Below are 56,031 nucleotides of genomic sequence, written 5' to 3'. Positions count from 1 at the left end.
GCGCACCCAGTCCAATCCGGTGCCGCCTGGCATCAGGTTGTCAAGGATCACCAGGTCGAAATGGGCTTCGTCCAGGCAGCGCGTTGCCTCTTGCGGCGAAGCAGCCTGTTCCACCTTTTTGACCCGAGGGCCCAGGATCTTGGTCAGAAAGTTCCGCATGCCCGGTTCATCGTCGATCACAAGGATCGACGCCTCGGACAGGGTACTTCCATAGTCTTCCTGAGTTGTCGTCATCGACTTCTTTATAGCCCCAAACGGGCGGGTGGTCAGCCTGTTCATTTCAGCCGGACTGCCGCGCCAGATTGTCGTTCGTCGGTCGCATAGCCAATTTGCTGCAGGCCAAAAGACGCGGCGACGGCGATAAGGACGATGGCGGCGAAGCCGGTATACATAGCTTTCATTCCGGTTTCTCCTTTGTGGTTGCGGTTTTCAGGAAATCGATCAGGTCAGCCCGGTCATCGGTGCCAGCGATCACCTGCATCGGCATTTTTGAGCCGGGAATGTAGTGATCGGGGCCAATATCAAAGAGGGCATCAACAGTCTCGGCCCCCCAGATGATGGCAGAGCCCTCGAGGATCGGCGAATACGGGTATCCGTCGACCGTGCCGGCGCGGCGGCCAAAAAGACCGTGCAAAGTTGGGCCGGCCTTGCGTGAGGGGCCGGCATCAAGGCTGTGACAGATCGAACATTTGCGCATGAACTGCCGTTCGCCATTTGGCATGGTCTCAGCATCGCGTAGGAAAGAACGTTCGCCATCGATGGCCGGGTCGAATTCGTCCAGCAAGGCCACCGGCCAGGCATAGGCGACATCATCCAACCCCCCGGCATAGATCACCGCGCCGTCGGGCGAATAAGCCAGCGCCCAGACCGGCCCGTTGCGTGTGGCGCGAAAATCACGCGCGATGCGCCATGTATCGGTGTCGACAATCATGATGTAGCCCTGCCCGTCACCCACGGCCAGCTGTCCGGTTTCCGCGTGGTGGGCCATGGATAGAATCGGGCGACGGTCCAGCGTAAAATCAGCCAGGGGCGCGCCGGTATCCGCCACCACCACGCGCGTACCACCATCCACGGCGCCGTAGGCCACCCAGCCGGGGCCCGTGACGACCTGGTTCACGCCAAACCCGTGGTTCACCACACGTTGCGGCGTGGTCCCCGGGGCCTCAAAGCGCAACAGCGCACCATCCGAGGTGCCCGCAAAAACAGAACCGTCCGGGGCAATTGCGATGTCATTCACCCCAGAACCGGGATTGGCAAATAGTCGACCCGGGCCATCGTTCACAGGCCATTGCATAATTGTACCGTCCCAACTGCCGCTAAGGACAAAGCTGCCATCGGGCGAAACGGCCAATGTTGTGACTTTGCCTTTGTGACGGCCCAGAACGCGCGGTGCATCGCCCCAAAGGCGCACGGTGAAGTCGTCACCGCCCGTCACGGGCACGCCCGCGGCCAAAGTCACGACGTTCACCGCGGCGTCGTGCCCTTCCAGCCATTTCGGATCGCGTCCGGTCCAAAGGCCCACGGAGTTGTCGAAACTGGCGGTCGCTACCTGTCCAGCGGTCGACACGGCGATGTCCATGATCGGACCTCCGTGCCCCTTGAGCGAGGTAAACTCTTGCGCGTGAACCGGATCAGCCAGCAGCGCGAAGATCGCCAGTGCCATCCGCATTACTCTATTCGGCGGGGTGCTCGGCGGCACCGGTGGGAGCCGCGCTCTCTTTGGCCTTCACCTCGTCCAGCCAGATCGAGTGGTGTTGATGCGCCCAGGCCTCGTCGACTTCGCCGGTGCCCATGGCGTCAAATGCACCCTCCATTCCGACCGAGCCGATATAGATATGTGCAATGATGATCGCCATCAAAACAAAGGCGACGATGGCATGCCAGAGCTGCGCCAATTGCATTTCCTCTTGCGGGGCAAGAACGGTGGGCAAGGCCTCCATTCCGAACCAGCCGGGAATGCCAAGGTCGTTCAGCACAGCAAAAGTCTTGGCAAACAGCGGCATTTCGAACGGGAACAGAAGCGACAGCCCCGAGATCGAGATCGACCCGCCCAACAGGATGACCGACCAGAAGATGATCTTTTGCCCGCCATTGAATTTTTTCGCCGGCGGGTGCTTTTTGCCAATGATCCCCCCGAATTGCGCGAACCAGACCAGATCGGTGCGGTTCGGAATGTTGTGGCGGACCCACATGACGAAGGTCATCAACAGGCCCAACATAAAGGCCCATGCAACGTTGTTGTGGATCACCTTTGACACAACAAGCAGGGTCGCGTTCAGCTCTTTGCCCACCAGGGGCGCGATGAACATCCGTCCGAACAGGACAAGCAGCCCGGTCAGCCCAAGCAGGACGAAACTGCCTGCCATCAGCCAATGGGCAAACCGTTCAATTGCCGCAAAGCGCAGGACAGTACGTCCCGTTGAAGCCTCGTCCATTCGAATACGGCCCCGCAGCAGGTAGAACAGGACAAGCGCGCCAATTGTGCCCAACAGCAGCCAGCCCCCATACGTCGCCAGCGGTCCCTGGCGGAACTGGTACCAGGCCATGCCACCATCCTGTACCAAAACCTTGGCGACATCGTTGCCGCTGCTGACCGAGATATCGGCCTTGTTGTACCGCAAGGCGCGCCACAATTCGGGGTCGGATGCGCCCCCAAGAGGGCCAAGCCCCGGCGCGCTCAGGGCGTTGCCGCCAATGTCTTCGGACCGAAAACGATCATCAATCACCTCGCCGCGCTGACGAGCCATGATATCTTCGAGCGTTTGCGCACCGCCCGTGGCCGAGCGGTCAACCTCTTGCGCGGACGCAAGGGTGGCAAAGCAACACAAAATGAGGGTGAGAATGGTGCGGATCATGGGCCGGTCCTGCCGTTCAGGTTGCGGTTGTTGTTACAAAATCGTCACACGAGACTTGCGCAACAGAAATTATGTATATACACAGTACAGCTAGGTGATGCACTCTAGCTATCACTAACTAAGGAAGGACACGCTATCATGGCTAAGAAATCGAAAATCAAGTCGCTGAAAAAAGACGTCAAGAAACGCTCGACCCAGCTGAAGAAAGCCAAAAAAGCTCTGAAGAAAGCTCTGTAAGGCTTCGGTTTCGACCAAGACATGCCCTGAAGAGACCCCGGCAAAACCGGGGTCTCTTTGTTTTCGGGCGATGGGTCAGCCGTCCTTCTGGTCGTAGGCGGTGCCCCAACCCCACGCGCCCGTGCCAAAGCCGCGGGCCACGACGCGTTCGCGATAGATCGCGGATACAACGTCACCGTCCCCGGCAAGCAACGCCTTTGTCGAACACATCTCGGCGCAGATGGGCAGTTTGCCCTCGGCGATCCGGTTGCGTCCGTATTTGGCGAACTCGGCGGTAGAGTGGTTTTCCTCGGGGCCGCCAGCACAGAAGGTACATTTGTCCATCTTGCCGCGTGAACCGAAGTTGCCCGCCTGCGGATATTGCGGCGCGCCGAAGGGGCACGCGTAAAAGCAATAGCCGCAACCAATGCACAGGTCTTTGGAGTGCAGGACGACGCCTTCTTCGTTCTGATAGAAGCAGTCGACCGGGCACACCGCCATGCAAGGCGCATCCGAGCAATGCATGCACGCCACCGAGATCGAACGCTCACCAGGTTTACCGTCCTGGATCGTGACCACACGTCGGCGGTTGATCCCCCACGGCACCTCGTGCTCGTTCTTACAGGCGGTGACACACGCGTTGCATTCGATGCAGCGTTCGGCGTCACAAAGAAACTTAGCTCTTGCCATTCTTCTCTCTCCTTACGCTGGCATGATCTTGCAGAGAGTACACTTGGTCTCCTGCATCTGGGTCACGCTGTCATAGCCATAGGTCTGGGCGGTGTTAGAGCTTTCGCCCAGCACATACGGGTCTGCCCCGTCGGGGTATTTGCTGCGCAAATCGTCACCCTGGAAATGCCCGCCGAAGTGGAAGGGCATAAAGGCCACGCCTTCACCCACCCGTTCGGTTACCATTGCCATCACCTTGACCTTGGCCCCCTCGGCACCTTCAACCCAGACCTGCGCACCATCGCGCACACCCAGATTGTTGGCGTCCCTCGGGTTGATCTCGACGAACATGTCCTGCTGCAACTCGGCAAGCCACGGGTTTGACCGTGTCTCGTCGCCGCCGCCCTCGTATTCCACCAGACGCCCCGAGGTCAGGATCATCGGATAGTCTTTCGAGAAATCCTGTTTCTGGATCGACGCGTACATCGTTGGTAGGCGATAGAACTTCCTGTCCTCGTATGTCGGGTAATCCGCAACAAGATCGCGACGCGGTGTATACAGCGGCTCGCGGTGCAGTGGGACGGGGTCCGGGAATGTCCACACTACTGCGCGGGCCTTGGCGTTGCCAAAGGGTGCACAGCCATGGGCAATCGCAACCCGCTGGATGCCGCCCGAAAGGTCGGTTTTCCAGTTGGTTTTGGGCCCGGCAACCGCATCGATGGCCGCACGTTCCTCGGCTGTCAGGTCACCATCCCATCCCAGATCCATCAGCATCTGCATCGTGAACTCGGGATAGCCATCCTGAATTTCCGACCCAACGCTATAGACACCATCCGCCAACAGGTTGTCGCCATCCCGTTCCACACCGAAACGGGCGCGGAATGTCAGGCCGCCTTCGGCCACCGGTTTGGACATGTCATAGAGGTTCGGCGTGCCCGGATGCCCCATCTCTGCCGTGCCCCAGCTGGGCCATGGCAGACCATAATAATCACCATCAGCCGGGCCACCAATGGCCTGAAGCGTTGTGCGATCAAAGGTATGCTGGTTCTCCATATGCAGTTTCAGCCGTTCCGGCGACTGGCCGGTATAGCCAATGGTCCACATGCCGCGGTTGATCTCGCGCAGGGTGTCTTCCATGTCTGGCGTTATGCCGTCATCTTCCAACGCGATGTTGCGGAAGATGCGGTCGTGGAAGCCAAATTTCTGCGAGAACAGACCAATGATCTCGTGATCGGTCTTGGATTCGAACAGAGGATCCACAACCTTCTCACGCCACTGGATGGACCGGTTCGATGCCGTGACCGAGCCACGTGTTTCGAACTGCGTAGCCGCGGGCAGCAGATAGACACCATCGGTGCGGTCATGCAGCACGGCCGAGACAGTGGGATACGGGTCGATCACGACCAGCATGTCCAGCATCTCCATCGCGGTCTTCATCTCGGTCATACGCGTCTGTGAGTTCGGCGCATGCCCCCAAAGAACCATGGCCCGCACCTTGTCGGGATTGTCCATGTTGTCGGGGTCTTCCAGCACACCGTCGATCCAGCGGCTGACCGGGATACCGGTGAGGTTCTGCAAAGACTTTTCTTTGCCATCCGCGCCGGTGGTCTTGGCAAAACGACCAGACAGCCATTCCCCATCTTCACCCCAGACACGGCCCCAATGGCCCCAAGCACCGGCCGACAGACCGTAATAGCCCGGCAGCGTATGCGACAGCACGCCCAGATCCGTTGCACCTTGCACGTTGTCATGGCCGCGGAAGATGTTGGTGCCACCACCCGAGGTGCCCATATTGCCAAGGGCAAGCTGCAGAACGCAGTACGCGCGGGTGTTGTTGTTGCCGTTGGTGTGCTGTGTGCCACCCATACACCAAATCACGGTGCCCGGACGGTTGTTTGCCATCGTCCGCGCCACGCGCTTCAGCTGGCTGCCCGGCGTACCGGTCACACGTTCCACCTCTTCGGGGGTCCACTTGGCCACTTCCTCGCGGATTTGGTCCATGCCCCAAACACGGGTGCGAATGAACTCTTTGTCTTCCCAGCCGTTTTCGAAGATGTGCCAAAGAATGCCCCAAACCAGCGCCACGTCGGTGCCGGGACGGAAACGTACATATTCGTCGGCATGCGCGGCCGTGCGTGTAAAGCGCGGGTCGCAGACGATCAGCGGCGCATTGTTCTGCTCTTTCGCGCGCAGAACATGCAGCAGGCTGACCGGATGCGCCTCGGCCGGGTTGCCGCCGATGATGAAGATGGCCTTCGAGTTATGGATGTCGTTGTAGCTGTTGGTCATGGCGCCGTAGCCCCATGTGTTCGCTACACCCGCAACCGTGGTCGAGTGACAAATCCGCGCCTGATGGTCCACGTTATTCGTGCCCCAATAGGCCGCGAATTTGCGGAACAGATAGGCCTGTTCGTTATTGTGCTTGGCCGAGCCCAGCCAATACACCGAATCCGGGCCGCTCTCTTCGCGGATCTTCATCATGCCGTCGCCGATCTCGTCGATCGCCTGTTCCCAGCTGATGCGTTTCCACTCGCCACCCTCTTTCTTCATCGGGTATTTCAGGCGGCGTTCGCCATGTGCGTGTTCGCGTACCGAGGCACCCTTGGCGCAGTGCGCACCCAGGTTGAACGGGCTGTCCCAGCCGGGCTCTTGCCCAACCCAAACACCGTCTGAAACTTCGGCAACGACCGTACAACCCACCGAACAGTGGGTGCAGACCGATTTCTTCAGCTCTACCGCGCCGACGGCTGCGGTGGCCGCATTGGCCTGAGTTACCGTGCCGCCCGTTGCGGCAATCGCTGTCAGGCCACCAATGGCCAAACCTGATCCGCGCAGAAACGCGCGGCGGTCAACCGAGGCGTTTTTCACCTCGGACAGGAGGCCAGTCCGCTGGGGGCGTCGCGCAACCCCGTTGGTCTTTTTCCTCAACATGTTTCTCTCTCCCTTGCGTGCAACGCTTCAACGGCGTCGCTTGCTTGGCATGATCAATGCCGCAGGCGGTCGGGCGTCACGCAACCAGTTGCCCTTGGCGGTTATCAGGGTCCGGATCGGGCCGGGCCTTGCCTTGCGTTCAGAACCGCGCCGAAGCGAGGTAGGCGCGCGTATGCGCGGTGTCCTGCATCTTGTCCGATGTCAGGTCAGGCTCGGCCGCTTCGGCCTGCGTTGAACCTCCTGCTGCCACGGCCACGGCCGCCGCGGGCGCCGAAGCACCTGCCAGTTTCAGGAAGTCTCGGCGCGATGCACCTTTTTCCTCTTTCATGTCTTCACCTCCTTTCTTTGTCTTTGCTTGCATTGGTTGGTTCAGTTCTGACCCAGGCGAAACGCCTCGGCCTCGATCTCCATGAACAGACGGCCAACGGTGCCTACCGGCACGTAAAAGACCGAGTTCTTGGCCCCTTCTAGGTCGCCAAAGAAATGGCTGGCCCAAGGGGCAATGTGGCGGTTGAAAAAGTCGCGCTGGTCGCTCAAAGCTGCGGGCGCTCCAAAACGACCGACAATCATTGCGCCCATCATCTCCATCAGCGAGGCAATGTTGTCTTCGGGCTCAAACACGGTCTCGGCGCGGGCGAGGCCGCGAACGCTCATGTCCTGGCGCAGCAGCGCCAGCGGTTTTTCGTTCAGAAAACCGGTTAGATAGTAGCTGGCATAGGGCAGCAATTCACCGCGCCCCAACCCGATGAACAGCTTGTTGAACTCGCTTTCAATCGTCGCCGGTTTGCTGAGCTTGGCCAATCGCGCAAGGGTGCCGATGGCCTGTCCCAGTTCGCTGTCATCGCCGGAAAGCCCGGCGGTTTGTGACAGGATGGTGGCATCCGGCGGGGCCGACATGAGCAGGCCGAGAAAATTGTAAAGATCTGCGCGCAGGCGATCTTCTTCGGGAATTGTTGTTTGCGCTTCGGCGGTCATGCGGGTCCTTCCGTGGCTTCAAACCGGAACGCCATGCGCCGCGGCGTGGCGAGGGCAACCGGTTCGTCGGGGTCGGCAATCGGGGGATCGGTCTGGGCGATCAGAGGTTCGGGATCAGGCGTTTCAATCGTATCTTGGATTTCGCCATCTTTTTCACCGCTCTCGTCAGAGGGCGCGTCGTTCATATCTTCGACAATCTCTTCCAACCGAGTGACCATGCCTTTACCGACCTGATAGACGGTTTGCAGGTTGTCGATCACGGTTGCGGCGTCGGTGAAATCCTCGCCATAGTCGACCAGCCCGTCGAGGTTGGCCAACACGGGGTTCAGGCCCCAAAGACGTCGCAGAGCCCGGCTTTTCAGCCGTTGAGGCAGCGCGGCTTTCAGGAAGTCGCGCACTTCTTCGGCGTTTTCCAACGTCTCGGGTTCAGGCAGACCGGCCTCGGCCAGAAGTTCCTCGTCTGAACGTTTGGCCAGTGCGTCCTCGGCGGCTTCAACCTCGGCCGCGTCCAACGCGGCCTGTTCGGCGCGGGCTTCTTCAGCAACGGCCTCGCGGCGGCGAGACCAGAAGTCATCGCGGCTCATTGCAAACGCCTCCGCTTGAGGCTGGGCGATGCATAGATATCGCCCGGCTTGCCAATGCGCGGGTCGCCAATGCCATCCTGCACCAGATCAATGCGTTTCTTGTCGCGGCGGCGTTTGACGAACTCTTCGTCCTGGTGGAACTCTTCGACAAAATCGCGCACCCATGCGACCAGCCCGCCGGGCATGGGAACCTTCTCGACAATCTCTTCGCCGCTGTCGGTGTAGTCCTGCGCCTCATACGGTGAGGCCGTAATCAGCAGCACATCCAACGGCTCGTCGCCATGGCCCTCGCGCATGACCACGAAGACGCTGGGCACCCGAGCCGACAGACCGGTCAGGTACGCCTCGGTTTCGGCGCCATGAAGTTCGAGGGTAACGGTGGCCGCGTGGTATTCGACGGCATCCCCATCGCGCCGCAGCTCGCGCCAATCGGCAGGCCCCGCGCCGGGTAACACATCCGTCGCCCGCCAGCTCCACGCAACCCAGCGTGTCGAGCCTGGCGATCTGCGCAGGACGATTCCCACCGGCATGTGGCGATACATGTGCGGATTGCGGATCACGTAGATGGTTCCTCCCTTGGCCCAGAAGCTTGGGACAGGGGGGCAAGCCAACAAAGGCAAAATTGTATACTTTCGCACTCTTTGGCCGCGCGCGGACATTATGGGTAGCTTGCAGTGGGGCGTCGGGGGGTCAGGGTCAAGATGTCTATCTTGAGTATTTCTCTGGGTTAATGGGCCGCAGAAAATCAGGCGAATCACCTGCGCAAATTTCGCGTCAGCTTGCTCACCTGCCCACGGATTCGCCGGCCTGAATCCGGTTGTGAGGTGCCGCGAATCATGTGTAGCCTTTGGAGAAACCAGCCCAAAATAAGGGCGCGAAACACCGGTTTCAACAAGGGGGGAAACTTGGTTAAGACGTTGATAACATGCGATTGTTTGGGGTCTCAGACGATCGACGCAAAGGGCCTTGCCGAAACCACCGGTCTAAAGGTGCCCAAACCCTGTTCCGCGCTGTGCACCACGCAGATTGACCGAGCTGCAGCCGCCATCGAGGCCGGCGAAGCAATTTTTTCCTGTGCCCAGGAAGCACGGGTATTTGAAGAGCTCGCAGGCGAATTGGACCAACCTGCGCCCCCTGTTCTGGACCTGCGCGATCGGGCCGGTTGGACCGCAGATGATGCCCCGACACTACCCAAAATGTCCGCCCTTGTGGCCGAGGCGCTGTTGCCGGCGACGCCCGACAAGTCGGTGGACGTGGTATCCGAGGGAACGTGCCTGATCCTTGGTGCGCCCGAGGTGGCGCTGGCTGCCGCAGAGGCGTTGAAGGATATCCTTGGGGTGACGGTGTTGCTGGACCAGCCTGCCGAGGTGCCTGACACGCGCGGTTTCGACGTGGTGGTCGGTGCTTTGCGTCGTGCCGGTGGCGCGCTGGGTCAGTTTGACGTGGTGCTGGACCGGGTACAGACGCTGATCCCTGGCGGGCGCGGTGGGTTCGCCTTTGATGCGCCGCGTGACGGTGCGCAGTCGCAATGTGACATCATTCTGGATCTGTCCGGGAATACGCCACTTTTCCCCGCACCGGAAAAGCGTGAAGGCTATCTACGTGCAGACCCCGGACATCCGGGTGCCGTGTCTGCGGCGATCCTTGCTGCTTCGCAACTGCACGGGGTTTTTGAAAAGCCGCTTTACATCCGCGCCGAGCCGCTGTTGTGCGCCCACAGCCGCGCCGGGCAGACGGGGTGTACCCGTTGCCTTGATCTGTGCCCAACCGGTGCAATCACGCCCGACGGAGACCATGTCAGTATCGATCCGATGATCTGTGCAGGATGCGGCGCGTGTTCGTCCGCCTGCCCGTCGGGTGCAGTCAGCTATGACGCACCTCCTGTGGACCAGACGATGCGCCGGGTGCAGACACTTGCCCGCGCCTATCGCGAGGCCGGTGGCAGCGCACCGCGGTTGTTGGTGCATGACGCCCACGGCACGGAAATGATTGCCCTGTCCGCACGTTATGGCCGCGGCCTGCCTGCAGACGTTATTCCGATGGAAATGGCCGCAATCGGCGCATTTGGCCATGCCGAGGCACTGGCCGCTTTGGCCGCCGGGTTTGCCACCGTTCAACTTCTGCCCGGCCCGCATGCAGATCTGGACGCGATGGAAGCGCAGGCGGCCTTGGCGCGCGCTTTGACCAGCGACCGGATGGTTGAAGTGCTGAGTATCGTGGATCCAGACGCGTTGTCGGACCACTTGTTCGAAGCGGTCGTGCCCGACGCAATCGCGGCGCCGGTGGCCCCGATGGGCACCCGTCGGCAAATCACGCGTCAGTCTGCGCGCGCGCTGCACCCGGGCGACGACACGCTGCCCCTGCCGGATGGTGCTCCATATGGGGCAGTTCTGGTGAACACCGACGCCTGCACCCTGTGCCTGTCTTGTGTATCGTTGTGCCCGTCCGGCGCGCTGGGCGATAACCCAGACGCGCCGCAGTTGCGATTTCAGGAGGACGCCTGCTTGCAATGCGGTCTTTGCGCCACGGTCTGCCCCGAGGACGCGATCAGCCTGCAGCCGCAGCTGGACCTGAGCGACCGCGCCCTGTCGCAACGCGTGCTGCACGAGGAAGAGCCGTTTGCGTGTATCGAATGCGGCGCGCTTTTCGGTGTGAAATCGACCATCGACAACATCATGGCCAAGCTCGAAGGCCATTCCATGTTCAACGACCCTGACAAGCTGCGCATGATCCAGATGTGCGACAATTGCCGGGTAAATGCGCAGTTCCATTCGGAAGCAAACCCTTTTGCCGGCAAAGAACGCCCCCGCCCCCGCACAACCGAAGACTACCTGTCAAAGCGGCGCGATCACTGATGCACGAGGTCCCCGCCCAGATCGGCCGCCGGCATGCCAGTGACATAGGCCAAAATCGCCTCCAACTCGTCCAGATTCAGCGTGACGGGCACGATTGGCGACGGGCGACTGTCGGGAAATGGCGGCGTGACATCGGGGATAATGGTAAAGGCCGGATGCGGGTTCAGGACATAGAAGCCGGCAAAGCGTCCCTCCCAATCCGGCAGGCTGCGCAGTACGCCAAAGCTGGGGGTCGAACCGATACCAAACCCGCGTTTGCCGTCTTCGACAACGTGGCAGCGGCTGCATTTGTCGCGCGAGACTTGCAGGCCCAGCACCGCATCACCGTCGGCCTCGACCTGAACCGCGACCACTTGCCGGGCCGACGGCAACGAAAACAGCGCCGTTCCATCCGGTGCGAACCCGGTCACCGTGTTCTTGCCCACCTGCGAGGTCAGCCATCCGGAAAATCTGTCGCTGGCAGGGTGATCGGGGTTCAGAACCTGCAAATGCCAGACTTGCCCGACACCTTCAAAAACCGCGCGGCCTTCGGTACCGAGAATCGCGTCGGGGCGGTCACTGACAAGTTCAACCCGCACCTGTGTTTTCAGGGAAAACCGCGGCAGGATGTGTTTCAGAAGGCCGGTTTCTGTCAAAGCTTCGGGGGCCGAAAGGCGCAGCACGCGATCATCCGCCCAGGCCCCTGCAGCAACCCAGATCAGGCACAAACTCACCAGAAAACGACGAATTCCCAGCATTCCCCAAGGGTAGGGGGCAGATGGGTCTGCCGTCAATCACCAGCAAAGGAGACCCCATGAGCGACGCCTACAACATGTCGATGCGCAAGTTTCTGAAACAGGTCGGCGTGACCTCGCAACAAGCCATCGAAAAGGCCCTGCAAAAAGGGAGTGGCGACGCCTATTCGGTGAAGGCCGTGATCACGATCGAAGCGCTGGGCCTGACCCATGAGGTCACCGGCGAAATTGCCCCGCAGACCGGCGAGGAAAGCTGAGACATGACCGCCACGCGAGAGGATGTTCTGGCCGCGCTAAAGACTGTTACCGACCCGGTCGCCGGCGGCGATATCGTGGCCAGTGGCGTGATGCGCGCCCTGAACGTGGATGCCGGCGCCGTGCGCTTTGTGATGGAGATTCCACCTAGCCAAGCCGAGGCTTATGCCGCGGTGAAAGAACAGGCGGAACAGATTCTGGGCGCTTTGGACGGGGTGCGGGACACCTCCATCGTGATGACTGGGCATTCCACGCCAACTCCGCCGCCTGATCTGCGCCCCCAGCGCCCCGCCGAACCGCAAGGTCCGCAAAAAGTGCCTGGTATCGACCGGATCATCGCCGTGGCCAGTGGCAAGGGCGGGGTGGGCAAATCCACCGTCTCGGCGAACCTGGCCTGCGCGTTGGCGCAGCAGGGTGTGCGGGTGGGTTTGCTGGACGCCGATGTCTACGGGCCTTCTCAGCCGCGTATGCTGGGCGTGTCGGGCCGGCCATCGTCGCCCGACGGCAAGACGATCCTGCCGATGCGCAACCATGGTGTCACGATGATGTCGTTGGGCCTGATGACAAATGATGACCAGGCGGTTGTCTGGCGCGGGCCAATGTTGATGGGTGCATTGCAGCAGATGCTGACGCAGGTGCAATGGGGCGCTTTGGATGTGTTGTTGGTTGATCTGCCACCGGGCACAGGTGACGTACAGATGACTCTGGCGCAAAAGGCACAGGTGGATGGCGCGGTGATCGTTTCCACCCCGCAGGACATCGCGTTGTTGGACGCACGCAAAGGGATTGATATGTTTCAACAATTGAATGTGCCAATCCTTGGGATGATCGAGAACATGTCGACCCATATCTGTTCGAACTGTGGGCACGAGGAACACGTGTTCGGCCATGGCGGTGTTGCTGCCGAGGCGGAAAAACTGAACGTGCCCTTGCTGGCCGAGGTGCCGTTGGATCTTCAGATCCGACTGGCCTCGGATGGCGGCGCGCCGATCGTGGTCTCAGCCCCCGATGGCCCACAGGCGCGCGCCTTCCATGACGTGGCAAAGGCCCTGATCGCATGAACCATACGCCCACCTTCCCGCCATTGATGTCGGGCGAGGCCGCCACGGGCCCCGCGCTGGACCATGCGGCGTTGCGGGCTGCGATGGGCTGCGATGCGGGTTTGATCACCTATAACCTTGGTGCGACTGAAATGCAGGCGGCCTTGGTGTTTGCGCCCGAGGTGCCCTTGGCGCGCGCCATGTCCATGCTGCCGCTATGTGGCGTGGGGCTTCAAAATGCCTTGGGTGCGTTGGCCCCGCCCGAGGTTGCGGTGCATCTGGAATGGCAAGGCGGTATACGCGTGAATGGTGCACGATGCGGTGCCTTCAAGGCGCTGGCCGCGGACAATGCACCCGATGCCGTACCGGACTGGCTGGTTATCGGGTTTACGTTGCCATTGGTTCCGCCCAGCGACGAGATGGGCAAAACGCCCGATCAGACGGCCCTGTTCGCCGAGGGTTGCGCCGACGTTTCACCACCGGCGTTGTTGGAGGCATGGGGGCGCCATACCCTGCACTGGATCACGCGTTGGGAGGATGACGGTACCCGGCCACTGCACGCTGAATGGCGTGGTTTGGCCCATGGGATTGGCGAACCGACAGAGATTGCCGGCCAAAGCGGCACCTTTCTTGGCGTCGACGAAGATTTCGGAATGCTGCTACGCAACGACGACGGCACGCATCTTGTCCCGCTGACCACTTTGCTGGAGGACCTGCCATGATGCTGGCACGCGCCATTCATTTCGACGAAAGCGATCAGCGCGTTTATGCCGTGCCAGCGCGAACAGGCGAGTGGTGCATCTCGGGCGGGTTCGAGTTTTCCAATTGGTCCGAGGGTGACCTTGTGGGCAAGGCTCGGCAGGCTTTTGCCAATGGCTGGTTCGGATTGGAAACCGGTGGCCGGGTCACCTTTGTCGCGGTTACGCAGATTGAAGAGGCCGAGTTGGAGACACTGGCCCAGATGCTGGCCACCCATTTCGTCACCTACTATGGCGCACCTTCGGCAGAGGCTGCCCTGCCTGTTGCCCGCGAAGAGCTGCAACAGATGGTGGATTTGTGCGATGATCACAGCGCCAACACCCTGTTGACCGTGGCGCGCGAGCTTTCCCAGGCTGGTGTGCGCGAAGCCTACCGGATGATCGAACCGCAGGATGCAGGACTGGACCAATTCGCGGTTCACGGTGCGCCCGAGGGCTGATGTTCAGCCCCCTGTCGCGTTGAACACGAACAGCGTTTCACCGTCGATCGCATAACCGTCGATCAGGTCCTGCGCGCGTGGCGAGGTCAACCAGGTTTCCAGCTGTGCTGCCAGCTCGGTCTTGACGTGGTCATGGCGCGAAGGGTTAACCGGCAGATAGGCGTATTGGTTGAACAAGACTGGGTCGCCGGAAAAAAGGACCGCCAGATCGCCCTTGTTGCCGAAATTCAGCCAACTGGCCCGATCCGACAGGACATAGGCGCCCATGCCCGACGCTGTGTTCAACGCCGCACCCATCCCCGCCCCGACCGAGGCATACCACGGGCCAAATTCGTCTGGCTGTAAACCGGCATCCTGCCACAGAGATCGCTCTTTCTTGTGGGTGCCACTGTCGTCGCCGCGGCTGACAAATGGCATCTTGGCCCCAGCAATCGATTGCAACGCAGCGCTTGCGGTATCTGCGGTGGCGACGCCAGCCGCGTCGGTGGCAGGGCCGATAACCACGAAATCATTATACATGATCTCGCGCCGATGAGTGCCAAACCCCTCGGCTACGAATGCCTCTTCCGCACTGCGCGAATGCACGAGGATGGCGTCCACATCTCCGGCGCGACCCAGTTTGAGCGCCTGACCGGTGCCAACGACCAGCAATTGAACCTCCAGATTCAAGTCGTCGCGGATCGCGGGCAGCAAAACGTCCGACAGGCCGGAATTGTGGAACGATGTGGTCACCGCCATCCGCATCACTCCGTCTGCCTGCACCGCTGTACCAAGGATCAGGGCCATCAACCCCGCTGCAATCGTCTTGATCATTCCACAATGTCTCCGTTCAGAAATGCCACCGCCTGTGATGTTTGCGGCTGGTCGAAAAAGTTTTTGGCCAGGCCGGTTTCCTGCACCTTGCCGCGCAGAAGGAAGACCACCTGATCGGCAAGCCGTCTGGCCTGCCCCATATCGTGGGTCGAAAGGATCAGGCGGGTGCCACTGGCAGCGGCTTGCACCAGAATCTCTTCAACCTCGCGCATGGCACGTCCGTCTAACGAGGCGCAGGGCTCGTCCAGAAACAGCAATCTCGGTTCGACGATCAGGGCGCGGGCGATAGCCAGCTTTTGCTGCTCGCCACCTGACAAGACCGGGGCGTGACGTTCCAGCATATGGCCCAGTCCGATGCGCGTGGCCCAATCGACGGCGCGCTGCCGTGCGGCGGTGCGGGGCATGCCGCGCACGCGCAACGGGTAGACCAGGTTTTCAATGACCGAACGGCGCAACATAACAGGATGTTGAAAAACAAAGGCCTGATGGTGGCGCGCTGTTTCGGTGTCGCAGGCCCACGTGACCTGCCCACGCGTGATCCGGGCGGTGCCATGCAGCATACGCAACAGGCTGGTCTTGCCGGCACCGTTGGGGCCGATCACCACACAGGTGCCGCCACCGTCCAGCGTCAGATCAATGGGTCCAGCCAGCACTTTGCCTCGTCGCGTTGTCGTGGCACCTTTCACGGTCAGGGGAAATAATGCGCTCACCACCGCCCCTCCCGTTCCGTGCGGCTGAGCCAGTGAATTGCAACATTCACAGCCACCGCCAACGCGACCAATACAATGCCAAGCGCCAAAGCCAGCGCGAAATCGCCCTTGCCGGTTTCCAATGCGATAGCCGTCGTCAGAACCCGCGTTGCATTGTCAATGTTACCGCCGACAATCATGATCGCGCCGACCTCACCAATTGCCCGGCCAAACCCGGCAAGGCCCGCGGTCAGAAGGGCCCGGCGCGCATCCCAAAGCAACGTGGCAATTTTCTGCCTGCGCGTGACGTTGATCGAGATCAGAAGGTCGTGATACTCCTGCCAAAGATCGCGCAGCGACTGATGCGCGATACTGGCGATCAGCGGCACGATGATAATGACTTGCGCGGTAATCATCGCGGTCGGCGTGAACAAAAGCCCCAACACTCCGAACGGCCCGGATCGCGACAGCATCAGGTAGACCACCAAACCCACCACCACCGGTGGCAACCCCATCAGTGCGTTCAGCAGGGCCACCACATGGCGACGAAAACGGAACCGCTGTACCGAAAGGAACGCGGCAAGCGGCATCGCAATGGCCGAGGCCACCACCAACGCTGTCAACGTCACGCGCAGCGATCGCAGCGAAATCTCGGCCAGTTCGGCGTCAAACGTCACCACCAGCCAAAATGCCTGGACCAGCCCCTGCCATAGGTCGGTCAATCCCGATCCTCCCGTCGGTTCATTGTTCAGAAAAAGCAGGTTTGGCGCGGGGTTACCAGCCCTAAGGCAGCTCAGGTGGGCTTCCCGGTCAGACTGACCCGCCGTGGTCATTGTCACAGAAATAACGCGGTCAGTTTGTCCGGCAAAGCGCGGGTTTTCAGTTGGTGCACTTGGGACTAGTCTCCGGCTCATGGCAAAGCGCAAGATTAAAAAACCACAAGAGCGGTTCTTCGCCCGCAATTGGCGGCGGTTCAAAACCGGGCTGCGTTGGGTGCTGCTGTTCTGTTTCGTCGTGCCATTGCTGTCGGTCACGCTTTATGGGTTCGTTAATCCACCGATGACGCACACAATCTTTGTCGAGATTCAGCGTCTTGGCGATGTAGATTGGGAATGGATCGACGTTGACGACGTGGCGCCAGAGGTGCTGCGCGCGGTTGTGGCGGCCGAAGATTCCGGGTTCTGTAATCACTGGGGCTTTGACATGGATGCTATCCGTGCTGCGCTGGACGACGGTGCATCGCGAGGTGCGTCGTCGCTGACCCAGCAGACGGTCAAGAACGTGTTCCTGTGGCAGGGGCGCAGTTGGACACGCAAATCGATCGAAGCGCTACTAACCCCGTTGGTCGAAGCTTTGTGGTCCAAGCGCCGGATCTTGGAAGTGTACCTAAACGTCGCAGAGTTCGGGGAAGGTGTGTTCGGCATCGACGCCGCGGCGCATCGCTATTTTGAGACCGAACCCTCTAACCTTACTGCGGCACAGGCCGCAAGGTTGGCCGTGGTGCTGCCAAACCCGAAAGAGCGTAATCCCGCGCGCCTGCCAACATGGCTTGGAAAACACGCCGCCCGGGTAGCAGATGGCGCTGCGACCATAAAGGCGGATGGCCGCTCAAGCTGTTTCGAAGGTTGAAAATCTTGCCTCGGCGCTGCATGACATTGAAATCCAGATCGTAAGAAGAAGACCATTTTGCCGATGAACCGCCTGTATCACGTTCCCCTTTCCCCCTTTTGCCGCAAGGTTCGGCTGGTGCTGGCCGAGAAGAAGATCGAGGTGGATTTGATCGAGGAACGGTACTGGGAACGCGACCCGGATTTCCTGCGCCGCAACCCCGCTGGCAAAGTGCCGGTGCTGCGGATTGACGGCCTTGCAATGGCCGAAAGTCAGGCGATCTGCGAGTACCTGGAAGAGACTCACCCTACCCCCGCGCTGCTGCCGTCAGACCCCAAGGGGCGCCACGAGGTGCGGCGGCTATGTGCGTGGTTTGATGACAAATTCCACCATGATGTGACATCCAAGCTGCTGTATGAGCGGGTCAATAAAAAGATGATGGGCCAGGGCTATCCCGAAAGCCGCAACGTCAAGGCCGGGGCCACGCAGATCAAACATCATATCGACTATATCGGCTGGCTGCTGGACCAACGCCGCTGGCTGGCTGGCGACGTGATGACGCTGGCCGATTTCGCCGCCGCGGCGCATCTGTCGTGTCTGGATTACATCTCGGACGTTGACTGGAACCGCAACACGGTGGTCAAGGATTGGTACGCCAAGATCAAGTCGCGCCCGGCCTTCCGGTCGCTGCTGGCCGATCAGGTGCCCGGCTTTCCACCGCCCGCGCATTACTCGGACCTTGATTTTTGACGGATCAGCTGCGCGCAGATCTGACCGATTTCGCGCATCAGGCCGGTTTTGCCGCAGTGGGGTTTTGCCGGCCCGACGCGGTGCCGCAACTGCCTGAAAGGCTTAAGTTTTTCCTTGACGAGGGCCGCCATGGCCAAATGGGCTGGATGGCCGAACGCACCCATTGGCGCGCCGATCCCGCCGCCCTTTGGCCCGAGGCGCAGACGGTTATCATGCTGGCCGAGCCCTACACCCCCGACCACAACCCGCTGGACACACTGGCGCGGCGCGACCGGGCCGCGATCTCGGTCTATGCGCAGAACCGCGACTATCATGACATCGTCAAGAAACGGCTGAAACGCGTGGGTCGGTGGCTGTTGGAGCAGGTGCCCGCGGGCGAAGCGATCAAGGTTTTTGTCGACACCGCCCCGGTGATGGAGAAACCCCTGGCGCAGGCCGCCGGGCTGGGCTGGCAGGGCAAGCATACCAACCTGTTGTCGCGCGATCTGGGCAATTGGTTCTTTCTGGGCGCGATTTTCACCACGGTGCGATTTGACGCGGATACGCCCGGCCTGTCGAAATGCGGCAGCTGCACGGCGTGTCTGGACATCTGCCCGACCAAGGCGTTTCCCGCGCCTTATCAATTGGATGCGCGCCGCTGCATCAGCTATCTGACCATCGAACATCACGGCCCCGTGGCGCCCGACCTGCGCGCGGCGATGGGCAACCGGATCTATGGCTGCGACGATTGTCTGGCCATCTGCCCGTGGAACAAGTTCGCCGTAACCGGGGCCGAGGCACGATACGCCGCCCGCGACGATCTGCGCGCGCCGCCGCTGGCCGAGCTGGCCATGCTGGACGATGCCGGGTTTCGTGCGCGGTTTTCGGGCTCGCCCATCAAGCGGATCGGGCGGAACCGGTTTGTGCGCAACGTCCTGTACGCCATCGGCAATTCTGGTGACCCGGCGTTGCTGCCCACCGCGCGCGCCTTACAGGGCGACGCCGATCCGACGGTGGCGGATGCGGCCCAATGGGCTTTTGCCCGCCTCGCAAATCCGTGAGGGGGCGCGTGCGGGGAATCGGGTAAGCTGCGTCCAAACTTGTCGGAGGACCCCATGCGCCACCTGATCCTTGCCACGCTGATGCTGGCCACACCCGCCATTGCCGACCCGGTGAAACAGGGCCGGCCCAACGTGCCCGAGTTCCAACCCGCCTTTGCCGGCCAGACCCGCGCGCCCGAGCAGGTCAGCGGGGTAAAGCCCAAAGTGCAGGATTTCGCCACGGGGTTGGAGCGGCCCTGGGGCATCGTGGCGCTGCCGGATGGCGGCTATCTGGTGACCGAACGGCCCGGCAGGCTGCGGCTGATGGGTGCGGAGGGGGCGGTTTCGGCGCCAATCTCCGGCGTGCCGCAGGTGCTGGCGCGTGGGCAGGGCGGGCTGCTGGATGTGGCGCTCAGCCCCGACTATGGCACTGACAACACGATCTTTTTGACCTATGCCAAGCCTTTGCCCGGCGGCAAGTCGGCCACCGCCGCGGCGCGCGCGGTGTTTGACCGCGACGCCTTGCACCTGACCGATCTGCGCGACATTTTCGTGCAAACCCCGCCCAGTCCGACTGCGGCGCATTACGGCTCGCGCATCGTGTTTGACCGCGCCGGGCGCGTGTACGTCACCACGGGCGAACATTCCAAACGGCGCGAGGCGGTGTTGGCGCAGGATCTGGACACCACCTATGGCAAGGTGGTGCGGCTGAACGCGGACGGCGGCGCGGCGGCGGGTAACCCCTTTGGCACCGAGGTCTGGAGCTATGGCCACCGCAACATTCAGGGCGCCGCGCTGCACCCTGAAACCGGTGAATTATGGACCATCGAACATGGCCCCAAAGGCGGGGATGAGCTGAACCGGCCCGAGGCGGGCAAGAATTACGGCTGGCCGGTGATCACCTATGGCGAGAATTACAATGGCAGCCCCGTGGGCCGTGGCCAGACCCAGGCCGAGGGGATGGAGCAGCCGGTCTATTACTGGGATCCGGTCATCGCGCCGGGCGGTATCGCCTTTTACGACGGCGCGATGTTTCCCGAATGGCAGGGGGATCTGCTGATCGCTTCGCTGAACCCCGGCGGGTTGGTGCGGCTGCGCCTACAAGGCAACAAGGTGGTGGCCGAAGAGCGGTTCCTGCGCGGCAAACGTCTGCGCGACGTGCAGGTGGCGCCCGATGGTGCGGTTCTGGTACTCTTTGACAACTCTGACGGTGCCGTCCTACGGCTCAGCCGCTAGACCGTCCCGGAAAGAGTCCAAACGCCAAAAGCCACCGCGCCCAAAGCTGTAAAACGCATTGCCGTTATAGAGGTGAAGAATCGCAGGCCAAGCCCTGCGCCCAGACCGATCAGAACATACAGCAGTGCGGCCCCGGCATAGCCGACTGAAAAGAGCAATGGGCCAGCATGCAACAGGCCCAGAACGCCGCCGTAAACACCGGCCAGCAGCGCGGCTATCAATACCGGTGGCTGCACCCACAAAACCGCCAACCAAGCAACAGCAATGCCGGCAAGCGCCAGGACAAGGGCTGTTTCGGGCAACGTGATCGGGACAACGGGCAACAAGACCGGTGCCAGCATAGAACCACCCAAAATAGCCAAAGCGGCCACCGGCGGTACAACCCACATTTTGGGCCGGCCCAGCATGGCGGCCCAAAGACCCAGCACCGTCAGCGGCACCATGGCAGCCCAGTTCAAAAGGTCATGGCGCAAACCCCCGGCCAGCCCGGCGTCGGTTGGAACGTCGGCAAGCGCCGGCAAAGAGGAAAGGAGCAAAATGAACAAGGTGCGCATCACGAACCCTCCGCGGGGATGGCCAACGTAAGTGAAGCCCAAAGTGTGTGCCAAACCGGCCCATTGGCCGGATCGTCATTTGGAAGCGCCTCAAGCGCCACAGCATCAAGCAAATAGTGGTGGTCGGGCTGAACAGCGATCGTGGCCTCGCCCACATCGTTTGTACGTTGGGTCGTGACGGTTACGGACCCATCTGGTGCTTTGGCGAACACCTCGACCTGCGCGTTGAAGCGTGGCGCACCGTCCAGCAAAACGCGCACGGGCAGTCCGGCGGACACATCGTCGGTGTAAGGATTGGCCAGCGCAACGATCTCGGTCCGCAAACCCACGGCGCGATCCTGTCCGGCTGCGTTGCCCACGCTGATCAGGCTTTTGGCGTACCGTCGATAGGTCTCGCGAAAGCCCGTTTGCGGGATGCCGCGGGTGACATGATCTTTCAATGCGGTGTCCATCGCCTTGTGGGTGACGAACGTTACAAATTTTTCCCACTCGTTATAACTCAGCGCGCTGTTGGTAGTTTCATGCACAACAATCACCAGCCCAGGATCCGGCGCGACAAAATCCAATGCCGGCCGGTCGCCTGCCCGGCCTTCTATGGCAATCGATGATTTTTGCGTGAGCAATTCGAAACGTTCGACATTGCGGGGAATTAATGAATAGGCTGGGCCGTTAAAGTCTTGACCGACGCGGAGATCGGCCCGAATAGATTGCCCCGGGTCGATTTGATACGCCTCGGGCGAGATCCAGAATTCATGCCCGGATGCCGGTAAAGCAACGAGGGCAAACGACAGGAAAACAGAGGCTTTTTTGAACATGCGCATTGGAATTGCCCACCTAGTTTCCCGCACGAAACTGTCTTGTACCCGGCTGATGTCAAGTCTTTCCTTGATGTGTGCAGTGCTTTCGCTGCCCTTGGCCGCCTCTGCACACGAGGTACGTCCGGCCATTGCGGATGTTCTGGTGACGGACATGGCTGTTGAAATCGAACTGGAGTTCGCAGCGGAGGGGCTCCTTTCCGGTATCGATCTTGGGTCAGTGTCCGATACCAACGAAGCCCCGCAGGCAGACAGGTACGACGCGTTGCGCCAGCAAAAACCTGACGCGTTGGAAGCGGCGTTTCGGGCTGCGTGGCCCGATCTGGCACCTGGGCTGATATTGAAGGTCGGCGACACCAATCTGATCGCTGACATCGTGACGATGAATGTACCTGAAGTTGGCGACGTGGAATTGCCCCGTGACAGCCGAATGGTCGTTCTTGCCGTGTTGCCCGAGGGTGAACAAGGTGTCCAGGTTGGGTGGTTGCCCGAATATGGTCCCTTGATTGTACGCCAATCAGGTGCAGGCGATGATTTGTATGCAGGGTATCTGCCAGCGGGCGAATTGTCTGACACGTTGCCACGGACCGGCATCGCCGAGATCAACAAGCTGACTGCGTTCGTGACCTATACAATCATCGGAATCGAGCACATCATTCCCAAAGGTATGGATCACATCCTGTTTGTGCTGGCACTTTTCATGTTTGCCTTGAAGCTGCGTCCGCTGATTATTCAGATCTCGGCTTTTACACTGGCCCACACCCTGACCCTCGCGTTGGCGACGCTGGACTACGTTTCGGTATCGCCCCAGATCGTCGAACCTTTGATTGCCGCATCCATCGTTTATGCCGCGGTCGAGAACTTGTTTGGCGGTTCGATCGGGGCGCGACGCGTTGTTTTGATTGTTTTGTTTGGCCTGCTGCACGGGCTGGGCTTTGCAAGTGTTCTTGGTGAAATCGGACTGGAGCGCAGCAACCTCGTGATCAGCCTTGTGGCCTTCAACATAGGTGTGGAAATCGGTCAGCTAGCAGTGATCGCGTGTGCATTCGCGACCATCTACGTTGCAAGCGCATTTGCCAATCGTCGCCGTTATGAAAACGAAGAGCTTGCCGTCCAGAACCGCGCGGTTCTGTTCCGCGGCGCTTCGATGGTGGGATCGTTGCTGATTGCGGCGATCGGGATCTTGTGGGTGATCGAGCGTACCTTGTTCTAGGAAACTGTGTTATGGTGAGTGCCCATCGTGAATTAGGGAGGTCTAACGATGAAACGTCATCCGATTGATCAGACCAAGCCACGTCTGAACGGCGCGCGCCTCACAAGGTTTCTGCGTCTAGAGCGTTCGGGAATGCCACGACCGGCCACGGTTTCCTTGCAACGGCGGCCGGCAGACCTGCGCGAAGGCCGCATGCTGAAGGCTTTTGCAATGGTTGAACGGCGCAACGCGATCTAAGCAAAGCGCTTGTGATTGCAGGGGGTTCGTCTAAGCTTGGCGGTATTTTCAGCCAAGCCGGTATTTTTTGATGCAACCCACCCGCGCCATTCTTTTCAAGTTGGCATCGGTCCTGATTTTCGTGGCCATGTCATCCTTTGTCAAAGCCGTTTCGGAAAACGTTCCGCCGGGCGAGGCGGTTTTCTTTCGTTCGGTTTTTGCGCTGCCGGTGATCTTGATTTGGCTGGTTGCAACCGGGCATTTCCCCGACGGCCTGCGCACGCAAAACCCCATGGGTCATGTCTGGCGCGGGGTTTTCGGCGTGGCGGCGATGACCTGCTTTTTTACTGGGCTTGGACTGCTGCCTTTGCCCGAGGTGGCGGCAATCGGCTTTGCCACGCCAATCTTCGTGGTGATCTTTGCCGCAATGTTTCTGGGTGAAACGATACGCGTCGTGCGGATGGCAGCCGTGGCGGTTGGCCTTGTGGGTGTATTGATCATGATGTGGCCGCGGCTGAGCGTTTTCTCCGAGCTTTCGGCCGACCAGACCGCCGCGCTGGGCGCCATTATCGTTCTGGTTGGTTCCGCCGTTGCCGCGCTTGCGCAGGTTTTCGTGCGCTCCATGGTGCATACTGAAAGCACCTCCAGCATCGTTTTCTGGTTTACCATCACCTCGACGGTTCTGTCCTTGTGCACTCTGCCATTTGGATGGGTCGTGCCCACCGCGCGCGAGTCCGCTTTCCTGATTGGCACAGGTATCCTGGGCGGTTTCGGGCAAATTTTCCTGACATCCGCATATCGGTTCGGCCATGCGGGCCTTGTTGCGCCGTTCGACTATTCTTCGATGCTTTGGGCGCTGCTGATTGGTTATATCTTTTTTGCCGAAATCCCGACTTTGCCAATGCTGGCTGGCGCGGCGCTTGTTATCGCGGCGGGGGTTTTCATTATCTGGCGCGAACGTCAATTGGGGCTGCAGCGCGGCAAGGCCAAGCCTACCACAACACCACAGGGGTGATGCCCAGATTTCCTTAGGCAAAACGCACACTGCCTGTCACATTGCAAGCGCATGATTTTTCGAATCTCTGGGGGGAGACAATGACCTTTAAATCCGTTCTCGCGGCCACCGCAATCACGCTCTGTGCCGCGCCGGTTTTTGCACAGCTTGAGTACTGGGACAATGTTGGCGGCTGGGACATCATGATTGACCCGTCGCTGGGCGATGGCTGCCTGATCCAGGCCGAGTTTCAGGACGGCTCGGTCGTGCGCGTCGGCTTTGACCGCAACGAAGGCGCAGGCTACGTGACCGCGTTCAACATGGCCTGGGGTGATATCGAAGAAGGCGCCATCTATCCGATCCAGTTCGACCTGGATGGCGAGGTTTATGATGGCGAGGCTGCGGGGATCTGGCTGAACGATGTGCCGGGTGCCGACATCTATTTCACCAATCCCGACTTCCTGTTCGACATCGCGGCGAAATACACCATGACGCTGTATAACGAAAACGGCGAAGTGATGGCGATTGATCTGGCCGGCACCTACAACGCGCTGGAAGGCGCGCTGGCCTGTCAGGACGAGATGGGCTGAGCCCCAAACGGGTGGAAACCGACCGCGAGAGGTCGGTTTCCATAACCTTTATCGGCGCACCAGCGCCTCATAGCTTTCCGACATATCGCGGGTCAGGGCACCAACCTCGAAATTATAGTCGCCGATCTGGCCCACCGGGGTCACCTCGGCGGCGGTGCCGGTCAGCCAGCATTGTTCGAACCCTTCCAGCTCGTCGGGCATGATATGGCGTTCATGCACCTTGATCTGGCGGTCCTTCAGCATGCCGATCACCGTTTGCCGCGTGATGCCGTTCAGAAAGCAGTCGGGCAGGGGCGTGTGCACCTCGCCATCCTTGACGAAAAAGATGTTTGCGCCCGTCGCCTCGGCCACGTAGCCGCGATAGTCGAACATCATCGCATCCGAGCATCCCTTGGCCTCGGCCTCGTGCTTGGACATCGTGCAGATCATATAAAGACCGGCGGCCTTGGCGTGGCTGGGGATGGTTTCGGGGCTGGGCCGTTTCCATTTGGAAATGTCCAGCTTGGCACCCTTCATCTTGGCATCGCCGTAATAAGCGCCCCATTCCCAGGCGGCCACCGCCATACGCACTGCGTTGCGGTTCGACGCGACACCCATGTCCTCGCCCGACCCGCGCCAGGCAATCACGCGCACATAGGCATCGTCCCAGCCGTTGGCCTTCAGCACGTCATACTTGGCCTTCTCGATTTCTTCGACCGAATAGGGGATCGGCATGTCCATCATCCCGCCCGAGGCATGCAGGCGCTCCGAATGCTTGACCGACTCGAAGATTTTGCCGTTGTATGCACGCTCGCCTTCGAAGACCGAGCTGGCATAGTGCAGCCCATGGGTCAGCAAGTGGACGTTGGCATCGCGCCATTCGATCAACTTGCCGTCCATCCAAATCTTCCCGTCGCGGTCGTCGTAACCGGCCATTTTCTTGTCCTCCTGATTGCGGACTTTTCCAAAAGTTGCGCTGATTAGGTCCGCATCGGTCATAAAGTTGCGCAAAATCCGTCAGTAGCTAACAATTGATTCTTGGAAAGTCAACAAGACTGACATAAAATCACTGAAACTGTGCGAAGACCACGAAGGGGCAGTCATGGGCGATAGGGGCGGATCGAATAGCGGCGAAGCACTGCTGTTCCTAACCGACGAACATCTGCGGCGCGCGATCGAGGCAATGTTCTTTGCATATCGCGGTTTTACGGCGGACCCGGATCGCATCCTCGAAGAGTACGGCTATGGCCGCGCGCATCACCGGGCGCTGCACTTCATTGACCGAACGCCCGGCACAACGGTGAACAACCTTTTGTCGATCCTTGGTGTCACCAAGCAGTCATTGAATCGTGTTCTACGAACCCTGATTGAAAACGGACTGGTCGAAAGCCGCGTGGGTCGTAAGGATCGGCGCGAACGGCATCTGTACTTAACAGACACCGGCAAGGCGTTGGAGCGCGAGCTGTCTGACGCACAACGCGCCCGCATGCGCAGCGCTTTCCGGCAAGCAGGCCCCGAGGCCGTCGCAGGGTTTCGCACGGTACTTGAGGCGATGATGGACCCGAACATGCAACGCCACTTTAACAACAATACGCAGACCGAGGAGCGCTGATGGAGGCCGAAACCGAGATTCACCTGCTGATTGTTGACGATGACGAGCGGATTCGCACGCTGTTGCAGAAATTCCTGATCCGGCAGGGGTTTTTGGTGTCGGCGGCCAAGGATGCCGCCCATGCGCGGCGGCTTCTGGCGGGGTTGGCGTTTGATCTGGTGGTGCTGGATGTGATGATGCCGGGCGAGGATGGGATCACCCTGACCGGCAGCTTGCTGCGCGAGATCGGCACGCCGGTTCTGTTGCTGACGGCACGCGGCGAGACCGAGAACCGGATCGAGGGGCTGGAGGCCGGGGCCGATGACTATCTGGCCAAGCCGTTCGAACCCAAGGAATTGCTGCTGCGCATCAACGCCATCCTGCGCCGGGTGCCGCCCTCCAATACCGATCAGGGCCGGCCCAAGATGCTGTATCTGGGCGAGGTGCGGTACGACCCCAGCCGGGGCGAGATGTGGCGCGGCCGTGACCCGGTGCGCCTGACCGCGACCGAGGGGCAGCTGATGCGCATCTTTTCGGCCACGCCGGGCGAGCCTTTGTCGCGCGCTCATCTGGTCGAAGAACTGGGCCGCGATCGTGGCCAGGCGCAGGAACGCGCCGTGGATGTGCAGATCACCCGCCTGCGCCGCAAAATCGAGGCCGACCCCAAACAACCCCGCTATCTGCAGACCGTGCGGGGCGAGGGGTATCTGCTGTCGCCCGACTAAGGATACGCGATGACAACCCTGCTGATCACCTCGCCGCATGCCACGGCCAGCCCCACGCCGCCCGGCCACCCCGAACGCATCGCGCGGGTCGAGGCGGTGCTGGACCGTCTGTCGACGCCCGAATTCGACGCGTTGAACCGGGTTCAGGCGGTGCCCGCCACGCCGGAACAGATCGCGTTGGCGCATCCGCCGGACTATTTGCCCGGATTGCAGGCCGCCTGCGAGGGCAACGCGTTGGTGGCGCTGGATGCCGACACGTTCATTTCTGACCGCGCCCTGGCGGCGGCGCTGGATGCCGTGGGGGGCAATATCCAGGCGGTGGATGCGGTGATGTCGGGCGCGGCGTCGAACGCCTTTGTCGCCTGCCGCCCACCGGGCCATCATGCTGAGAAAACCCGCGCCATGGGGTTCTGCCTGTTGGGCAACGTGGCCATTGCGGCGCTGCACGCGTTGACCCATCACGGGCTGGACCGCGTGGCGATCATGGATTTCGACGTGCATCACGGCAATGGAACGCAGGATATCCTGTGGGACGAGCGGCGGGTTCTGTTCGCCTCGACCCATCAGATGCCGCTTTATCCGGGCAGCGGCGCACCCGACGAGGCCGGTGCCCATGACAACATCCTGAACGTGCCCCTGCCGCCCGGATCGGATGGCCAAACCTTTCGCACCCGCATGGAAGGCGCCGTGCTGCCGGCGCTGGACAGGTTCGCGCCGCAATTGTTGCTGATCTCGGCCGGGTTTGATGCCCATCGCGACGATCCGCTGGCCGGGCTCAACTGGGTTGCCGATGATTTTGCCTGGGCGACCCGTCACTTGTGCGACATCGCGGACACCCATTGCGGCGGCAAGGTGGTCTCGACTCTGGAAGGCGGGTATGATCTGTCTGCCCTCGCCGACAGCGCGGCGGCGCATATTCAGGTATTGATGGAGCGGGGCACGTGACCGACACGCCGGTAGAAGAGATGAGTTTTGAACAGGCCATGCACGCGTTGGAGCGTGTGGTCAGTCAGCTGGAACGGGGCGACGTGCCGTTGGACGAATCGATAAAGCTCTATGAAACCGGGGCCAAGCTGAAGGCGCGATGCGAGGCCAAGCTGAAAGAGGCCGAGGCCAAGGTGGCCGCGATCACGCTGGACGGCGACGGCACCCCCACGGGCACCACGCCTGTTGACGGGCAATAAATGTTCCCCGAGCTGCTGAACCACCGCGCCGAACAGGTTTCTGCGCGTCTGAACGCGGCCGTTCTGGCCACGCCCCCGCACCGGCTGCGCGATGCGATGCTGCACGCGGTTTCGGGTGGCAAGCGGCTGCGGGCGTTTCTGGTGATCGAGGGGGCCGCGATGTTCGATGTGCCCGCCGCCCAAGCCGTGCAGGCTGCCGCCGCGGTCGAGGCGATCCACGCCTATTCGCTGGTCCATGACGATCTGCCCGCGATGGATGACGACGATCTGCGCCGGGGCCAGCCCACCGTACATGTGAAATGGGACGAGGCGACGGCGGTTCTGGTGGGCGACGGTTTGCAATCGTTGGCGTTTGACCTGCTGGCCGATCCGGCCATGGGCCCGCACCGCGCCGATCTTGTGGCCAGCCTGGCCAAAGCCGCCGGTGCCATGGTTCTGGGCCAGGCGCAGGATATCGCGGCCGAAACCGCCGACACGCCCCTGACGCTGGATCAGATCACCACCTTGCAGGCCAACAAAACCGGGGCGTTGATCGCCTGGTCGGCCGAAGCCGGCGCGCGTCTGGCCGGCGAAGACCCTGCGCCGCTGACAAGCTATGCCACCGCGCTGGGCCTGGCGTTTCAGATTGCTGATGACATCCTGGATGTTGAAGGTAGCGCCGACAAAACCGGCAAGCGCGTGGGCAAGGATGCCGAGGCCGGCAAGGCCACCTTTGTGTCTCTGCTGGGTCTTGACGCGGCAAAAAACCGCGCAGGCGAGCTGGTGCAACAGGCCTGCGATGCATTAGCTAACTACGGTGAGCGTGCCGAAAGCTTGCGCGCCGCGGCGCGCTTCGTTATCTCGCGCGAAAGCTAGTTCCGCCCCCAGGAGGGCCGTTGACATGACCAGCCAACCCGACACGCCGCTGCTTGACACCATTCGCGACCCCAACGACCTGCGCGGCCTGAACGACGCGCAGCTGCAGCAGGTCGCCGACGAGCTGCGGGCCGAGACCATCGCCGCGGTGTCGGAAACCGGCGGACATCTGGGCGCCGGGCTGGGTGTGGTGGAACTGACCGTGGCGCTGCATGCGATGTTTGACACGCCGCGCGACCGGCTGATCTGGGACGTGTCGCATCAATGCTATCCGCACAAGATCCTGACCGGGCGGCGCGACCGCATCCGCACCCTGCGCCAAAAGGACGGGCTGAGCGGGTTCACCAAGCGCACAGAAAGCCCGTACGACCCGTTCGGCGCGGCACACAGCTCCACCTCGATTTCTGCCGCGTTGGGGTTTGCCGTCGCGCGCGATCTGGGCGGTGCGCCCGAACACGGGCTGGGCGACGCCATCGCCGTGATCGGCGACGGCGCGATGAGCGCGGGCATGGCGTTCGAGGCGCTGAACAATGCCGGCCACCTGAAAAAGCGCATGATCGTGGTGCTGAACGACAACGAGATGTCGATCGCCCCGCCGGTGGGTGCGCTGTCGTCCTATCTGTCGCGTCTATACGCCGGCGCCCCGTTCCAAGAGCTGAAGGCGGCTGCAAAAGGTGCGGTCAGCCTGTTGCCTGAACCCTTTCAGGAAGGCGCGCGCCGGGCCAAGGACATGCTGAAACACATGACCGTCGGCGGCACGATGTTTGAAGAGCTTGGCTTTTCCTATCTCGGCCCCATCGACGGGCACGATATGGAGCAACTGACCGGCGTTCTGCGCACCGTGCGCGACCGTGCCACCGGGCCGATGCTGATCCACGTGATCACCAAGAAGGGCAAAGGCTACCACCCCGCTGAAACCGCGCCCGACAAGGGCCATGCGACGGCCAAGTTCGACGTGATCTCGGGCAAGCAGAAAAAGGCGCCGTCCAACGCGCCCAGCTATACCCGCGTCTTTGCTGACGCTCTGCTGCAACACGCGGCCGATGATGACAAGGTGGTGGCCGTGACCGCCGCCATGCCCGATGGCACGGGGTTGAACCTTTTTGCCGAACGCTATCCCAGCAGGTGCTTTGACGTGGGCATCGCCGAGCAGCACGGCGTGACCTTCTGCGCCGGTCTGGCCGCGGGCGGGATGAAGCCGTTCTGCGCGATGTATTCGACCTTCCTGCAACGCGGCTATGACCAGGTGGTGCATGACGTGGCGATTCAGCGCCTGCCGGTGCGCTTTGCCATTGACCGCGCGGGGCTGGTGGGCGCTGACGGGGCCACCCATGCCGGCAGCTTCGACATCGCCTTTCTGGCCAACCTGCCCGGTTTCGTGGTGATGGCCGCAGCGGATGAGGCTGAGCTGAAACACATGGTTGCCACAGCCGTGGCCCATGATGACGGCCCCATCGCGTTTCGCTTTCCGCGTGGCGAGGGCACGGGCGTCGACATGCCCGACCGCGGCGAGGTTCTGCAGATCGGCAAAGGCCGGATCATCGCCGAGGGATCGCGCGTCGCGATCCTGTCCTTCGGCACCCGCCTGTCCGAGGTTCAGACGGCGGCTGAGGGGCTGCAGGCCAAAGGCATCACCCCCACCATCGCCGACGCCCGTTTTGCCAAACCGCTGGACCGCGACCTGATCCTTGATCTGGCCGCCAATCACGAGGCGCTGATCACCATCGAAGAAGGCGCCGTGGGCGGCTTCGGCAGCCACGTGGCGCAATTGCTGGCGGATGCGGGCGTGTTTGATGGCGGCCTGAAATACCGCTCCATGGTGCTGCCCGACACCTTCATCGACCAGGCCAGCCCAACCCAGATGTACGAAACGGCCGCCATGAACGCAGCGGATATCGAGGCGAAGGTGCTGGAGGTTCTGGGCGTCGAAACCTTGGGAAGACGCGCCTGACAAGGGTTCGCTACCCTGAGGGGAATGTCGGGTGAGCCCAATTTGCGCGATGCTGCGTGAACCACGAATGACTGCTTTGCGCATTAACTTCTTTTACAAAGTTTAGGCTTTAGCGACGCTTAGCTGGCTAGCGCGCCATATTAGTTTGCGACTCATTAGGTTGAGACGCGAACCGAAGGATCGCGACAAAGTGCGCCTTTCCAGGACTGTCTGCCCTCGCTTCTGCTATCGCGGTTAATTAACGATGAAACACGCAGGTCGGGGTCGAATAGATTTCGGCCGATCTCATGTGCAGCGTCATCGCTGCATGTTTTACCGGCCACCTTTGGGAGACTATGGTTCTCTACAGATGACCTCGTGTGTAAGCACGCCAGGAACGCATGCCTCAAGTGAAGTACAGAATCACTTCAAATTGAGTTTTTCCACGCTGTGGTTACGCCTTTTGCGTGAGTGCCCAAATTCAAAGCTGACGCGTTACATGTCCAAATCTTACACATGCAAAACCGACATCGTGAAATTAAAGAATATATTTATCAAGTGGTTAAGGCGCATTTTTCCGCTCGCGGTTAGTGATCGACGACGTTGACTTGGTTGGGCACCGTTTTGGTTAGCCGGAATCCCGGCTGACCAAAATGGGAGGAATAGTATGAAACTTGGAGCATTCTTAACGGGTCTGGCCTGTGCAAGCGTTTGCGCGCTGACTCCAGCAACAGCCAAAGAAATCGTTGTTTCAGATGCGAAGCTACATATCGAAGGCGTGGACGTCGCTGCGGACGGTCGGATTTTCGTTGGTAGCCTCGTCGATAGCTCTGTTTGGATGGTGTCGGCTGACGGAACGTCTGTGTCGCAATTCACCGAGCCGGGCAGCCTCGGCATGGACAGTGCCGTTGGTGTAAAAGTTGATGAGCGCGCGAACGAGCTTTTTGTCTGCTCTGGTCCGGTGCTGGGTGTAAGCCATTATGCTGAGTCAGCAAAAGATGCCGGCGTCTTGGTTTATGATCTCACAACAGGCGCGCCGCTTCGCCGCTATGACTTCCCTGGCGGAGGTTTTTGCAACGATATCGCTTTTGGACCAGATGGCGCGCTTTACGCGACCGACAGCTTTAACCCACGTATCTTAACCCTGACGCCGGGTGCTTCCGAGCTGACGACGTTTATCGAGAATGACGAGTTGGGCGGCGAAGGCTGGGTCCTGAATGGTTTGGCGGTGCATTTTGATACGCTTTACACCGTGAAAGAGACCGACGGGCGTATGTTTGCCATCGACATTCAAGACAATGGTAAGGCGGGTGAACTGACCGAGGTGTCCTTGCCGCGCGCGCTAAACAAGCCCGATGGTGTTCTGATGACCGAAGATGGCATGGCCTATGTCGTGGAGTCTGGCACCCAAGATGTTCTGCGTTTTGATCCTAAAGCGGCTGATGCCACTTGGGCGCAGCTTGGTATCGAAGGCCTGAAAGTGCCAGCGACAGCGGCATTTATGCCAGACGGTGCATTGGTGATCGCCAACACCCAAAATGATCATCTGATGGATGAACCGGGTACGACCGATCCCTTCGTGCTGACCATCGCGAAACTGCGCTAAGCCTCAATCAAGGATAGAATTATGAAGACGATTATTGCTGCTGCGGTCTTGGCCGCAAGCGCCACCGTTGCTGGCGCTGAAAACTACCCAACACCTGTGCCCTTGAAAGACGGAAGCCAAGCTCCGATGAGCACAATCAAACCCGTCAATGACACGTACCGCATTGCCTACATGCCACCTGCGACGGAGTTTAACTACTACATCGCCATTGGCGCTGGCATCGAAGCGGTTGCTGAAGAAAAGGGTGTTGAAGTGTTTATGCTGGCCCCACAATCGGGGGCAGACATCAATGGCCAAATGGGCATGATCCAAGACGTTCTGACCCAAGAAGTCGACGCGATCATCTTTGGCACCCACGACGAATTCGCTGCAGCTCCGCTGTTGAAAAAAGCGGTCGACAAAGGTGTCGCGGTTCTGATGATCAACTCTGACATTCCGAACTTTCCAACTCCGATCCACGGCGTTGTTGGCTATTCCCAGCGCAACGGCACGCACGCAATGGCCGATTGGTTGATTGAAGAGCATGGGGGTGAAGCGCTTACCATTGGCGTAATTGAAGGCCAGCCCGGCTATCACTCCACCGAGCGGGTCGGCGGCTTCCTGGATGGCATCAAAGGCCAAGAAAACTTCAACGTGGTCACCTCGGTTGACGGCAAATGGAATGTTGAAGGGGGCAATACGGCCGGGATGGACATCCTGCAGGCGCACCCGGACATAAATGCGATCTTTGCCGCCAATGACTACATGATCATCGGAGCATCATTTGCCGCCAAGGCATTGGGTAAGCGCGAGCTGATCCTGATGGGCAATGATGGCGATACTTCGGGTCTTGAAGAAATCGTTGCTGGCAACGTGACCGCCACAGTCAACACCACGCCCTTCCTAATGGGTAAGGCGGCAATGCATGCCACATTGGACGCCATTGCGGGCACTTATCCGGGCGGTTGGATCGAAACCCCAACCTCGATTGACACAAGCGATGAGGCGTTGAACGCGCTGAAGCAGCCTGAAAAGCTCTTCCCGCAGCCTTCCAAAGAATACTGATCACATCCTCACCCGGTGGCTTCGGTCACCGGGTGTTTTCAAAAGGCGAGTCTCATGAGCCCACATGATTTACCGCTTTGGGAATGCTGTGACATTTCGAAAGCTTACCCCGGCGTTGTGGCAAACGACCGGGTGAATTTACGTTTGATGAAGGGGCGCATCCATGGCCTTCTTGGGGAAAATGGCTGCGGGAAGTCGACCCTGATCAAAACCCTTGCCGGTATTCAACAGCCCGACAGCGGGATGTTGAAATTCGACGGCGAGCCTGTGCATCTGCTCAATCCTGAAGACGCAAGACGCCATGGCACCGCGACAGTATTTCAAGAGTTCTCATTGGTGCCATCTCTCAGCGTAGCAGAAAACATCTTCCTCGCGCGCCTGCCCATGAAACGCGGGCTGGTAGATTGGCCGGCAGCGCTGGCCAACGCCAAGACGGTGCTTGATCGAATGGACATCGATATTGAACCGACAGCGACTTGCGGTGACTTGTCGGTCGGCGAACAGCAACTGGTGGAAATCGCAAAGGCGCTCTCTTTGGAGGCACGGCTGATCATCTTGGACGAACCGACAGCTGCCCTTGGTGAACATGAAATTGAACAGCTTCATGGCTTGTTGCGCAAGCTGCGGGGTCAAGGCTGTGCGATCCTTTACGTGAGCCACCGACTTGATGAAGTGGAACGAATTGTCGACGAGGTGACCGTGCTGCGCGGTGGCAAAGTGGTCAGTGCCAGTGGCGAGACCCGTGTGCAGGTCGACGAGATCGTGCGTGCCATGGTGGGGGAGGTGGTGAGTGAGCATTACCCGAAAGAGCGTAACGCGACAGACATCACGGTATTGGAAGCTCGGGACATCCAAACCCAACATATCCATGGTGCGTCTTTCGACTTGAAAAAAGGCGAAGTTCTGGGGTTTGGCGGGGTCTTGGGCAGCGGCCGCACGGAACTGGCCCGCGCCGTGTTGGGGCTTGATCCTTTGACGGTAGGCGAAATGAGATTGAAGGGGCAGGCGTTCGCGCCGCGTTCTATTCGTAATGCCATAGAGCTGGGTGTCGGGCTTGTGCCCGAAAACCGCAAGAGCGACGGTTTGTTCCCGAATTTCCGCGCCAATGGTAATGTAACCGCCGCCGGGCTGGGGGTGTTGAGCCGGCTGGGTATCATGAATTTGGCCCGAGAAACTCAGACAACGGAGCAATTGGTTGAACAGCTCGAGGTTTCCCCGTCTGCGATCTCAAAAACCATTGGCTTACTGTCCGGCGGCAATCAGCAAAAGCTGATCCTGGCGCGTTGGCTGTTTGCAGAGGTGGATATCCTCATACTAGATGAACCCACTCAAGGCATCGATATCGGGGCGAAGATTGCAGTTTACCGATTGATCAACGAAATGACGCGCCAAGGCAAAAGCGTCATCCTGATTTCGTCAGATCATGATGAGCTGTTGGCCATGAGCGACCGGGTGGCATTGGTGCGTCAGGGGCGGGTGTCTAAGACTGTGGCGGCCTCTGAGTTGAGCCACGACGATCTGGTGCGCGCAGCGGGTCAACCTTCTTCAACATCTAGAAACGACAAGGACGCTTACCATGCAGCGTATTCTTAAATCTCAACTGGGCGGGCCGCTTCTGGCGCTGATATTGGTCACAGTGATTGTTGCCCTAACCACTGATCGTTTTTTGACCGCTGGCAATTTGTCGAACCTCTCGCTGCAGGTGTCCATTGTGGCTTTGGTGGCAATTGGCGCAACCGTCGTGATCTTTGCGGGCGGGATCGACCTGAGCTCGGGCTCTATGATTGCGCTCTTGACCATGATCCTGGCGGAACTGGTAAAGTTTGGGGGCTTGCCAATCTGGGCTGCAATCCCGGGAATTCTGTTGTTTGGTGCTTTGCTTGGAGGTGTCTTGGGATGGCTGACTGCTTACGGACGCATACCATCATTTATTACGACATTGGCTGCATTAATTGCTCTCCGGGGCATCGCGCTGAGCTTTAACAATGGCTCGCCGATTTTCTCCGTCGATCCGGGTCTTGAAGTGGTCTTCTACGGTCGCCTTCTTGGTGTGCCATTGCCGTTTTTCTACCTTCTGCTCTGCTATGGAGCCGCTCATGTGATGATGCACCGGACCAAATTGGGCCGCGAAATCATGGCCGTGGGGGGGAACCCCTCGGCGGCTGTTCTCAGCGGCATCAATATGCGCCGGGTGCAGACCATGACCTTTGTGATCGCAGGGGTGATGACGGCTGTTGGGGCGGTGCTGATGTCGGCACGGTTGAATTCCGGGTCTCCTAATTACGGACAAACCCTAGAGCTTCAGGCGATCGCTGCCGCAGTCGTTGGTGGCGCCAGTCTGATGGGCGGGCGCGGCAATGTGCTTGCGACGCTTTTGGGGGCCATGACAATCGTGGTTGTACAGAACGGGCTAAACCTGAATGCCACGCCGTCATCGATCCAAAACATCATCCTCGGTGCGATCATTTTGCTGGCAGTAGGGATAGACAATTGGCGTGCGGAGATTGCCAGCCTATTTGCGCGCGGCTCCTCAATAGAGCGCAGCTAAAATCAGAAGGCCAGCGCGCAAATGGGCGCGTTGGCCTTGCCTCGAATCGAGTGTAGTTGACGCAATGTCTAAGCCTCTTGCGCTTCTGGACATGTCCAAAAAATGGACATATGCATGCACCGAGGATATCTATAAAAATACTTATAAATCAATACTTTGAGCGGACTAGTGGTTTGCCTGCCTGTTTTTTGACCCCCCAGAATCCGTCAGGCATCGTTGGTTTCAGCCGAACTATTGGCTAATTTCTTGGGAGGAAAATATGTCTTTTAAATCGTTGTGCATAGGCGCGGCTTTCGCGCTGTCCGCCACCGTTTTTCCGCAGGTTTCCGTTGCCGATGAAGCAACGCTTTTGACTGAAATCGACAATAGCGAAGAATACATTTACGTCAGTGCCTTGGGGAACTTGGAATTCTTCAACGCGCAGAAATACGGTTGGAAAGTTGCCGGAGATGCCTTTGGCGTCGAAACCACATATGTTGGCCCGCCAGATGCGGATATTCCAGCGATGGTGGCAGCGCTTGACGGGGCCATTGCGAAACGCCCTGCAGGGATTGCAGTATGGGGCTTTAACGACGCGCTGACCCCGTCGATCAACCGCGCTGCTTCCGCAGGTATTCCGATTGTGACTGTGTTGGGTGATCTGCCGAATTCCAATCGTTTGGGCTACATCGGTTCTTACCAATACGATCTGGGTTTTGTTGGTGGCCAAGGCTTGACCAAAGCGTTGGACAACGAAGGCAAAGTGGCCGTGCTAACCCTCCCTGGGTTGGATATGTTTGATCAGCGTGAGCAAGGCTTCCGTGATGCGTTTGATGGAACGGGCCTAGAGGTTGTGGCCGTCGGCGACACCAAGGCGGATATGGTGACATCCATTAACACCGCCAAAGACATCCTTGTGCGTCAGCCAGACCTGAACGCCTTTGTGGCGACAGACTCCGTTGGTGCTATGGGCGCTGCGACAGCGATCAAAGAGCTTGGCCGGACTGGCGAGGTTCTGGTCATTGGCATGGATCGCAACTCTGATGTACTTGAGCGCATCAAGGACGGCACCGTGACTGCTTCTGTTGCGCAGGGTGACGTGCAAATGGGGTACTGGGCACTTGCGGCATTGATCACCGCAAACCATGCCAACGTGCCACTGACCACCGACAACAAGGCCGCTGGTGCGCAGTTTTTGCCGACCAATATCTTCACCGGCGCAAACTTCATCGACCAGTCCAATGTCGATTTCTACCTGGGCGCAAACGATCAATACTCCAACTTCTGATCGCTCCCACGCGGCTGGCCGTCTCCTCTGGCCAGCCGCCCAATTCATGTTGCGCAGGTTAATCACATGGCATCCACATTGAAGGCGAGCGGGCTGTCAAAGTCTTTTGGCACGTTCAAAGCGGTTCAGGACATTTCCCTCGAAATCAAAGAGGGTGAGGTATTAGCGCTTCTGGGTGAAAATGGCGCGGGCAAGTCGACGCTGACCAATCTCCTTGCAGGGGTGCTCAGCCCAGATGAGGGTGAGATTTGGATCGACGGCAACGAAACACAGTTTCATAGCCCGATGGACGCGCAAGCCGCAGGCGTCTCTGTTGTCTTTCAGGAGCTGACATTGGCAGCGAACCTGACCGTGGCTGAAAATATTTTTATGAACCGCCAGCCCACCCGCTGGGGCAACCTGATTGATTGGCGAAAGCTACGGCGGCAGTCTCGTGAAGCGTTAGAGCGCATGCAGCTCAAGGTGCGCCCGACGGATTTGGTGGCCGATCTTTCTATAGGTCAGCGACAAGAAATCGAAATTCTCAAAGCGATCACCTCGAACCCTAAAATCATGATTTTGGACGAGCCGACAAGCTCGTTGACCGAGGACGAAATCCGCTTGCTCTTTGACAATATCCGACGGCTAAAGGCCGAAGGGATGTCGTTTGTTTACATAACCCACCACCTGCATGAAGTGTTTGAGATTTCCGATCGCGTGATGGTGCTGCGCGACGGACGGCATATCGCGACGCGGCCTACCGTAGAGCTGGATGAAAACGCGATCATTTCACTGATGGTTGGGCGAGAAATCCAAGACCTTTATGGAACACCGTCAGCGAAGAACCTCGCTGCAAAACCTGTGATTTTCCGTGCCGAGAACATTTCTCTCGATGGGCAATTTGAGGATCTCTCATTTGCGGTTCGCGAAACTGAGATCCTCGGTATTTCCGGCCTCGTGGGGGCGGGGCGCTCGGAGATGGCGCTGTCGCTGTTTGGTATGCCTCATCTTACGTCTGGTCGCGTGGAAATCGACGGCAAGCCGGCGACGATCCGGTCTCCGGGTGAGGCGATGGACGCAGGCCTTGGCTATCTGACCGAGGATCGCAAGAACATCGGACTGTTCCTGTCCTTTCCAATACGCGCAAACATGGTCTCCACCCAATTGAAGCGCTTTACCAACCGCTTGGGCGCGATTGAAGGGCGCAAAACGATGGCATTCACCCAAGAGGCAATGGGTGCTTACAACATCCGAAATGCGACACCAGAAAAGCCAGTTGGGGCGCTGTCAGGCGGCAATCAGCAAAAGACACTTTTCACAATGTGGATGTCCAAGCACCCGCGCGTTTTGATTGTGGACGAGCCCACACGCGGTGTGGATGTGGGGGCGAAATCCGAAATCTATGCACGGATCAGAGAGTTCGCCGATTCAGGTCACGGGGTGATCGTCATCTCGTCTGACATGCCCGAAATCATGGGGCTTTGTGATCGAACGCTTGTGATGCACCAGAACAAAATCGTCGGCGACCTGAACGCCGAAGATTTTTCCGAAGAACGTATTTTGTCATTTGCTGCGGGCATCAATCCGTGGACGAAGGAGACGTGTCTATGAAGATGCCGCCACTGTTGAAACGAACTCTTGCCCAACGGGAGGCAACCTTGACTTTGGTCATCCTGGTCATGGTGGTCTCTATGACCTTTGCATCCCCTTATTTTGCCTCTTGGCTAAATGCTGAATCCATTTTGCTGGGGATGACGGTTGAAGGGATGATCACAATTGGCATGGTTATCTTGCTGGTCTCAGGTGGGTTGGACCTGTCTGTCGGATCAACCGTAGCGTTGGGCGGCGTCGCGACGGGCTTGTTGTTAACCGCGGGCGTCCCGGTGCCTTTGGCAATTGGGCTTGGCCTGTCGGTCTGCGCCATGGTTGGGCTGGTCAATGGCGTTCTGATCGCCTTTTTCGACATCAACCCGTTCATCGGTACGCTCGGCATGCTCTTGGTGGTGCGTGGGATTGTGTTGATCATCTCGGGCGGGCAATCGGTTTTGAACCTGCCTGAGAGCTTTACGGCAATTGGCCAAAGTAAGCTCTTTGGTTTGCAATTTCCGATCATTTTTCTGCTGGTTTTGACACTTGTCTGGGACGTGGTCATGCGGAATTCGCGCTTTATGCGCCAAAGCTACTACGTGGGCGCAAATGAAAAAGCGGCACGGGTGAATGGGATCAATGTCGAGTTGGTGAAAGTGCTGAATTACGTGATTATCAGCGTTTTGGCCGGAGCTGCGGGTATCTTTTTCGCCGCGCGGCTGGGCACGGCTGCGGTAACCGTCGGTACCGGTATTGAAATGAAGGTAATCACCGCTGCGATCATTGGCGGGGCGAGCCTGAGCGGTGGCACAGGAACGATAATTGGAGCCTTCCTTGGAGCCTTGTTCATGGGGATCTTGTCCAATTCCCTGAACTTGCTTGGCATTGATATTTATTGGCAGAACTTTATCACGGGCGTGACCTTGATCCTGGCGATCCTCGCCGGTGGCGCGCGGCCGAATTGGCTGCGCCGGAAGGCCGCCGCATGACTTTCACCGACAAACCAAATGCTCTTTCCATGGCGGAATGGGACGGGCCGGTCATTCTCAAAGGGGTTATGACTCCAGAAGATGCGCAAACCGCCGTTGATTTTGGAGCAGATGGGATTGTTGTGTCTAACCACGGCGGGCGGCAGCTTGACGGGGCTCTTAGCGTTGCAGAGGCCCTGCCTGCAATCCGTCAACAAGTGGGCGATCAAATCGCCATGTTCGCCGATAGCGGCATTCGCACCGGCATGGATATCTTCCGTTTATTGGCTCTGGGTGCAGATGCTTGCTGGATCGGCCGAGCCTTTCTTTATGGGCTTGGAGCAGCGGGACAAGCAGGTGCCTCGAAAGCCATCGACATACTTCACAAGGAACTGGATGTGGCCATGGCGCGCACCGGTTGCCGTTCTTTGTCAGATATCGGGCCCGACAGAATTACCTGCGGAATTCCCCTCGATGCCCCCCTCAACACTTCTATTCGGAGCACATTATGAAGAACCCATTCACCGCCGCCATCGCCGCGAGCAAATCCACGGGGATTGAGGTTATTGAAGCGGAAGGCCTGATCAAATGGCAGGGCGATCTGGGTGGCAATGTTAAGCCCGACGGGCCATTGCGCGGCAAACGGATCGGCGTGATCATCGCCAGCGAGTTCAGCGATTTCCAAGTTTATTACTTGGCCAGTTACATTGGCGAAATGGGCGGAATTTGTGACTTCCTTCTGGTGGATTGGGTCACATGGAAAAACACCCGCCCGAACGTGCCTGGCAAAGGTGTACGCGGGATGTGGGACCTTGGGGTTGACCCAATCCCGGTCATGGGGGGCAACAAAAACCAGCATTGGACTTGCCTGAAGGACGCTAAAGTTGCGGACTACGATGTTCTGATCATTCCCGGAGGGCATTCCGCTGACGTGATGGTGACCGAGCCTGATGTGATCAACTTTGTCGAGCAAGCCCATGCCACTGACGTGATCCTGGCAACGATTGGCGCCGGTTCTATGCCTTTGATCCGTGCTGGTGCTATGCATGGCAAGCGTTGTACCGGAGATCGCGCGGTGAAGTTTATGCTGCAAAAGATCGCGCGGTTTGAGGAAGTGCCTGTGGTGGTGGACGGTGATCTGCTAACCGCACGCAGCACTGCAGATACGCCGGCATTGCTGCGGGCTCTTTGTGCGCTGGTGGACACGGAATATGAGGACGACTGGAAGAACGCGTTAAAGGGCAAACGAGTCCTCATTCCAGCGACCGATGATTTTGAGGATATCGAGCTTGTGGTTCCGGTTATGGAACTGCTTTACAGGGGCGCCGAAGTGATCATTGGTCACTTTGAGGCGGAGCTGCGCGCGCGTCCTGGTTTGTTGGGGTCAGAGACCATCACGGGCAACTTTGGCGTGACCATTCCTTTCCAGGAAATCCCTGACAGTTTCTACACCTATAAACCTCTTAACGACGTTCGCATGTCAGATTTCGATGTGTTGGTGATCACCGGCGCCTTTAATCCTTGGAATATGGTGATGACAGGGCAGGCCGACTGGCTGCAAGAGGCAAACACTGCAGGCAAAATTCTTAGTGCTATTTGCCACGGTCCGATCCCGTTGGCAGAGGCCGGGCTTGTGTCAGGCCGCCATTTGACAGGCTGGGAGGCGTCTCGGGATTCCGTTGAGATCATGGGGGGGAGCTTTGACTGTAACGAAGCGGCCGCACTGGTTGACGGTCGTATCGTGACGGGACGCACCCCGGCAGAAATCCCGGAATTCATCGACGCGATCTCAGTCGCTTTGCTGCGCGAGTAGCGGCGCAAGCAGCTGCTTTTTGCTTTACTGGATCAATTTGTTAGGCTCTCGGAGGAACAAGGCTAGACCCACGTTATGACTGTAAAAGAGGCGACATTTTCGGATTGGGAACGCTACATCAATGATGAGCCCGGGTTTACCCCGTCCCAATTGAAACCCTATGTTCTGGCATCTTGGGAAAGATGCCGGATCTATGGGGTTGATCCGGAAACTCGGGGGTTTGATTTTGTTTCGCCAGAAAACCTGAAAGCGCGACGCGACAGTAACCTCGACCTGATCGAAACCGCTGTGCCTTACGTGGAAAACTTGTATCAAATTATCCATCATACCGGCGCAATCATCACGCTCTCGGACGCGGAAAACGTCATCATTCACGTCGACGCGCAACGTGACAGTCGTATTCTAAAACACTTTCCAAAGCTGGGCACAGATCAGTCTGAAAAGATCGCAGGATCCAATGGTATCGGCACAGCTCTTGCGGCGCGTGGTCCCGTAGAAATCGTCGGTGCGGACCATTGGTTCCGCCACAATCATAACTGGGCTTGCTATGCCGCTCCGATCAGCTATCGCGGCAGCATCATTGGCGCGCTTGATCTGACAATTCCGATTGAGCACAAACATAGCCTGTCACTGGGGTTGGTTGTCTCGGCTGTGAACGGGATCGAACGCGAATTGGAGCTAAAGAAAACCACCCGCGAACTGGCACTGATGTTGGAAGAACGGGATGCCGTGCTCTCATTGATTGAAACCGGCATCATCCTGATTGACCGTGATGGAACCGTGAAAGGTACCAATTCGGAAGTTCACAAGATTTTTCATGATGACCGTGTGTGGAAAGGGCACCCGATCGAAGATTTCTTCAAAGCAGATCGAAAACTCGGCCCCTTTGATGAAGCCGGGGTGGACTATGAGATGCGCGAAGTCAAAGCGACGGTACGGCGTAAGCCGAAATCGATGCAAGTCTCGTGCCGATTGATCATGAAGGACAACGAAGTCGCCGGTGCTGTGCTTTCTGTCCAACCCACTCAAGCCGTGCATAACTTGGTGAACCGTGTGACAGGCTCTGACGCTGCCTACAAGTTTGACGATCTCATTGGGCAGGACGCAAGTTTTAAGGAATGCCTCGAGCACGCTAGGGTCGCGTCTCATATCGACGCGAGCGTGCTGATCACAGGAGAGAGCGGCACGGGTAAGGAACTGTTCGCACAGGCAATTCACAACGCTGGATCGCGTCGAAATAAGCCTTTCATTACGGTGAATTGCGGTGCTGTTTCACGCGATCTCATGCAAGCTGAATTGTTTGGCACATCGGAAGGGCACAATAGGGCGAAAGGCAAAGTTGGCAAGTTGGAGCTGGCCAATGGCGGCACGATCTTGCTTGATGACATTCATGAATTGCCCTTGGACGTACAAGCGAAGCTATTGCAAACGTTACAAAGCGGCGAACTGAGCCGTGTCGGCAGCACGGATACGAAGCCAGTAAACGTCCGAGTGATTGCCACCTCAGTCAATGATCTGAATGTTGCGGTACGCAATCATAGGTTCCGCCAAAATCTGCTGTGTTTGATTGGCGTGTTTACGATTTCCTTACCACCTTTGAGGGCTCGGCCCACCGATATCATTCTGTTGGCGGAGAGTATGCTGCGTAGGTTTGCTGGGCCCGATTTGGTGTTTTCCCCTGCGGCGCTAGACGCTCTGTGCCAATACGATTGGTCGGGCAACATCCGCGAGCTCGGAAACGTTGTGGAGCGCGCTTACTATCTGTTTTCTTTCGAAGACCGGCTCGATTCAGAGATCGGAATTGATTTCCTGCCCATGGATCTGATGATTTCATCGTCAAGCTCAGCGTCGAACGGTGACACTCGTGAGCCTCAAGCGAGCTCAAGGGCAATAAAAGAAATGCAGCAAACCCTTCTGAAGCGTACCTTGCAAGAAAAAGCGGGCAATCTACGCCAGACGGCCCAATCGATGGGGGTTTCGCGTTCTACTGTCTATAACTTGATCGAGAAGTATAAATTGAACGTTGAAGACTATCGTTCGCATTAAACTGGCGCAATTACATCCAACTTCAGCTGGTTGTCGTGCAAATTGCATTCTGATTGCGTTGTGCCGGCAATTGGATTGAATTGCAGAAACAATTTCGTAGCTTACCTAGCTTCTCCCACCCCGCTCCAGCTTCGCCTCGATCGCTTCCAGCCGTTTGATCACCTCGTCGCGGTAGTCGTCGGTTTTCTGGGCATCTTCTTCGTGGTGGGCGTCTTGCATGGAGTTCACGATCAAGCCGACCAGCAGGTTCACAACGGCAAAGGTCGTGACCATGATGAACGGCACAAAGAATGCCCAGGCCCAGGGGAAGACCTCCATCACCGGGCGCACGATGCCCATCGACCAGCTTTCCAGCGTCATGATCTGAAACAGCGAATAGCCCGACCGTCCCAGCGTGCCGAACCATTCGGGGAAGGTGGTGCCGAACAGTTTGGTCGCCATCACCGCGCCGATATAGAAGATCAGCGTCATCAGAAGAAAGACAGACCCCATGCCGGGCAGCGCGGTGATGAACCCCTCGACCACGCGGCGCAGGCGGGGGGCCACGGTGATCACGCGCAGCACCCGCAGGATGCGTAGCGCCCGCAGAACCGAGAAGCCCTGCGTGGCCGGGATCAGCGCGATGGAGACGATGAAGAAGTCAAACAGCCCCCACGGATCGCGGAAGAACCGAAGGCCGCGGGCATAGATCTTGGCCAGGATCTCGGCCACAAAGATTGCCAGACACACCGCGTCCAAGGCTTTCAGCAGCCCCCCAAACCGCTCGGTGATCACGGCCGAGGTTTCCAGTCCAAGGATCACCGCGTTCGCGACGATGACGGAGATGATAAAATTCTGAACGAAGGTGCCCTTCAGCACCTCATCAAGTTTGGCCCGGCTGATCATGTCTGTCCTGTTCACGCATGTGTTGTGGCAGATATGCGGCGCGGGCCTTTTTCGTTCAACCGCCTTCTTGCCGCAACAGCGCCCGCAGGCCGGTATCGTAGTCGGGATAGAGCAGTTTTACGCCCAACTCTTCGCGGATGCGGTCATTTCGCACGCGTTTTGAATCGCTGTAAAAGCTGCGTGCCATGGGGCGCATCTGGGCGGTTTCAAAATCCTCCTCGGGCGGCAGAGGCAGGCCCAGAAGGTGCGCGGCATGGGCCAGCACGTCTTGCGGTGGGGCTGGATCGTTGTCGCAGACATTGTAGATGGCACCGGGGTTGGGCCGCGCAATCGAGGCCGCCAGAACCTGTGCGATGTCGTCCACATGGATGCGCGAGAACACCTGGTTTTTCTTGATGACCCGCCGCGCAGTGCCGTTGCGAATTTTTGCAAATGGGCCGCGCCCGGGGCCATAGATGCCTGCCAGCCGAAAGACATGCATAGGCAAGCCTCTGGACAGCCACGCCTCTTCCGCCACTTTGCGGGCCTTGCCGCGCTTGGTGCTGGGGGTCAATGGGGTGCTCTCATCCACCCAGCCGCCGCCATGGTCTCCGTAAACGCCGGTGGTGGACAGGTATCCGACCCATTCCAGATGCGCGGCATCGGCAAAGGCCTGCCGTTCGGTGGTAAGAACCGGGTCGCCTTGTTCACCGGGCGCGGCGGAAAGCAGAACATGCGTGGATTTGGCCACCAGCGGCGCCAGATCGGTGCCGGGCCATATGACGGCCTGCACACCGGTCGCGGTCAGGTGCGTGGCTTTTTCGGTGCTGCGAGTGGTGCCAATGATCGTCCAGCCCTGCGGCAGCAAAAGCCGTGCCAGTGCTTGCGCAGAATACCCGTGGCCGATGGAAAGCAAGGTCTTTGTCATGTCGCGGATCATCGAGCGTTGGCCGCCAAGCTTCAAGGGGGCTTGCACAGCTTCGTGAAACCATGAGATTGATCTGGCATCGATGTGAAAGGTGCCGAACATGGCCGAGAACCAGAACCTGCCGCTTAGTATCCCGCCCGCCCCGGTGCATGAAGAGTTTCGTGATGCCGCAGCTGCCGTAGATCGGTTGAAAGAGTTGTTCACCGCCGCGACCACTTTTTTGCGCACCCATTTCGAGGCGACGTTGTCCGGCACCCCGGCGCAAGCGCGCTATCGCGCCTATTACCCGGAAATTCGCATCACTACGACAACCTTCGCGCAGGTTGACAGCCGATTGAGCTTTGGCCATGTGGCCGAACCGGGCACCTATGCGGCAACCATCACGCGGCCCGACCTGTTCGAAAACTATCTGCGCCAGCAGATCGAGCTTCTGGTCACCAATCACGACGTACCCGTCAGCATCGGCCCGTCGACCACGCCCATGCCGGTGCATTTCGCCGTGGTCGGCGATCACGAGCTCAACGTGCCACAGGAAGGTGTGCTCGACTTTCCGCTGCGCGACATTTTTGATGTCCCTGATCTGTCGACCACCAATGACGATATCGTCAACGGCACCGGGTTCATGTTTGACGACGGAGCGGCATCATTGGCGCCGTTCACGGCGCAACGGATCGATTATTCGCTGGCGCGCCTGTCGCATTACACCGCCACCGCGCCCGAGCATTTTCAGAACCACGTTCTGTTCACCAACTACCAATTCTATGTCGAAGAGTTCGAGGGCTATGCCCGCAAGATGCTGGCCGATCCGAACAGCGGCTATACCGAATTTGTCGGCACCGGGAATGTGGCCATCACGCGGGCCGATCAGGTGATGGACGTGCCGGCCAAACTGCCGCAAATGCCCAGCTATCACCTCAAACGCGCCGATGGCGGCGGGATCACGCTGGTCAATATCGGGGTGGGACCGTCGAATGCCAAAACCGCAACCGACCATATCGCCGTGCTGCGCCCGCATGCGTGGCTGATGGTGGGCCACTGCGCCGGTCTGCGGAACTCGCAATCGCTGGGCGATTTTGTGCTGGCCCATGCCTATCTGCGCGAGGACAAGGTGCTGGACGACGATCTGCCGGTCTGGGTGCCGGTGCCGGCGTTGGCCGAGATCCAGATCGCGCTGGAACAGGCGGTGGCCGATGTCACGCAGCTGGAAGGTTATGAGTTAAAGCGGATCATGCGTACGGGCACCGTGGCCACGGTCGACAACCGCAACTGGGAACTGCGCGAGGTGTCGGGCCCCGTGCAGCGCCTGTCGCAATCGCGCGCCATTGCGCTGGACATGGAAAGCGCGACCATTGCCGCCAACGGGTATCGGTTCCGGGTGCCCTATGGCACGCTGCTGTGCGTGTCGGACAAACCGCTGCATGGCGAACTGAAACTGCCCGGTATGGCCAGCGAGTTTTACCGCTCCCAGGTGGCCCGCCACCTGCAGATTGGCATCTCGGCGATGGAACGTCTGCGTGGCATGCCATTGGAGCGGATTCACAGCCGGAAACTGCGAAGCTTCGAGGAAACCGCGTTTTTGTAGGCGAAAAACACCACAAAATGCGCCGAAATCACTTCGAAACCTACACAAGGCGTTGTGTCTGGCCTCAATATACCGTTAAATCTCTGGATTAGCCCCCCAATCGAGCGTGGGCAGGAATGAGGAGACCATACATGGCAAAGCCAATGACAAAAACCCAGCTGGTCGCTGCCCTGGCTGAGGAAATGGGTACTGACAAGAAAGCCGCATCGTCGGCACTGGACGCGATCACCGGCCTGATCACCAAAGAGGTGTCGGCAGGTGGCGCCGTGACGCTGCCGGGCGTGGGCAAGATCTATTGCCGCGAACGGCCCGAGCGCATGGTGCGCAACCCGGCCACCGGCGAGCAGATCAAGAAAGACGCTGACAAGGTCGTGAAAATGACCATCGCCAAAGCGCTGAAGGACAGCGTGAACGGCTGATCGGCTTGCAGCCAGATCAAAACGATTTAGGGTCGCCTTGGGCGGCCCTTTTTCATGGACGGAGCGCATGGATTTTCGATCAATCGCGATGGGGCTGGCCTTTGCCCTGATGTGGTCGTCGGCGTTTTCGTCGGCGCGCATCATCGTGGCCGACGCGCCGCCGATGTTGTCGCTGTCGCTGCGGTTCCTGCTGTCGGGGCTGATCGGCATCGCGGTTGCGCGCGCGATGGGCCAGACATGGCGCCTGACGCGCGGCCAGTGGCGCGCCACCATCGTGTTCGGGGTCTGCCAGAACGCGCTCTATCTGGGCCTGTTCTTCATCGCCATGCAAACGGTCGAGGCGTCGCTGGCGGCCATCATCGCCTCGTCGATGCCGCTGATCGTCGGGTTGGCCGGCTGGCTGATCTATGGCGAGCGGATCGGGCGGCTGGGCATCGTGGGACTGATCGCCGGTTTGGGCGGGGTATTGATGATCATGGGCACCCGCCTTTCGGGCGGGGTTGATCCGGTGGGGATCGGGTTGTGCCTGATCGGTGTGCTGGCGCTGAGCTTTGCCACGCTGGCCGTGCGCGGCGCCAGTTCCGGCGGCAACGTGGTGATGGTGGTGGGTCTGCAGATGCTGGTGGGTTCGGCCTGTCTGGCGGTGGCTGGCTTTGTGCTGGAAAGCCCGGACTTCACCCCGTCATGGACGCTGGCGGCGGCCTTTGCCTATACCACGTTGGTGCCGGGCCTGCTGGCTACGCTGGTATGGTTCTGGCTGGTGGGCCGCATTGGCGCCGTGCGTGCGGCGACCTTCCACTTTCTGAATCCGTTCTTTGGCGTGGCCATCGCGGCGGTTCTGCTGGGCGAGACAATGACCGCGCTGGACGTTGTGGGCGTTGTGATCATCACCTTCGCCATTCTGGCCGTGCAGCTGTCGAAACAGCGTTAGGTCAGCCAGTTTTCTGGCAGATCGCGCCCCAGCTCGCGTGCAAGCTGCCGCAGATAATCCTGCATGAAGCTCAGGCGTGTTTCCGCCATCGCGCGGCCTGCGTCGGTCAGCATGCCGTCGCGCAGGCCAAGCAGTTTGATCCGCCAGTGGTCGATGGCGAACGGCCCGTCATCCAGCTCGCGCCCTTCCGCAAAGGGATCGCCGGGGTCATAGATCGCCTGACCCAACCCGGCCGAAACCCGAAACGCCCGCGCAATGCCGATGGCACCAATGGCATCCAGCCGGTCGGCGTCGCGCAGAATGGCGGCCTCGATGCTTTCCACCGGCAGAGCGGCGGAATAGCTGTGTGCGGCGATAGCGTGCTGGGCTTTGGCAATCTCTGCGTCTGCAAAGCCCAGACCCGCCAGTACCGGCGCCGCAGCCGCGGCCGACATGCGCGAGGCATTGGCGCGGTCGGGGCTGTTTTTGGGCACGTTCACGAGGTCATGCAGATAAGCGGCCGCCAGCAGCACGCGGATGTCACCGCGCCCTTCGGCCTTTGCGATGGCCTGCACGGTGACCCAGACGCGATCCAGATGCGCAAGGTCGTGGCCGGGGTCCACCGCCATCTCGGCGGTCACATTCGCCCGCAGGGCCGCGCGCAGCGCCTCCATCAGCCGATGGCGCCGCGATTGCCGCCGATCTGGCCGCGATGCAGCAACACGTGGTCCAGCAGCACACAGGCCATCATCGCCTCGCCCACCGGCACCGCGCGGATGCCGACGCAGGGGTCGTGGCGGCCTTTGGTGATAATCTCGGACGCGTCACCCGATTTGGTGATGGTCTGGCGGGTCTTCAGGATCGACGAGGTGGGTTTGACCGCGAACCGCACCACCACATCCTGACCGGTGGATATCCCGCCCAAAATACCGCCCGCATGGTTGGACGAATAAACCGGCTGACCGTCATTGCCCATGAAGATCTCGTCGGCGTTTTCCTCGCCCGTCAGTTCGGCGGCGGCCATGCCTTCGCCGATTTCCACACCCTTCACCGCGTTGATCGACATCATCGCGGCGGCAAGATCGGTGTCCAGCTTGCCATAGATCGGCGCACCCAGTCCGGCCGGCAGACCTTTGGCCACAACTTCGACCACGGCGCCAACCGAGTTGCCCGATTTGCGCAGTCCGTCCAGGTATTCGGCCCATTCGGTGGCGGCAACAGCATCGGGTGTCCAGAACGGGTTCTGTTCGATCTGGGCGGCGTCAAACCGGTCGCGATCTACTTTGTGCGGGCCGATCTGCACCATATAGCCGGTGATCGCGATTCCCGGCACCAGCGCGTCCAGCGCGGCACGCGCCACACCACCAGCGGCCACCCGCGCGGCGGTTTCGCGGGCCGACGACCGGCCACCGCCGCGATAATCGCGGATCCCGTATTTCTGCCAATAGGTGATGTCGGCATGACCGGGGCGAAACTTCTCGGCAATCTCGGAATAATCTTTGGACCGCTGATCGGTGTTCTCGATCATCAGCTGGATCGGTGTGCCGGTGGTCTGGCCTTCGAACACACCCGACAGGATGCGCACCGCATCCGGTTCGCGCCGCTGGGTGGTGAACTTGTTCTGGCCCGGTTTGCGCTTGTCCAGCCAATGCTGCAGCATCGCCTCGTCTACCGCCACGCCGGGCGGGCAACCATCCACCGTGGCACCCAGGGCGGGCCCGTGGCTTTCACCCCAGGTGGTGACGCGGAAAAGATGGCCAAACGAATTCATGCTCATGGGGCGGGATCCTCTGTTCGCTGGGGGAATACAGGGGTGCGCGCCAACCCGCAAGCATGACAAGGGCCGCCCGATGAAACGGACGGCCCGAAATCAGATCAGCGCCGGATTATTCGGCCGGGTTGGCCAGCCCAAACAGGAAGGCATAGAGGTTGGCGGCATCCTCTTCCTTGCGCAGCTTGAAGGTCATTTTCGAGCGTGCCTTGGAATTGTCGGTCGCCTCGCGCAGGTAACCGGTGGGGTCCATGGTGAAGGCGGCAAAGGTCTCTTCGTTCCAGGCCAGGCCAGCTTCGCCAGCGGCGATCATGTCCTTGGAGTATTTGAAGCCCTCAACGGTGCCCAGCGTGCGGCCAGCAACGTTGTACAGGTTCGGGCCGGTTTTGGCTTTCTTGCCAGCCAGCGTGTTGCCCTCGTCATCGACAACCACGTGGCACGAGATGCACTGACGGAACGCTTTTTCGCCGGCTTCGGCGTCGCCTGCGGTGGGCGCGTGACCGTCGGCGAATGCCGGGGTGGTGAATGCTGCAACAGCAGCAGCGGCTACAAAATGAAATTTCATCTGGGGTCTCCCTGAACAATGGCTGAGGGCAAAGTACCGGGCGGTTTGCAAAGATCAAACCCTCTTACGCGAATGTGAGCGAGTTTTGACTGAACCGCGACGACATGCCTCTGCCCTGTAACGCAAAAAGGCGGACCCTAGGGCCCGCCTTCTAAAACCGCTGAATGCGATTTGATTAGTCTTTCTTTTTGCCTTTGACCGGACCCCAGATGCGCTTGTTGGTCAGGTACAGCAGCACCGACAGAAGCACCAGGAACACAACGCCGGTCAGACCGGCCTGCTTGCGTGCCATCATCTTGGGTTCGGCGGTCCACATCAGGAACGAAGCGGTGTCCTCTGCGATGTGGTGCAGCGAGTTGTCGTGGCCATCGTCAAAATCAACGTCTTCACCGTAAAGCGGCGGGGCCATCGAAATCCAGCCACCCGGGAAGGCGGTGTTTTCGTAGAAGATGGTGCCTGCCTCTTCCTTCTCCTCACCGGTGTAACCGGTCAGGATCGAATAGATGTACTCGGCGCCACCCATACCCTGGAACAGCTGAGCAAGACCCGTGCCATACGGGCCATGGAAGCCAGCGCGCGCTTTGGCCATCAGGCTGAGGTCCGGGGCGCCTGCACCGGTCACATCTGGGAAGTGGTCCGTCGGTGTGGCCGGGCGGAAGTCGCCTTCGCCGTCCAGCAATTCGGGATCCCAAACCTCGAAGTTGTCGGATGCATAGGCGCGAACTTCGGCCTTGCTGTAATGCGGGCCACCTTCGTCGGACAGCGTACGCAGAGGCACAAACTTCAGGCCGTGGCAGGCTGCACAGATTTCGGTGTAAACCTTCAGGCCGCGGCGCAGCTGTTCCTGATCGTAGGTGCCGAACGGACCTTCGAACGAGAACTGGTGGTCGTGAATGTGACCTTCGCCACCGGCTGCAAATGCACCACCGGTCAGCGCCAGCGCGGTGGCCGCCGAAAGGGTGAGTGTCTTGATCATCGTCTTGATCCTCTTCTCTCTTATTCGGCCGGCTTGCCGTAATGGGCGTTGAAGTCTTCTTCGACGGTTTCGGGCTGCTTGGTCGGCTTCTCGATCACGCCCAGAAGGGGCAGCAGGACCAGGAAGTAGGCGAACCAATAGGCAGATCCGATCAACGAAATCGTGCCATAGATGCCTTCGGCAGGGCGTGCACCAACCCACATCAGAACGATGAAATCGACGCATAGCAGGCGGAACCACCATTTGAACATCGGGCGGTACTTGCCCGACCGGACCGAGCTGGTGTCCAGCCACGGCGCCAGGGCCATAACCGCGATGGCGCCGAACATGGCCAGCACGCCAAAGAACTTGGCATCGATGATCCCGAACGAGATCCACTGAACGAACTGCACAGCCCAGACATCGGCGGTGAAGGCCCGCAGGATGGCGTAGAAGGGCAGGAAGTACCATTCGGGCACAATATGCGCCGGCGTCGCCAGGGCGGTTGCCTCGATATAGTTATCGGGGTGGCCCAGATAGTTCGGCATGAAGCCGACAATCGCGAAGAACACCACCAGAACCACGGCCAGCGCGAACACGTCCTTGATCACGAAATAGGGCCAGAAGGGTACAGTGTCTTTCTTGGCCTCGTCTTTCGAGCCGCGGCGCACCTCAACCCCAGAGGGGTTGTTGTTGCCCGTGGTGTGGAAGGCCCAGATATGCACGGCGACCAGCGCCGCAATCACGAAGGGCAGCAGGTAGTGCAGCGAGAAGAAGCGGTTCAGCGCCGACTGGCCAACCGCGCCCGCACCCAACAGCCAGGTCTGGATCGCCTCGCCCACGAACGGGATTGCGCCGAACAGGCCGGTGATCACTGCGGTGCCGTGGAACGACATCTGACCCCAAGGCAGCACATAGCCCATGAAGGCGGTGCCCATCATCAGCAGGTAGATCAGCATGCCGATGATCCACGTGATCTCACGCGGGGCCTTGTAGCTGCCGTAGAACAGGCCACGGAAGATGTGCAGGTAGACGGCAAAGAAGAACAGCGACGCGCCGTTCATGTGAACATAGCGGATCATGTGGCCGCCATTTACGTCGCGCATGATGTGCTCGACCGAGGCAAAGGCCATATCAACATGCGGTACATAGTGCATCACCAGAACAATGCCGGTTGCGATTTGCAGAACCAGGCAGAATGCCAACACGATGCCCCAGATCCACATCCAGTTTAGGTTCTTGGGAGTGGGGATCATCAGGGTGTCGTAGGCAAGGCTGACCACGGGCAGGCGCTCGTGCAGCCACTTTTCAAAGCCGGATTTCGGTTCGTAATGGTCGTGGGGAATACCAGCCATCTTTATTCCTCCTCCTTGCCCAGGATAAGTTCTTCGCCGTCAAACCGGGCAAACGGAACGGGCAGGTTTTCGGGGGCCGGACCTTTGCGGATGCGGCCGGATGTATCGTAGTGCGAACCGTGGCAGGGGCAGAACCAGCCGCCGAACTCGCCAGCGCCGTCACCCAGGGGCACACAGCCCAAGTGCGTGCATACACCCATCATAACCAGCCATTCGCCGCCTTCATCCAAGGCGCGGTTGGCGTCTGCGGCGTCGGCTGTGTCCAGACCGTTGTCGTTGCGCGCGTTGTTGTCGATCAGAGTGTCCAGTTCGACATCCTGCGCAGCGGCAATCTCTTCTTCGCTACGGCGGCGGATAAAGACCGGTTTGCCCTGGAACATAACCGTCAGCTGCGTTCCAACGGCAACGTCAGCGACCGACACGCGGATCGAGCTGAGCGCGCGCACGTCGGCGGACGGGTTCATCTGGTTGACCATCGGCCAAACAGCTGCACCAGCCGTCACCGCACCTGCCCCGGCGGTAGCATAATATAGAAAATCGCGGCGGGTGCCTTCGTGGTCGTCAGTCTGCGTCACGAACATTCTCCATCTTGAGTCCCCGTGTCAGCGCGCGCAGCAATTAAGCCAAAAACACGCCGTTTGCGCGGGTATTAGACCCTAAGGCCCGGTGCGTCCAGCATGATTGCGCCCCCCTGCGGCAATTGGCCGGTCTGAATCAGGGCATTTTCGCCTTACGTGCCGAATTGTCGCGCTGATGTATTGTGAAGGTTAAGCCCATTGAAACCCGCCTCTGTGCACCTTACCCTTAAGACAACGCGCAAAGTTCCATGGATTACGGCATGAAAACCGCTCTCTTAGCTACGACCGCAGCGATTGGTGTTGCAGTTGCATCCACTCCGGCACAGGCCGAGTTTGAGCTCAGCTTCTTCACCGGTACGCAATCCGCCCCGCACAGTGACGTGTCAGGGAACGATCCCACAGGTTTGGGCGCGTTTGACTTCAACTCCGGCTGGGACGGGGAATCGTTCAAACCCGCACCTTATTACGGCTTCCGCGCGATGTGGTGGCAGAACGAAAACCTTGGTTATGGCACCACCTTTACGCATTCCAAGATCGTTGCAGATTCTGCTGATCAGGCCGCGAACGGGTTCAACCGGCTTGAATTCACCGACGGGCTGAACTTTTTGACCGCCAACGTCTTTTATCGCTGGCCCGAGGCGCAGCGCCGCTGGACGCCATATGTCGGCGCAGGCTTGGGCGTCGCACTGCCGCATGTCGATATCGACACGGGCACAAGCCGCACGTTCGAATACCAGTATGCCGGCCCGACTGTTCAGGTTAATGCCGGCATCAGCTATGCACTGAACGATCGCTGGTCGATCTTTGGCGAGTATCAGGGCAACTATACGTCGATTGACGTTGACCTGAACGGCGGCGGGTCGTTGAAGACCGATGTGATCACCAACGCCCTGAATGCCGGTGTAAGCCTGCGATTCTAACCCTGCGGGACCGTGGCCTGCATTGCAGGCCGCGCCGAGAAGGCTTCAAACCAGGCAGTTAGCTGCGGGCGTTCTGCGCGCCAATCGCGTGAGCCATGGCGGAAGTCGATATATGCCAGCGCGCAAGCCACGGCGATCTGCCCGATATCCAGTGGCCCTGCCAAATGGCTCATCCACCGATCCTCGATAGCGTCCAACGAACGGGTAACCTTTTCCCACTGGGCCTCGACCCATTCTGCTGACCGCTGATCCTCTGCACGGCAGCGGGTTTCATAGATCATCAGGATTGCCGCATCGCAAATGCCATCGGCCGTCGCCTCCAGCGTCAGTGCCTCGTACAGACGCGCTTCGGGATACATGCCGTGCGCCTCTCCAAGAAAGCGGCAGATTACGGCGCTGTCGTAAATCGCAGGGCCGTCTTCGCGTTCCAGAGCCGGAATTTTACCCAGCGGGTTATGCGCCAACGGCATTTGCTCGCTGGCCAGGGGGTGACCACCGGCTGCGACCATCTCGACATCATCAATTTGGCCAGTTTCGTGCAGCAACACGGCTACCTTGCGCACAAACGGCGAGGCGGGTGCGGAATAAAGTTTCATGGCGTCCTCCAAGTTCGCTGGCCGAAGCCTAGCGTGAGTTGTTGACAGGGTGAACGGGCGTTACTGCAAAGCCGCGCGCATCAATTGTGCAAGACGTTGCAGTTCCATGCCGCGGCGCCCCTCGGTGACCCGGTTGATTGCGGCTTGGCGAACGGCGTCGTCCTTGTTCTGATTCAGCTTCCATGTGCCATCCACCGAATCGATGTGCAGCCGCAGGGGGACAATCATCCGCATCATCTTGGCCAGCGCAGCACCTGACATCTTGTCCATCTTCCATTCCGGCTTGGGTGCCAGGTCGCGTTCGAAATGAGCGGACAGCCGGGTTAGCAGATCGGGCATCTCGGCACCTGGGCGCGTCTCCAACTTTCCACGCAGATGCACGGCAACATAATTCCATGTGGGCACCTGATCATCGATCCCGTACCAGTCGGGCGAAACATAGCCGTGCGGCCCCTGAACCGCGATCACCCCTCGTGCAGGCAGCTCAGCCCGCGCGATGGGGTTAGAGCGGACAAGGTGCAGGTCGGCTGATTTGCCATCCTCTGCCAGCAGAAACGGTACATGCGCCAGCATCGGACCGTCGGCACCGTTGATCGACAAGCAGCCGAACGACTGCGCGTCGGCAAATTGCAGGTTCTGGTCCGGCGGCGTTTTGCG

Annotated in this window: 60 protein-coding genes (2 of these 60 only partly in view); 33 read left to right on the top strand and 27 right to left on the bottom strand. The window is 59.5% G+C overall.

Features of this window, described 5'->3' with window-relative positions; genetic code table 11:
- From ACMU_RS01355 to ACMU_RS01315, 10 genes are all read right to left on the bottom strand, one after another.
- Positions 1-234: the 5' end (the start) of a sigma-54-dependent transcriptional regulator gene (locus ACMU_RS01355; RefSeq protein ID WP_035255424.1), read on the bottom strand. It extends 1,116 nt beyond the left edge of the window; only the first 234 of its 1,350 coding nucleotides appear in the window; it begins with the start codon at positions 232-234; its stop codon lies beyond the left edge, outside the window.
- A gap of 41 nt (positions 235-275) precedes the next feature.
- Positions 276-401, bottom strand: a complete 126-nt coding sequence (locus ACMU_RS19835; RefSeq protein ID WP_268870847.1) for a hypothetical protein — start codon at positions 399-401, stop codon at positions 276-278.
- On the bottom strand, positions 398-1,669 hold the full coding sequence (locus ACMU_RS01350) for a c-type cytochrome (protein ID WP_035255423.1): 1,272 nt from the start codon (positions 1,667-1,669) through the stop codon (positions 398-400). The genes ACMU_RS19835 and ACMU_RS01350 overlap by 4 nt, the downstream gene beginning before the upstream one ends.
- Positions 1,670-1,673: 4 nt before the next feature.
- Positions 1,674-2,855, bottom strand: coding sequence for a formate dehydrogenase subunit gamma (locus tag ACMU_RS01345; RefSeq protein WP_035255421.1), 1,182 nt, complete (start codon positions 2,853-2,855; stop codon positions 1,674-1,676).
- Positions 2,856-3,167: 312 nt separating this feature from the next.
- Positions 3,168-3,761, bottom strand: a complete 594-nt coding sequence (gene fdh3B / locus ACMU_RS01340) for a formate dehydrogenase FDH3 subunit beta (protein ID WP_035255419.1) — start codon at positions 3,759-3,761, stop codon at positions 3,168-3,170.
- 12 nt (positions 3,762-3,773) lie between these two features.
- Positions 3,774-6,671: a formate dehydrogenase subunit alpha gene (locus ACMU_RS01335; RefSeq protein WP_035255418.1), complete on the bottom strand. Its 2,898-nt coding sequence runs from the start codon at positions 6,669-6,671 to the stop codon at positions 3,774-3,776.
- A gap of 139 nt (positions 6,672-6,810) precedes the next feature.
- Entirely contained in the window at positions 6,811-6,999 is a 189-nt protein-coding gene (locus tag ACMU_RS01330) for a hypothetical protein (RefSeq protein ID WP_035256032.1), read from the bottom strand.
- A gap of 41 nt (positions 7,000-7,040) precedes the next feature.
- A complete protein-coding gene (locus ACMU_RS01325; RefSeq protein WP_035255416.1) occupies positions 7,041-7,646 on the bottom strand; it encodes a TorD/DmsD family molecular chaperone in 606 nt (201 codons plus the stop codon).
- The gene (locus ACMU_RS01320) at positions 7,643-8,230 is read right to left on the bottom strand and encodes a DUF3306 domain-containing protein (RefSeq protein ID WP_035255415.1); all 588 of its coding nucleotides are present in this window, start codon (positions 8,228-8,230) and stop codon (positions 7,643-7,645) included. The genes ACMU_RS01325 and ACMU_RS01320 overlap by 4 nt, the downstream gene beginning before the upstream one ends.
- Positions 8,227-8,760, bottom strand: coding sequence for a DUF3305 domain-containing protein (locus ACMU_RS01315; protein WP_035255414.1), 534 nt, complete (start codon positions 8,758-8,760; stop codon positions 8,227-8,229). Before ACMU_RS01315 ends, ACMU_RS01320 begins: the two co-directional genes overlap by 4 nt.
- A gap of 375 nt (positions 8,761-9,135) precedes the next feature.
- Here ACMU_RS01315 and ACMU_RS01310 point away from each other — a divergent pair, with 375 nt between their 5' ends.
- On the top strand, positions 9,136-11,085 hold the full coding sequence (locus tag ACMU_RS01310) for a 4Fe-4S binding protein (protein WP_035255413.1): 1,950 nt from the start codon (positions 9,136-9,138) through the stop codon (positions 11,083-11,085).
- Here the strand turns inward: ACMU_RS01310 and ACMU_RS01305 are convergent.
- Positions 11,079-11,822 carry a hypothetical protein gene (locus ACMU_RS01305; RefSeq protein WP_035255412.1) on the bottom strand — a complete coding sequence of 248 codons (744 nt, stop codon included), beginning with the start codon at positions 11,820-11,822 and terminating at the stop codon, positions 11,079-11,081. The genes ACMU_RS01310 and ACMU_RS01305 overlap by 7 nt on opposite strands.
- Before the next feature lie 56 nt (positions 11,823-11,878).
- Between ACMU_RS01305 and ACMU_RS01300 the strand changes: the two genes are divergently transcribed.
- Genes ACMU_RS01300 through ACMU_RS01285 form a run of 4 tightly spaced genes read left to right on the top strand, consistent with a single transcriptional unit; the run spans position 11,879 to position 14,312 of the window.
- Positions 11,879-12,076 (top strand): DUF6494 family protein, encoded by a 198-nt coding sequence (locus tag ACMU_RS01300; RefSeq protein WP_035256031.1) that lies wholly within the window; start codon positions 11,879-11,881, stop codon positions 12,074-12,076.
- A gap of 3 nt (positions 12,077-12,079) precedes the next feature.
- Positions 12,080-13,135 (top strand): Mrp/NBP35 family ATP-binding protein, encoded by a 1,056-nt coding sequence (locus ACMU_RS01295; RefSeq protein WP_035255410.1) that lies wholly within the window; start codon positions 12,080-12,082, stop codon positions 13,133-13,135.
- Complete coding sequence (locus ACMU_RS01290) at positions 13,132-13,836, top strand: biotin/lipoate--protein ligase family protein (protein WP_035255408.1); 705 nt, start codon at positions 13,132-13,134, stop codon at positions 13,834-13,836. The genes ACMU_RS01295 and ACMU_RS01290 overlap by 4 nt, the downstream gene beginning before the upstream one ends.
- Positions 13,833-14,312, top strand: coding sequence for a DUF6505 family protein (locus tag ACMU_RS01285; RefSeq protein ID WP_035255406.1), 480 nt, complete (start codon positions 13,833-13,835; stop codon positions 14,310-14,312). The genes ACMU_RS01290 and ACMU_RS01285 overlap by 4 nt, the downstream gene beginning before the upstream one ends.
- 3 nt (positions 14,313-14,315) lie before the next feature.
- On the opposite strand, the gene ACMU_RS01280 is transcribed toward ACMU_RS01285, so the two are convergent.
- Genes ACMU_RS01280 through ACMU_RS01270 form a run of 3 tightly spaced genes read right to left on the bottom strand, consistent with a single transcriptional unit; the run spans position 14,316 to position 16,536 of the window.
- Positions 14,316-15,125 carry a substrate-binding domain-containing protein gene (locus tag ACMU_RS01280; RefSeq protein WP_035255404.1) on the bottom strand — a complete coding sequence of 270 codons (810 nt, stop codon included), beginning with the start codon at positions 15,123-15,125 and terminating at the stop codon, positions 14,316-14,318.
- The gene (locus ACMU_RS01275; RefSeq protein ID WP_035256030.1) at positions 15,122-15,835 is read right to left on the bottom strand and encodes an ATP-binding cassette domain-containing protein; all 714 of its coding nucleotides are present in this window, start codon (positions 15,833-15,835) and stop codon (positions 15,122-15,124) included. The genes ACMU_RS01280 and ACMU_RS01275 overlap by 4 nt, the downstream gene beginning before the upstream one ends.
- Positions 15,832-16,536, bottom strand: a complete 705-nt coding sequence (locus ACMU_RS01270; RefSeq protein WP_035255402.1) for an ABC transporter permease — start codon at positions 16,534-16,536, stop codon at positions 15,832-15,834. The genes ACMU_RS01275 and ACMU_RS01270 overlap by 4 nt, the downstream gene beginning before the upstream one ends.
- Before the next feature lie 190 nt (positions 16,537-16,726).
- On the opposite strand from ACMU_RS01270, the gene mtgA reads away from it, so the two are divergent.
- The 4 genes from mtgA (at position 16,727) to ACMU_RS01250 (ending at position 20,427) form a co-directional block, all read left to right on the top strand.
- Positions 16,727-17,443 carry a monofunctional biosynthetic peptidoglycan transglycosylase gene (mtgA, locus tag ACMU_RS01265; protein ID WP_035255400.1) on the top strand — a complete coding sequence of 239 codons (717 nt, stop codon included), beginning with the start codon at positions 16,727-16,729 and terminating at the stop codon, positions 17,441-17,443.
- A gap of 63 nt (positions 17,444-17,506) precedes the next feature.
- Positions 17,507-18,172, top strand: a complete 666-nt coding sequence (fzlA, locus tag ACMU_RS01260; RefSeq protein WP_035255399.1) for an FtsZ-binding protein FzlA — start codon at positions 17,507-17,509, stop codon at positions 18,170-18,172.
- Positions 18,169-19,212, top strand: a complete 1,044-nt coding sequence (gene queG, locus ACMU_RS01255) for a tRNA epoxyqueuosine(34) reductase QueG (RefSeq protein ID WP_236626162.1) — start codon at positions 18,169-18,171, stop codon at positions 19,210-19,212. Before fzlA ends, queG begins: the two co-directional genes overlap by 4 nt.
- 54 nt (positions 19,213-19,266) lie before the next feature.
- The gene (locus ACMU_RS01250; protein WP_035255398.1) at positions 19,267-20,427 is read left to right on the top strand and encodes a PQQ-dependent sugar dehydrogenase; all 1,161 of its coding nucleotides are present in this window, start codon (positions 19,267-19,269) and stop codon (positions 20,425-20,427) included.
- Here ACMU_RS01250 and ACMU_RS01245 read toward each other — a convergent pair.
- Together ACMU_RS01245 and ACMU_RS01240 are read right to left on the bottom strand one after the other, a co-directional pair.
- Positions 20,424-20,981: a hypothetical protein gene (locus ACMU_RS01245; protein ID WP_035255397.1), complete on the bottom strand. Its 558-nt coding sequence runs from the start codon at positions 20,979-20,981 to the stop codon at positions 20,424-20,426. The genes ACMU_RS01250 and ACMU_RS01245 overlap by 4 nt on opposite strands.
- Positions 20,981-21,796: a DUF4198 domain-containing protein gene (locus tag ACMU_RS01240; RefSeq protein ID WP_236626161.1), complete on the bottom strand. Its 816-nt coding sequence runs from the start codon at positions 21,794-21,796 to the stop codon at positions 20,981-20,983. Before ACMU_RS01240 ends, ACMU_RS01245 begins: the two co-directional genes overlap by 1 nt.
- Between ACMU_RS01240 and ACMU_RS01235 the strand changes: the two genes are divergently transcribed.
- From ACMU_RS01235 to ACMU_RS01220, 4 genes are all read left to right on the top strand, one after another.
- A complete protein-coding gene (locus ACMU_RS01235; protein ID WP_051587777.1) occupies positions 21,795-23,009 on the top strand; it encodes a HupE/UreJ family protein in 1,215 nt (404 codons plus the stop codon). The two genes, ACMU_RS01240 and ACMU_RS01235, sit on opposite strands and share 2 nt — an antisense overlap.
- Before the next feature lie 48 nt (positions 23,010-23,057).
- Positions 23,058-23,246, top strand: a complete 189-nt coding sequence (locus ACMU_RS01230; protein ID WP_035255391.1) for a hypothetical protein — start codon at positions 23,058-23,060, stop codon at positions 23,244-23,246.
- Positions 23,247-23,316: 70 nt separating this feature from the next.
- Positions 23,317-24,240: a DMT family transporter gene (locus ACMU_RS01225; RefSeq protein ID WP_051587775.1), complete on the top strand. Its 924-nt coding sequence runs from the start codon at positions 23,317-23,319 to the stop codon at positions 24,238-24,240.
- Between the two features lie 80 nt (positions 24,241-24,320).
- Positions 24,321-24,809: a hypothetical protein gene (locus tag ACMU_RS01220; RefSeq protein WP_035255387.1), complete on the top strand. Its 489-nt coding sequence runs from the start codon at positions 24,321-24,323 to the stop codon at positions 24,807-24,809.
- 48 nt (positions 24,810-24,857) lie between these two features.
- On the opposite strand, the gene ACMU_RS01215 is transcribed toward ACMU_RS01220, so the two are convergent.
- Positions 24,858-25,724 carry a branched-chain amino acid aminotransferase gene (locus ACMU_RS01215; protein ID WP_035256028.1) on the bottom strand — a complete coding sequence of 289 codons (867 nt, stop codon included), beginning with the start codon at positions 25,722-25,724 and terminating at the stop codon, positions 24,858-24,860.
- Between the two features lie 166 nt (positions 25,725-25,890).
- On the opposite strand from ACMU_RS01215, the gene ACMU_RS01210 reads away from it, so the two are divergent.
- From ACMU_RS01210 to ACMU_RS01135, 16 genes are all read left to right on the top strand, one after another.
- A complete protein-coding gene (locus tag ACMU_RS01210; protein ID WP_035255386.1) occupies positions 25,891-26,400 on the top strand; it encodes a MarR family winged helix-turn-helix transcriptional regulator in 510 nt (169 codons plus the stop codon).
- Positions 26,400-27,104, top strand: coding sequence for a response regulator (locus ACMU_RS01205; protein WP_035255385.1), 705 nt, complete (start codon positions 26,400-26,402; stop codon positions 27,102-27,104). The genes ACMU_RS01210 and ACMU_RS01205 overlap by 1 nt, the downstream gene beginning before the upstream one ends.
- Positions 27,105-27,113: 9 nt before the next feature.
- Positions 27,114-28,049 (top strand): histone deacetylase family protein, encoded by a 936-nt coding sequence (locus ACMU_RS01200; RefSeq protein ID WP_035255384.1) that lies wholly within the window; start codon positions 27,114-27,116, stop codon positions 28,047-28,049.
- Positions 28,046-28,288, top strand: coding sequence for an exodeoxyribonuclease VII small subunit (locus ACMU_RS01195; RefSeq protein WP_035255382.1), 243 nt, complete (start codon positions 28,046-28,048; stop codon positions 28,286-28,288). The genes ACMU_RS01200 and ACMU_RS01195 overlap by 4 nt, the downstream gene beginning before the upstream one ends.
- Complete coding sequence (locus tag ACMU_RS01190) at positions 28,289-29,143, top strand: polyprenyl synthetase family protein (protein WP_035255380.1); 855 nt, start codon at positions 28,289-28,291, stop codon at positions 29,141-29,143.
- A gap of 25 nt (positions 29,144-29,168) precedes the next feature.
- Positions 29,169-31,094, top strand: a complete 1,926-nt coding sequence (dxs, locus tag ACMU_RS01185) for a 1-deoxy-D-xylulose-5-phosphate synthase (protein WP_035255378.1) — start codon at positions 29,169-29,171, stop codon at positions 31,092-31,094.
- 646 nt (positions 31,095-31,740) lie between these two features.
- Positions 31,741-32,679: a Vgb family protein gene (locus ACMU_RS01180; RefSeq protein ID WP_081805345.1), complete on the top strand. Its 939-nt coding sequence runs from the start codon at positions 31,741-31,743 to the stop codon at positions 32,677-32,679.
- A 126-nt stretch (positions 32,680-32,805) separates the two neighbouring features.
- Positions 32,806-33,723: a sugar ABC transporter substrate-binding protein gene (locus ACMU_RS01175; protein WP_236626160.1), complete on the top strand. Its 918-nt coding sequence runs from the start codon at positions 32,806-32,808 to the stop codon at positions 33,721-33,723.
- A gap of 54 nt (positions 33,724-33,777) precedes the next feature.
- Positions 33,778-35,316, top strand: coding sequence for a sugar ABC transporter ATP-binding protein (locus ACMU_RS01170; protein ID WP_035255369.1), 1,539 nt, complete (start codon positions 33,778-33,780; stop codon positions 35,314-35,316).
- Positions 35,300-36,271: an ABC transporter permease gene (locus tag ACMU_RS01165; protein WP_035255367.1), complete on the top strand. Its 972-nt coding sequence runs from the start codon at positions 35,300-35,302 to the stop codon at positions 36,269-36,271. Before ACMU_RS01170 ends, ACMU_RS01165 begins: the two co-directional genes overlap by 17 nt.
- A gap of 259 nt (positions 36,272-36,530) precedes the next feature.
- Positions 36,531-37,538: a substrate-binding domain-containing protein gene (locus ACMU_RS01160; protein ID WP_035255365.1), complete on the top strand. Its 1,008-nt coding sequence runs from the start codon at positions 36,531-36,533 to the stop codon at positions 37,536-37,538.
- A 66-nt stretch (positions 37,539-37,604) separates the two neighbouring features.
- Positions 37,605-39,128: a sugar ABC transporter ATP-binding protein gene (locus tag ACMU_RS01155; protein WP_035255364.1), complete on the top strand. Its 1,524-nt coding sequence runs from the start codon at positions 37,605-37,607 to the stop codon at positions 39,126-39,128.
- A 47-nt stretch (positions 39,129-39,175) separates the two neighbouring features.
- Entirely contained in the window at positions 39,176-40,093 is a 918-nt protein-coding gene (locus tag ACMU_RS01150) for an ABC transporter permease (protein WP_161635608.1), read from the top strand.
- A complete protein-coding gene (locus ACMU_RS01145) occupies positions 40,090-40,584 on the top strand; it encodes an alpha-hydroxy-acid oxidizing protein (protein WP_051587771.1) in 495 nt (164 codons plus the stop codon). The genes ACMU_RS01150 and ACMU_RS01145 overlap by 4 nt, the downstream gene beginning before the upstream one ends.
- Positions 40,491-41,885, top strand: a complete 1,395-nt coding sequence (locus tag ACMU_RS18565) for a DJ-1/PfpI family protein (RefSeq protein WP_161635607.1) — start codon at positions 40,491-40,493, stop codon at positions 41,883-41,885. The genes ACMU_RS01145 and ACMU_RS18565 overlap by 94 nt, the downstream gene beginning before the upstream one ends.
- A gap of 75 nt (positions 41,886-41,960) precedes the next feature.
- Complete coding sequence (locus ACMU_RS01135; RefSeq protein ID WP_035255363.1) at positions 41,961-43,931, top strand: sigma-54-dependent Fis family transcriptional regulator; 1,971 nt, start codon at positions 41,961-41,963, stop codon at positions 43,929-43,931.
- Between the two features lie 105 nt (positions 43,932-44,036).
- Here the strand turns inward: ACMU_RS01135 and ACMU_RS01130 are convergent, their stop codons facing one another.
- Complete coding sequence (locus tag ACMU_RS01130) at positions 44,037-44,816, bottom strand: ion transporter (protein WP_035255362.1); 780 nt, start codon at positions 44,814-44,816, stop codon at positions 44,037-44,039.
- A gap of 55 nt (positions 44,817-44,871) precedes the next feature.
- Positions 44,872-45,723 carry an SDR family oxidoreductase gene (locus tag ACMU_RS01125; protein WP_035256024.1) on the bottom strand — a complete coding sequence of 284 codons (852 nt, stop codon included), beginning with the start codon at positions 45,721-45,723 and terminating at the stop codon, positions 44,872-44,874.
- 100 nt (positions 45,724-45,823) lie between these two features.
- Here ACMU_RS01125 and ACMU_RS01120 point away from each other — a divergent pair, with 100 nt between their 5' ends.
- The 3 genes from ACMU_RS01120 to ACMU_RS01110 all read left to right on the top strand — a co-directional run bounded on the left by ACMU_RS01120 (position 45,824) and on the right by ACMU_RS01110 (position 48,655).
- On the top strand, positions 45,824-47,305 hold the full coding sequence (locus tag ACMU_RS01120; protein ID WP_035255361.1) for an AMP nucleosidase: 1,482 nt from the start codon (positions 45,824-45,826) through the stop codon (positions 47,303-47,305).
- A 131-nt stretch (positions 47,306-47,436) separates the two neighbouring features.
- Entirely contained in the window at positions 47,437-47,724 is a 288-nt protein-coding gene (locus ACMU_RS01115; RefSeq protein ID WP_035255356.1) for an HU family DNA-binding protein, read from the top strand.
- A gap of 67 nt (positions 47,725-47,791) precedes the next feature.
- Positions 47,792-48,655 carry a DMT family transporter gene (locus tag ACMU_RS01110; protein ID WP_035255355.1) on the top strand — a complete coding sequence of 288 codons (864 nt, stop codon included), beginning with the start codon at positions 47,792-47,794 and terminating at the stop codon, positions 48,653-48,655.
- Here ACMU_RS01110 and ACMU_RS01105 read toward each other — a convergent pair.
- From ACMU_RS01105 to petA, 6 genes are all read right to left on the bottom strand, one after another.
- The gene (locus ACMU_RS01105; RefSeq protein ID WP_035255353.1) at positions 48,652-49,308 is read right to left on the bottom strand and encodes an HD domain-containing protein; all 657 of its coding nucleotides are present in this window, start codon (positions 49,306-49,308) and stop codon (positions 48,652-48,654) included. The genes ACMU_RS01110 and ACMU_RS01105 overlap by 4 nt on opposite strands.
- Positions 49,308-50,411 (bottom strand): chorismate synthase, encoded by a 1,104-nt coding sequence (gene aroC, locus ACMU_RS01100; protein ID WP_035255351.1) that lies wholly within the window; start codon positions 50,409-50,411, stop codon positions 49,308-49,310. The genes ACMU_RS01105 and aroC overlap by 1 nt, the downstream gene beginning before the upstream one ends.
- A 109-nt stretch (positions 50,412-50,520) precedes the next feature.
- A complete protein-coding gene (locus ACMU_RS01095) occupies positions 50,521-50,970 on the bottom strand; it encodes a c-type cytochrome (protein WP_035255349.1) in 450 nt (149 codons plus the stop codon).
- A 175-nt stretch (positions 50,971-51,145) separates the two neighbouring features.
- Positions 51,146-51,946, bottom strand: coding sequence for a cytochrome c1 (locus ACMU_RS01090; RefSeq protein ID WP_035255348.1), 801 nt, complete (start codon positions 51,944-51,946; stop codon positions 51,146-51,148).
- Between the two features lie 20 nt (positions 51,947-51,966).
- Positions 51,967-53,280 (bottom strand): cytochrome b, encoded by a 1,314-nt coding sequence (gene petB, locus ACMU_RS01085; RefSeq protein ID WP_035255346.1) that lies wholly within the window; start codon positions 53,278-53,280, stop codon positions 51,967-51,969.
- 2 nt (positions 53,281-53,282) lie between these two features.
- A complete protein-coding gene (gene petA, locus ACMU_RS01080) occupies positions 53,283-53,855 on the bottom strand; it encodes a ubiquinol-cytochrome c reductase iron-sulfur subunit (protein ID WP_035256023.1) in 573 nt (190 codons plus the stop codon).
- Between the two features lie 263 nt (positions 53,856-54,118).
- On the opposite strand from petA, the gene ACMU_RS01075 reads away from it, so the two are divergent.
- On the top strand, positions 54,119-54,778 hold the full coding sequence (locus ACMU_RS01075; protein ID WP_035256022.1) for an outer membrane protein: 660 nt from the start codon (positions 54,119-54,121) through the stop codon (positions 54,776-54,778).
- On the opposite strand, the gene ACMU_RS01070 is transcribed toward ACMU_RS01075, so the two are convergent.
- Positions 54,775-55,374, bottom strand: coding sequence for a glutathione S-transferase (locus tag ACMU_RS01070; protein WP_035255340.1), 600 nt, complete (start codon positions 55,372-55,374; stop codon positions 54,775-54,777). The genes ACMU_RS01075 and ACMU_RS01070 overlap by 4 nt on opposite strands.
- 60 nt (positions 55,375-55,434) lie before the next feature.
- Positions 55,435-56,031 carry the 3' portion of an FMN-binding negative transcriptional regulator gene (locus ACMU_RS01065; RefSeq protein WP_035255338.1) on the bottom strand. Its footprint extends 21 nt past the window's final position, so the window shows 597 of its 618 coding nt (coding positions 22-618); the start codon falls outside the window, past its right edge — the gene reads right to left on this strand; its stop codon occupies positions 55,435-55,437.

The sequence above is a fragment of the Actibacterium mucosum KCTC 23349 genome, assembly GCF_000647975.1.
Lineage (GTDB): Bacteria > Pseudomonadota > Alphaproteobacteria > Rhodobacterales > Rhodobacteraceae > Actibacterium > Actibacterium mucosum.
The sequence above is the reverse complement of the archived record's forward strand: the minus strand, read 5'-3'. Positions and strand labels throughout refer to the sequence as shown.

Bases quoted from the DNA above. Each gene is read 5' to 3' on its own strand.
- ACMU_RS19835 (WP_268870847.1), bottom strand. From the start codon at position 401: ATGAAAGCTATGTATACCGGCTTCGCCGCCATCGTCCTTATCGCCGTC.
- ACMU_RS01350 (WP_035255423.1), bottom strand. From the start codon at position 1,669: ATGCGGATGGCACTGGCGATCTTCGCGCTGCTGGCTGATCCGGTTCAC.
- ACMU_RS01345 (WP_035255421.1), bottom strand. From the start codon at position 2,855: ATGATCCGCACCATTCTCACCCTCATTTTGTGTTGCTTTGCCACCCTT.
- fdh3B (WP_035255419.1), bottom strand. From the start codon at position 3,761: ATGGCAAGAGCTAAGTTTCTTTGTGACGCCGAACGCTGCATCGAATGC.
- ACMU_RS01335 (WP_035255418.1), bottom strand. From the start codon at position 6,671: ATGTTGAGGAAAAAGACCAACGGGGTTGCGCGACGCCCCCAGCGGACT.
- ACMU_RS01330 (WP_035256032.1), bottom strand. From the start codon at position 6,999: ATGAAAGAGGAAAAAGGTGCATCGCGCCGAGACTTCCTGAAACTGGCA.
- ACMU_RS01325 (WP_035255416.1), bottom strand. From the start codon at position 7,646: ATGACCGCCGAAGCGCAAACAACAATTCCCGAAGAAGATCGCCTGCGC.
- ACMU_RS01320 (WP_035255415.1), bottom strand. From the start codon at position 8,230: ATGAGCCGCGATGACTTCTGGTCTCGCCGCCGCGAGGCCGTTGCTGAA.
- ACMU_RS01315 (WP_035255414.1), bottom strand. From the start codon at position 8,760: ATGCCGGTGGGAATCGTCCTGCGCAGATCGCCAGGCTCGACACGCTGG.
- ACMU_RS01305 (WP_035255412.1), bottom strand. From the start codon at position 11,822: ATGCTGGGAATTCGTCGTTTTCTGGTGAGTTTGTGCCTGATCTGGGTT.
- ACMU_RS01300 (WP_035256031.1), top strand. From the start codon at position 11,879: ATGAGCGACGCCTACAACATGTCGATGCGCAAGTTTCTGAAACAGGTC.
- ACMU_RS01295 (WP_035255410.1), top strand. From the start codon at position 12,080: ATGACCGCCACGCGAGAGGATGTTCTGGCCGCGCTAAAGACTGTTACC.
- ACMU_RS01290 (WP_035255408.1), top strand. From the start codon at position 13,132: ATGAACCATACGCCCACCTTCCCGCCATTGATGTCGGGCGAGGCCGCC.
- ACMU_RS01285 (WP_035255406.1), top strand. From the start codon at position 13,833: ATGATGCTGGCACGCGCCATTCATTTCGACGAAAGCGATCAGCGCGTT.
- ACMU_RS01280 (WP_035255404.1), bottom strand. From the start codon at position 15,125: ATGATCAAGACGATTGCAGCGGGGTTGATGGCCCTGATCCTTGGTACA.
- mtgA (WP_035255400.1), top strand. From the start codon at position 16,727: ATGGCAAAGCGCAAGATTAAAAAACCACAAGAGCGGTTCTTCGCCCGC.
- fzlA (WP_035255399.1), top strand. From the start codon at position 17,507: ATGAACCGCCTGTATCACGTTCCCCTTTCCCCCTTTTGCCGCAAGGTT.
- ACMU_RS01250 (WP_035255398.1), top strand. From the start codon at position 19,267: ATGCGCCACCTGATCCTTGCCACGCTGATGCTGGCCACACCCGCCATT.
- ACMU_RS01245 (WP_035255397.1), bottom strand. From the start codon at position 20,981: ATGCGCACCTTGTTCATTTTGCTCCTTTCCTCTTTGCCGGCGCTTGCC.
- ACMU_RS01235 (WP_051587777.1), top strand. From the start codon at position 21,795: ATGCGCATTGGAATTGCCCACCTAGTTTCCCGCACGAAACTGTCTTGT.
- ACMU_RS01240 (WP_236626161.1), bottom strand. From the start codon at position 21,796: ATGTTCAAAAAAGCCTCTGTTTTCCTGTCGTTTGCCCTCGTTGCTTTA.
- ACMU_RS01230 (WP_035255391.1), top strand. From the start codon at position 23,058: ATGAAACGTCATCCGATTGATCAGACCAAGCCACGTCTGAACGGCGCG.
- ACMU_RS01225 (WP_051587775.1), top strand. From the start codon at position 23,317: ATGCAACCCACCCGCGCCATTCTTTTCAAGTTGGCATCGGTCCTGATT.
- ACMU_RS01220 (WP_035255387.1), top strand. From the start codon at position 24,321: ATGACCTTTAAATCCGTTCTCGCGGCCACCGCAATCACGCTCTGTGCC.
- ACMU_RS01215 (WP_035256028.1), bottom strand. From the start codon at position 25,724: ATGGCCGGTTACGACGACCGCGACGGGAAGATTTGGATGGACGGCAAG.
- ACMU_RS01210 (WP_035255386.1), top strand. From the start codon at position 25,891: ATGGGCGATAGGGGCGGATCGAATAGCGGCGAAGCACTGCTGTTCCTA.
- ACMU_RS01205 (WP_035255385.1), top strand. From the start codon at position 26,400: ATGGAGGCCGAAACCGAGATTCACCTGCTGATTGTTGACGATGACGAG.
- ACMU_RS01200 (WP_035255384.1), top strand. From the start codon at position 27,114: ATGACAACCCTGCTGATCACCTCGCCGCATGCCACGGCCAGCCCCACG.
- ACMU_RS01190 (WP_035255380.1), top strand. From the start codon at position 28,289: ATGTTCCCCGAGCTGCTGAACCACCGCGCCGAACAGGTTTCTGCGCGT.
- dxs (WP_035255378.1), top strand. From the start codon at position 29,169: ATGACCAGCCAACCCGACACGCCGCTGCTTGACACCATTCGCGACCCC.
- ACMU_RS01180 (WP_081805345.1), top strand. From the start codon at position 31,741: ATGAAACTTGGAGCATTCTTAACGGGTCTGGCCTGTGCAAGCGTTTGC.
- ACMU_RS01175 (WP_236626160.1), top strand. From the start codon at position 32,806: ATGAGCACAATCAAACCCGTCAATGACACGTACCGCATTGCCTACATG.
- ACMU_RS01170 (WP_035255369.1), top strand. From the start codon at position 33,778: ATGAGCCCACATGATTTACCGCTTTGGGAATGCTGTGACATTTCGAAA.
- ACMU_RS01165 (WP_035255367.1), top strand. From the start codon at position 35,300: ATGCAGCGTATTCTTAAATCTCAACTGGGCGGGCCGCTTCTGGCGCTG.
- ACMU_RS01160 (WP_035255365.1), top strand. From the start codon at position 36,531: ATGTCTTTTAAATCGTTGTGCATAGGCGCGGCTTTCGCGCTGTCCGCC.
- ACMU_RS01155 (WP_035255364.1), top strand. From the start codon at position 37,605: ATGGCATCCACATTGAAGGCGAGCGGGCTGTCAAAGTCTTTTGGCACG.
- ACMU_RS01145 (WP_051587771.1), top strand. From the start codon at position 40,090: ATGACTTTCACCGACAAACCAAATGCTCTTTCCATGGCGGAATGGGAC.
- ACMU_RS01135 (WP_035255363.1), top strand. From the start codon at position 41,961: ATGACTGTAAAAGAGGCGACATTTTCGGATTGGGAACGCTACATCAAT.
- ACMU_RS01130 (WP_035255362.1), bottom strand. From the start codon at position 44,816: ATGATCAGCCGGGCCAAACTTGATGAGGTGCTGAAGGGCACCTTCGTT.
- ACMU_RS01125 (WP_035256024.1), bottom strand. From the start codon at position 45,723: ATGACAAAGACCTTGCTTTCCATCGGCCACGGGTATTCTGCGCAAGCA.
- ACMU_RS01120 (WP_035255361.1), top strand. From the start codon at position 45,824: ATGGCCGAGAACCAGAACCTGCCGCTTAGTATCCCGCCCGCCCCGGTG.
- ACMU_RS01115 (WP_035255356.1), top strand. From the start codon at position 47,437: ATGGCAAAGCCAATGACAAAAACCCAGCTGGTCGCTGCCCTGGCTGAG.
- ACMU_RS01110 (WP_035255355.1), top strand. From the start codon at position 47,792: ATGGATTTTCGATCAATCGCGATGGGGCTGGCCTTTGCCCTGATGTGG.
- ACMU_RS01105 (WP_035255353.1), bottom strand. From the start codon at position 49,308: ATGGAGGCGCTGCGCGCGGCCCTGCGGGCGAATGTGACCGCCGAGATG.
- aroC (WP_035255351.1), bottom strand. From the start codon at position 50,411: ATGAGCATGAATTCGTTTGGCCATCTTTTCCGCGTCACCACCTGGGGT.
- ACMU_RS01095 (WP_035255349.1), bottom strand. From the start codon at position 50,970: ATGAAATTTCATTTTGTAGCCGCTGCTGCTGTTGCAGCATTCACCACC.
- ACMU_RS01090 (WP_035255348.1), bottom strand. From the start codon at position 51,946: ATGATCAAGACACTCACCCTTTCGGCGGCCACCGCGCTGGCGCTGACC.
- petB (WP_035255346.1), bottom strand. From the start codon at position 53,280: ATGGCTGGTATTCCCCACGACCATTACGAACCGAAATCCGGCTTTGAA.
- ACMU_RS01075 (WP_035256022.1), top strand. From the start codon at position 54,119: ATGAAAACCGCTCTCTTAGCTACGACCGCAGCGATTGGTGTTGCAGTT.
- ACMU_RS01070 (WP_035255340.1), bottom strand. From the start codon at position 55,374: ATGAAACTTTATTCCGCACCCGCCTCGCCGTTTGTGCGCAAGGTAGCC.